Raw genomic sequence first — 44385 nt, 5'->3', positions numbered from 1 at the left:
AAGCACGTCGCCGACCACCCGGAGATCGGCAAGGCCGTCCGCGTGATCTCCGACGACGAGGACGACCACCTCGCCCGACGCCACGCTGCTCGCGGCGGCCATCCGCGCGATCCGGGCCGGTGACCTGGCCGCCACCACCCCGCGCAAGGCCGCCGGCGAGCCCCTGGCGGGCGGCGAGCTGCCCCGCACCTCCGCCGCCGAGACCCTGGCCACCATGCAGGCCGCCGTCCTGACCGGCGACTCGGTGTGGATCGGCTACGTCAACGCCGAGGGCGCCGCCAGCCAGCGGGTCATCGCCCCCATCCGGGTCGAGGGCGGCTTCGTGACGGCGTACGACCACACGGCGGACGAGGTACGCACGTTCCCGCTGCACCGGATCACCGGAGTCGCGGAACTGGCGGACGACCGGGACCGTCCCTAGGGCCTCTCGTTCGGCTCAGGCCGGGCTCGCGGGTCCTGGCACCGCGCCTCGCCGCCGATCTTGCGACCCTGGAGCCCTTCCGGCCGCATGAGGCACACTGGACGTTTGGCCGTCATGGAAAGGGTGTGCCGCGCGTGAATGGTCCGCTGATCGTCCAGTCCGACAAGACCCTGCTCCTGGAAGTCGACCACGAGCGGGCCGACGACTGCCGGCGGGCCATCGCGCCCTTCGCCGAGCTGGAGCGGGCACCCGAGCACATCCACACCTACCGGGTCACCCCGCTGGGCCTGTGGAACGCGCGCGCCGCCGGGCACGACGCCGAGCAGGTCGTGGACGCCCTGGTGCAGTACAGCCGCTACCCCGTGCCGCACGCGCTGCTCGTGGACATCGCCGAGACGATGGACCGCTACGGCCGCCTCACCCTCAGCAAGCACCCCGCGCACGGGCTCGTCCTGACCACCACCGACCGGCCGGTGCTGGAAGAGGTGCTGAAGTCCAAGCGGATCGCCCCGCTGGTCGGCGCCCGGATCGACCCGGACACCGTGGCCGTGCACCCCTCCGAGCGCGGGCAGATCAAGCAGACGCTGCTGAAGCTGGGCTGGCCAGCCGAGGACCTCGCCGGGTACGTCGACGGTGAGGCGCACCCGATCGAGCTGCTGGAGGACGGCTGGGCGCTCCGGCCGTACCAGAAGCAGGCCGTGGAGAACTTCTGGCACGGCGGCAGCGGCGTCGTCGTGCTGCCCTGCGGCGCCGGGAAGACGCTGGTGGGGGCCGGGTCCATGGCCCAGGCGAAGTCGACCACGCTGATCCTCGTCACCAACACCGTCTCCGCCCGGCAGTGGAAGCACGAGCTGGTGAAGCGGACCTCGCTGACCGAGGACGAGATCGGCGAGTACAGCGGGACGAGGAAGGAGATCCGGCCCGTCACCATCGCCACCTACCAGGTGCTGACGACCAAGCGGAAGGGCGTCTACCCGCACCTGGAGCTGTTCGACTCCCGGGACTGGGGCCTGATCGTCTACGACGAGGTGCACCTGCTGCCCGCGCCCGTCTTCAAGTTCACCGCCGATCTCCAGGCGCGGCGGCGGCTCGGGCTCACGGCCACCCTGGTGCGCGAGGACGGCCGCGAGTCGGACGTGTTCTCCCTCATCGGGCCCAAGCGGTTCGACGCGCCCTGGAAGGAGATCGAGGCGCAGGGGTACATCGCGCCCGCCGACTGCGTCGAGGTCCGGGTCAACCTGACCGACTCCGAGCGGCTGGCGTACGCGACGGCCGAGACGGAGGAGAAGTACCGGTTCTGCGCCACGACGGAGACCAAGCGGAAGGTCACCGAGGCGATCGTCCGCCGGTTCGCCGGGCAGCAGATCCTCGTCATCGGGCAGTACATCGACCAGCTGGACGAGCTGGGCGAGCACCTGAACGCCCCGGTGATCAAGGGCGAGACCTCCAACGCGCAGCGCGAGAAGCTCTTCGACGCGTTCCGCGAGGGCGAGATCAGCGTGCTGGTGGTGTCGAAGGTCGCCAACTTCTCCATCGACCTGCCCGAGGCCACGGTCGCCATCCAGGTGTCCGGCACCTTCGGCTCCCGGCAGGAGGAGGCCCAGCGGCTCGGCCGGGTGCTGCGTCCCAAGGCCGACGGCCACCAGGCCCACTTCTACTCGGTCGTCGCCCGCGACACCATCGACCAGGACTTCGCCGCCCACCGGCAGCGCTTCCTGGCCGAGCAGGGGTACGCCTACCGGATCGTGGACGCGGACGAGATCCTGGCCGACAGCTAGGGCCTGCCGTTCACGCCGTGTGCACCTCCAGGGCGGCGCGCACGGCGGATTCCAGGGCCCCCTCGATCCACGCCGGCTTGACGGAGGTGTGGTCGCCCGCGAAGTGCAGGGGGCCCTCGGGGGCCGGGATGGACGGGAGCAGTTCCGTGTGCTGGCCGGGCAGGAGGACGGACGCCTCACCGTAGGCGTAGGGGTCGCGCAGCCAGCTCTGGGTGCGGCCCGCGCCGGTGTAGAAGACCTCGATCCGCTGGCCGTAGACCTCCTGGAGGCCGCACAGGGCGTGCGGGTAGCGGGCGTCGTCGTCGAGGGAGTCCCAGCGCAGGGCGTCGTCCGCCCAGCTGTAGGAGGCCAGGACCACCCCGCCCGCGCTGCCGGGGACCGGGTGGGACGGGTGGTACATGAAGCGGTTGGCGTTGTCCGACACCGAGCCGCCGCCGATGACGTCGGCCGCTTCCGGCTGGTCGCGGCCGACGGCGCGGTTGGCGGCGTAGTGCACGCGCTGGCCGGGGGTGATGTGTCCGCGCGGGACGGAGGGGTGCGCGCCCAGCAGACGGCCGTCGCCGGGGGTGCGGCCGGTGCGGTAGGCGTCGTAGAGGCCGGGGTCGATGCGGTGCAGCTCCCGCTTCCAGTCGGACTCGTCGAACTCCCACCAGCGGCGGCTGAACTCCAGCAGCACCTTGGTCGCGCAGTCGTAGTGCAGTTCGGTGATCGCGCGCCGCTTGGTGTACGACATCAGCGGGCTGATCTGCACGTGCCGCAGGCCGGAGAACGGCACGGTGACCACGGCCGCGTCGGCGGTGAACTGCTCCCGCACGACCGGTCCCCCTCGGCCCTCCGAGACGGTGTCCACCCATACGCGGGGTCCCTCGGCGTGGACGTGGGGCGCGCTGTCGCCGCCGGCGCGGTCGGGGTCGTGGTACTCGATCCGCGTGACCCGCCGGTCGAACCGCACGGCCCCGCGGACCTTGGCGAGCAGCGCGTCCGGCAGGACGGCCGTGCCGCCCTCCAGCTCCCAGAACGTCGTGTCCGGGCTGATCAGGGACGAGCCGATGAAGCTGTGGACGAAGGACAGGGGCAGCCGTGAGGTGAGGTTCTCGACCGTGCCGACGAGGTCGACCGTCCGCTCGTCCAGGCCCGCGTGCTCGGTCAGGAAGCGGAACATCGACCAGTCGCCGAAGCGCTGGATCACCCTGGCCCAGCCCTGCACCCGTTCGGGCAGCGGCTTGTCGACGCGCTTGCCGTCCGGGCCGACCGTGCTGAACTCGTCGCGCACCGGGTCGAGGACCGAGCGCAGGATGGCCGCGGCCGGGGTGTCCCAGTGGGCGCGCGGGACGCCGAAGGAGCGGTTGATGCGCCGGGGCGCGCGGGCGTAGTCGGCGCGCCGCATGCGGATGCCGTTGACGTGGATCCAGGTGTGGGAGGCCGGACGGCCGTCCGCGTCGACGTCGACGTAGTAGAACGGCCGTTTTTTCAGGCCCAGTTGGCCGATGAGGTCCATCACGAGCGGGTGGCTGCCGGGCAGCCGCATCGCGCCGGCCTCGGCGTACTGGCGGGGGTCGGCGAAGGGCTGCGCCGCCTTCTCGTGGCCGCCGTGGCGGAAGGTCTTGATGCGTCCGCCCGCCCGGTTGCCGTTGGCCTCCAGGACGGTCACACGGTGTCCGGCCCGCAGCAGCAGCCAGGCCGTGACGAGACCGGCCGGGCCCGCCCCGATGACGAGGACGTTCCTGGGCCCGCCCGCCCGCCGCCGCGGCAGACCGTCCTTGAGCACCCGCCGGTAGCCGGGGACGAGGGGCCGGTCCGCGGAGTCCACGACGAGCAGGGCCCGTGCGGCGGCGAGGCAGCGGTCGAAGTCCGCGCCGCGCGCGCGGGAGGGGGCCGCCGGGGCGGGGGCCCGAGGGGGTGCCGGGGCGGGCACGGCCGCCGCGCTGCCCGTGCCGAGGAGGGTGGCCGCGGTGGTCGTGCCGGCGGCGGCCGTGAGCGTACGCCTGGTCAGGCCGCCGTTGCCGGCGTCCACCTGGTGATCTTCGGTCATGGCGAACTTCTACTGGTCCGCCCGGCCGGCGCGCCCCGGGTCGCGGTGAATTGCCACGGACGAGGGAAACGCGCCGTTCAAACCGGTTCCGCCCGGGTGCGCGGAGGCGCGGTGAGGTGGTCCGTCGCACCCGATTACGGCGAAGGGATGAATCGCGCCCCGTCTCACGCGCCGCGGGGTTCCGGGTCAGGACACTGCCCCCTACAGACCCGTGCGCGGAGGGGGAACAAGGTGGAACAGCGGCGTCCCGGGGTGGGTGCCCGAGCGCGGTACTGGTTCGACACGACCCTGGCGCGCGGGACCTCGGCCCTGGTCGGCTGGCTGGTGGTGGTCTGCCTGGCCCTCGTCGTCCCCGCGAGCGCGGTGCTGGTGTGGACGGCTCCGCACGCCCCCGCCACCTTTTCCGGGAAACTGGCGCGGGTCTGGCGCCTGACCGGGGAGACGCTGCGGCTGGGCGGCACCACCGGCACCCCGTTACGGGTGCTGCTGTCGGTGCTGCTGGCCCTCGTCGCCCTGGTGTACGTCTCGACCCTCGTCGGTCTCATCACGACCGGGCTGACCGAGCGCCTCATCGCCCTGCGGCGAGGGCGCTCCACGCTCCTGGAGCACGGCCACGTGGTGGTCCTCGGCTGGTCGGAGCAGGTGTTCACGGTGGTGAGCGAACTGGTCGCGGCGGGCGCCAACCAGCGGGGCTCGGCCGTGGCCGTCCTGGCCGACCGGGACAAGACGGCCATGGAGGAGGCCCTGTACAGCAAGGTGGGTCCCACCGGCCGCACCCGTCTGATCTGCCGCAGCGGGCCGTCGACCGATCCGGCCGTGCTCGCGCTGACCAGTCCGGCCACGGCCCACTCGGTGCTCGTGCTGCCGCCCGACGACGCGCGCGGCGACGCCGACGTGGTCAAGACCCTGCTGGCCCTGCGGGCGACGCAGTCCGGGGACGGCGCCACCGCGCCCGTCGTGGCCGCGGTCCGGGACAGCGGCTACCTGCTGGCGGCCCGCCTGGCCGCGGGAGAGCACGGCATCGTCGTGGAGAGCGACACGGTCACCGCGCGGCTCATCGCCCAGGCCGCACGCCGCCCGGGGCTGTCCCTCGTCCACCGCGAGCTGCTCGACTTCGCCGGGGACGAGTTCTACCCGGCCTCACACCCGTCGCTGGTCGGCCGCGACTTCGGTGACGTGCTGCTCTCCTACGGCAACGCGAGCGCGGTCGGGCTGATCCGCGACGGTGTGCCCTGGCTGAACCCGCCGGCGCGCACGGTGGTCGGGCCCGACGACCGGATCATCGTCATCGCCGCCGACGACGACACCGCCGAACTGGCCGACTGCACGGGGCTCGTCGAGGAGCGGCTCATGGCGGGCCCACGGCCGCGCGGCACACGGCCGGAGCGCGTGCTGGTGCTGGGCTGGAACCGCCGGGCGCCGCTCATCCTCCGGGAATGGGGCCGCAACGCGCCACCGGGCTCCGTCGCCGACGTGGTGGCGGACGAGGACGAGACGACCGTGCGGACGGCGTGCGACACCGGCGACGCCGGCTGGACGTGCGTGCACCGCAGGGGCGACACCACCCGGCCGGAGACACTGAGCGGCCTGGACATCGCCTCCTACGACAGTGTCGTCGTGCTCGGTCAGGAGCCGCGGCCCGGCGAGTCCCCGGAGGAGCCGGACAACCGCACGCTCGTCACCCTGCTCGTGCTGCGCCACCTCGAACAGCGGATCGGCCGGGAGCTGCCGGTGGTCACCGAACTGACCGACGACGGCAACCGGCCCCTCGCACCGCTCGGCCCCGGAGCCGACGTGATCATCAGCGGCAAGCTCATCGGGCTGCTGATGGCCCAGATCTCCCAGAACCGTCACCTGGCGGCGGTGTTCGACGAGCTGTTCTCCGCCGGCGGCACCCAGATCCACCTGCGGTCGGCCGCCGACTACGTCCTGCCCGGCCAGGAGGCGTCCTTCGCCACCGTCGTCGCCGCGGCGCGCGACCGGGGCGAGTGCGCCATCGGTTACCGCGGCCACGCCGACGCCGGCCGCGCCCCCGGCTACGGGCTGCGCGTCAACCCGCCCAAGGCCGACCGCCGGCGCTGGACCACCGGGGACGAGGTGGTCGTCATCGCCGGCGACGGCCACGCGAGCCGGAGCGTTCCGCGAAGCCGCGATCCGCGACACGAACGGCACGACGGCGCCGACCGCGGCGACCGCCTCGGAGGGGACGCCCGGACCGGGGACGGGGCGGACCCGCCGACGCGGTGACGGCGGCCGGTGGCCGGCTGCTCACCCGGGACTTGACGCCGGGGCCGGTGCACGGCGGCCGGCCACACTGTCGTACGAGATCAGCAGCCCCAGCGCCAGGAGGGGGTAGGCGGCCGCCAACGGCTGCTGCCACCACGGCAGTTCCAGGTCCCGGGCGCCCTCGTGGGGCACCAGCCACATCGTGCGGGCGGTGAAGACGAGCGCCACCAGGACGGCCGTACGGGTGCGGCCCTCCGCCAGCAGCACGGCGAGCAGCGGCACGCACCACACCCAGTGGTGGGTCCAGCTGATCGGGCACACCAGCAGGGCCGTGCACGCGGTCAGCAGGATGCCGTGGCTCTCCCGGCGGGCCCGGGCGGCCAGCCCGAGGCCCACCACGGCGACCACCGCCGCCGGGAGCGCCCAGGCGAGTCCGGGCGCCGGGTCGCCCAGCGCCCGGGCGACCAGCCCCCGCAGGGACTGGTTGTCCACGATCCACGCCTTGCCCACCCGGCCGGTCTCGAACAGCCGCCGGGTCCAGAAGTCCACGCTCGCCCCGGGAAGCAGGGCGGCACCGAGCGCGACCGTCCCCGCGAAGGCCGCCCCCGCCGTCGCCGCCTCCCGCACCCGGCCCCGCAGGAGCAGGTACGCCACGAACACGGCCGGGGTGAGCTTGATACCGGCCGCCATGCCGAGGGCCAGGCCCTTGGCGCGGGCGCCGGCCGGGCGGGTCAGGTCCCACAGGACGAGGCAGGCGAGGGCCAGGTTGATCTGCCCGAACAGCAGTGTCTGGAAGACCGGTTCCAGCCACAGGGCGAGGGCCGTGGCCGTGCAGAGCAGGGTCGGCGGAAGCGGGCGGGAGGCCATGCGGGCGGAGAGGGCGGCCAGGGTGGCGAGCAGGAGCGCGTTGCCCGCGAGGAAGAGCGCCTTCAGGGCCGGGACCGGGAGCCAGACCGCGGGGACGAACAGGATCGCCGCGAACGGCGGGTAGGTCGCCGGGAGGTGCCACCGGGTGACCGTGAAGCCGTACAGGTCGGTGCCGTGGGCCACGGCCGCGCCCTCGGCCCGGTAGACGAGGAGATCGGCCATGGGTGCGCCGCGCAGGACGCACAGGGTGACGAAGGCGGCGAGGGAGAGGGCGAGGAGGAGCAGGGCAGGGCAGGAGGGCGTCAACGTCCGTTTCCGCACGGACGCGACCCTATGCCGTCACTTGCGGCGTATGCCCGCTTCCTCGCCGTACTCGCCGAGGATGACGACGCTGAAGGCCGCCTCGAGGAACACCTTCACGGCGCGCAGGGCGTTGCCCAGCAGGTGACGGTGGAGGCCGTCGAGGGCCGTGGCGCCGGACGGTGGCCGGACGGGGGTCGGGGTGATGCTTGCTGCGCTCATGTCTCCGTGGTGGAACGCCGGACCCCCCGCCCGCATCGGCCTGCGGGTCCAGTCCCGGACGGCCCCGCGTAGACCTCCGGGTGGACCCCGCCCCCGCCCCCGGGACCCCCTGTCCCCTAGGGGGCGGGCCAGGGGAGACACGCCGGCGGCCGGGTCCGGCGGGCGCCGGGCCGGAAAAAACGCGGTGGCCCCCACCCGGCCTCCTCACCTAAAATCTCCGCTCTTGCCCGCCTCCCCCACGGAGTGCCGTCGCCCGGCCGGAAACCGGGCGGCACCGTCGTAGCCCACGCAGCAGGCCCACCGGAGGCACCGCCTTGTCCACGCCCGCCCACGACCCGCTCGACGACCCCCTCGCCCGAGAGCGCTCCCACCTCGCCGCGTCCCGTGCCGCCCTGCGCGCCATGCGGGAGGACGTGGAGGCACTCGACATCGGCGACGTCACCGCGAACTGGGTCAACGCCGCCGTGCTCTCCCGCCAGATCGACGAGCGCATCAAGGCGCTGGCCGACCTCAGCGACACTCCGCTGTTCTTCGGCCGGCTCGACTACCTGCACGCCCCGGGCGCCGAGCAGGCCGAGGGCGCCGGGGGCGAGCGGTTCTACATCGGGCGGCGGCACGTCCACGACGCCGACGGCGACCCCATGGTCATCGACTGGCGCGCACCGGTCTCGCAGCCGTTCTACCGGGCGTCCAAGAAGGACCCCATGGACATCGCGCTGCGCCGCCGCTTCGGGTACACCGGCGGCGACCTGACGGCCTACGAGGACGAGCACCTCTCCGACCCGGGAGACCCGTCGGGGGCCGCCACCACCAGCAAGCTGCTCCAGCAGGAGATCGAACGGCCCCGCGTCGGCCCGATGCGGGACATCGTCGCCACCATCCAGCCCGAGCAGGACGAGATCGTCCGCAGCGGACTCGGCGGCACGGTCTGCGTACAGGGAGGTCCGGGCACCGGGAAGACCGCCGTCGGCCTGCACCGCGTCGCGTACCTGCTCTACGCCCACCGGGAGCGGCTGGCCCGCACCGGCACGCTGGTCATCGGGCCGAACAGGTCCTTCCTGCACTACATCGAGCAGGTCCTGCCGGCGCTGGGAGAGCTGAGCGTGCGGCAGGCGACCGTGGACGACCTGGTCGCGCAGGTGGAGGTGCGCGGCACGGACGACGCCGCCGCCGCGATCGTCAAGGGCGACGCCCGGATGGCCGAGGTTCTCCGGCGCGCGCTGTACTCCCACGTGACCTTGCCCACCGAGCCGGTGGTGGTCGTGCGCGGCTCCCGGCGCTGGCGGGTGCCGGCGTACGAACTGGAGGAGATCGTCCGGCAGTTGCTGGACCGGGACATCCGCTACGGCGCGGCCCGCGAGGCGCTGCCGCAGCGCATCGCGCACGCGGTGCTGGTGCAGATGGAGCGGGCCGGGGAGGCCCCGGACGACCGGGTGCAGGACGCGGTCGCCCGCAACAGCGCGGTGAAGGCGGCCGTGAAGGCGATCTGGCCGGCCGTCGATCCGGCCAAGCTGGTGCTGCGGCTGCTCACCGACGCGGAGTTCCTCGCCGAGCACGCGGACGGGCTCCTGGACGGGGACGAGCAGAAGACGATCCTGTGGGCCAGGCCGGTGCGCAGCGTGAAGTCGGCCAGGTGGTCGCCCGCGGACGCCGTGCTGATCGACGAGGCGGCGGATCTGATCCAGCGCACGCACTCGCTCGGCCATGTCGTCCTGGACGAGGCGCAGGACCTCTCCCCCATGCAGTACCGGGCCGTCGGCCGCCGCTGCACCACCGGCAGCGCGACCGTGCTGGGCGACCTCGCGCAGGGGACGACCCCCTGGGCGACCCGGAGCTGGGCGGAGGCGCTGGCCCACCTCGGCAAGCCGGACGGGGCCGTCGAGGAGCTGACGGCCGGTTTCCGCGTGCCGACGGACGTGATCGCGTACGCCTCCCGGCTGCTGCCGCACATCGCGCCCGGCCTCACCCCGGTCGCCTCCGTCCGGGAGAACCCGGGGTTCTTCAAGGTCCGCACGGCCACGGGGGCGGCCGACGTCGTCGCGGCGTGCGCGGAGCTGCTGCGCAACGAGGGCTCGACCGGTCTGATCGCCGCCGACGCCCGCGTCCCGGCGCTGGCCGAGGCCCTGACGGCGGCGGGCATCCCGTATCTGGCCCCCGGCGAGGAGACCACCCGCGAGACCCGGCTGACCCTCGTTCCGGCCTCGCTCGCCAAGGGTCTGGAGTACGACTACGTGGTCCTGGACGAGCCGCGGGCCGTGGTGGACGGCGAGCCGGACGAGCGCACGGGCCTGCGGCGCCTGTACGTGGCGCTGACCCGGGCGGTGTCGGGCCTGATCGTGACGCACGCGGCACCGCTGCCGCCGCAGCTCGCCGCGTAGGCGCCCGGGCGGCGTCTGCTCAGGAGCCCTGGCCGGCGTCGCCGTCCAGGGCCGTGCGCCACTGGGCGACCGCGTCCGCCGAGACCGGGCCCTGCCAGCCGTCGGGGCGGGCCGCGCCGCCGATGTGGAACGCCTCGATCCCGCCCGCGCGGAGCCGGGCGACATGGTCGAGGCGCAGTCCGCCGCCGACCATGATCTGCGGCTCGTACCCGGGTTCGCCGTCGTGCGCGGCCTCGGCGAGCAGGGTGGGCAGGCCGTCGTCCACGCCCGCGGCGGAGCCGGCGGTGAGGTAGGTGTCCAGGCCCGGAAGGTCGACGAGCTGCTTGCGCAGGGCGTCCCGGTCGGCGGCCCGGTCGATCGCCCGGTGGAAGGTCCAGCGGCAGCCGTCGAGCGCGTCGACGACCCGTTCCACCGCACCCAGGTCGACACCTCCGTCCATGGCGAGGAAGCCGAGCACGAACTGGTCGGCGCCGGCCTGCCGCAGTTCGTCGGCCACGCCGATCAGCCGGTCCAGGTCACCGGCCGCGAAGCCGTCGGCGAGGCGGAGCATCACGCGCAGGTCGAGGTCGACGGCGGCGCGGATCGCGGCGACGGTGGCGGGCGCGGGGGTGAGCCCGTCGGCCGCCATCTCGGTGACCAGCTCCAGCCGGTCCGCGCCTCCGGCCTGGGCGGCGACCGCGTCCTCGACGTCGAGGGCGATCACCTCCAGGACTGCACGCTTGCTCATGGCACCCCATTCCTCCGCGCTACAGGTCTAGTCCAATTCAAGAGTACGCCTGCCCGGGGCCGCCACCGGACAGAATGGGGCCATGGCCGACCTCGACGCCCTGCGCCTCCGTTTCGCCCGCGCCCTGGAAGCAGCGCGCGGCCCCGGCGGCGGTCCCGACCCCGCCCCCTACGCCGACAACCTGCTCGCCCGCTGGCGGGAACCGCAGCGCCGCTACCACACGGTGGCCCACCTCACCGCCGTGCTCGACCACGTCGACGTGCTGGCGCGGTACGCGGCCGACCCGGACGTGGTCCGTCTGGCCGCCTGGTTCCACGACGCCGTCTACCTCCCCGAGCGGTCGGAGAACGAGGAGCGGTCCGCCCGGCTGGCCGAGCGGGCCCTGTCCGAGGCCGGTGTGCCGGAGGCGAGGACGGCCGAGGTGGCCCGGCTGGTCCGGCTCACCGTCACCCACGACCCCGCCGACGACGACCGCGACGGACAGGTGCTGTGCGACGCCGACCTCGCGATCCTCGCCGCGCCCCCGTCCGCGTACGCCGTCTACACCGCCGAGGTCCGCGAGGAGTACCACTTCGTGCCGGGCGACGCCTTCCGGGAGGGCCGTTCGGCGATCCTGCGCCAACTCCTCGCCCTGCCACGGCTGTACCGCACCCCGTACGGCCAGGAGCACTGGGAGGCCACCGCCCGCTACAACCTCACCTCCGAGCTGGAAATGCTGTCGACCTGAGCGCGCCCCCGCCGTACTGTGCGCGCATGCGGACGATGAGCGGGGATCAGGTGGAGGCAGCCGTCGCGAGCTGCACGGCGGCACTGCGCGGGGCGCTGGACCGGGACTGGGAGGCGGTGAACGCGGCCGGCCTGGAATGGAGTTGCCGCACCACGGCCTTCCACATCGCCGAGGACTTCGCCGCGTACGCGAGCCGCCTCGCCGGACGCGCCCAGGACCGCCTCCCGCTGCGCATCGCCCTGCCCGAGGGCACCGACAACGCCGGTCTGCTCCAGGTGATCGAGGCCACCGGTGCCCTGCTGGCCGCCGCCGTGCGCACCGCCCCGCCCGGCGTCCGCGCCTTCCACCCCGTCCACTTCGGCAGCGCCGACCGCGAGGGCTTCGCGGCGATGGGCGTGGCCGAGGCCCTGCTGCACACCCATGACATCGCCCGGGGCCTCGGCCTGCCCTACGAACCGCCCGCCGACCTCGCCGAATCCGTTCTGACCTGGCTCTTCCCGCACGTCCAGCCCGGCCCCGCGCCCTGGCCGACACTGCTGTGGGCGACTGGCCGCGGCGAGCTGCCCGGCCGCGCCCCGGTCACCGACTGGACCTGGTACAACAACCTCGTCCTCCCGGCCGGACGCGTCACCCTCACCGGCATCCGCCCGGCCGCCGCCCGCGATCTGGCCCTCGGCGGCGACGGCGGCTTCGACTGGCTGGACGACGGCCCCTACGAGGGCACCCGGGAGGCCTGCTCCCATCTGATGAAGGCGTACGAAGCCGGGGTGCACCGACCGGAGTTCGGGGTCTTCGCCCTCGTGCGCACCGAGGACGGCCGGGCGGTGGGCGGCATGGGCTTCCACGGCGCCCCGGACGACGAGCGCCGGGTGGAGATCGGCTACGACCTGGTCGGAAGCGCCCGCGGCCACGGCTACGCGACCGAGGCGCTGCGCGCCCTGACCGAGTGGGCGCTGGCCCGGGACGACGTCGACACGGTCATCGCCACGATCGAACCGGCCAACCTGCCCTCCCAGCGGGTGGTGACCCGGGCGGGCTTCACCCGGGCGACCGTGGAGGAGGAGCGCACCGCCCGGGACGAGCACGACATGGAGACCGGGCTCCGGCTCTACGTGCGCCGGGCCTGACGCCCCTTGCGCCTGCGCAGGCCCGCGGAGCACAGCAGGCGGACCACCTCGCGGCTGCTGACCTGCACCGCGCCGGCCGCCACCGCGTCCGCGTAGCGGTGGGAGGGGACGTCGTAGTGGTCGCTGTCGAAGGCCCGGCGGGGCATGCCCAGTTGCTCGGCGAACAGGTGGAGTTCGTCGTACGAAACGTCGCTGACCAGGTGCGACCACATGCGCCCGTGGCCGGGCCAGGTCGGCGGGTCGATGTAGAGGGTCACCGGCGCCTCATGAGGACGTCGTCCCGCGCAGGGCCGACCCCAGCGAGCCCACCGAGGCGACCTTCACGCCGGCCTTGTGGCACACCCAGTGCGGATCGGGGCCCAGTTCCGGCTCCACGTCCAGCGCGTGCGGGTCGCCGGAGCCGCAGACCGGGCACAGCGGCCAGCGGCCGTACCGCTCCAGCAGCGCGTCCTGCACGTCCTGGGCGACCAGTCCGGCCACGAAGGACGCGCCGTCCGGCCACTGCTCGACCCACCAGCGCCGCTGGGCGATGGAGTCCTCCACCAGCGAGACCACGTCGGCCTCCGCGACCTCGCCCGCGACGAGATCCGCGAGCACGCGGGCGCGGGCGGCATGCAGTGACTGCTCCAGGGGGCTGATGGGGTCCATGCCCCCATTGTGCGCACTCTTGACCGCGACACCGAACCGAAAATATCTTTCAGGTGTGACCCAGGACGTGAAGGAAATTTTCGGCAGCCCGGGTGGATCCCTCGCCGCCAAGGTGCGCACGCTCGCGCCGTCCATGACCCGGTCCATGCAGCGCGTCGCCGAGGCCGTCGCCGGTGACCCGGCCGGCTGCGCCGCCCTCACCGTCACGGGCCTCGCCGAACTCACCGGCACCAGCGAGGCGACGGTCGTCCGCACCGCCCGGCTGCTCGGCTATCCGGGTTACCGCGATCTGCGGCTCGCCCTCGCCGGACTCGCCGCCCAGCAGCAGTCCGGGCGCGCACCCGCGATCACGACGGACATCGCGGTGGACGATCCCATCGCCGACGTCGTCGCCAAGCTCGCCTACGAGGAGCAGCAGACCCTCGCCGACACCGCCGCCGGACTCGACACCGCCCAGCTGGGCGCGGCCGTCACCGCGCTGGCCGCCGCCCGGCGCACCGACGTGTACGGCATAGGGGCGTCCGGGCTCGTCGCCCAGGACCTGACCCAGAAGCTGCTGCGGATAGGGCTCATAGCCCACGCGCACAGCGACCCGCATCTCGCGGTGACCAACGCCGTACAGCTCCGTTCGGGTGACGTGGCCCTCGCGATCACGCACTCCGGGTCGACGGGGGACGTCATCGAGCCGCTCCGGGCGGCCTTCGAGCGCGGGGCGACGACGGTGGCCATCACCGGGCGGCCGAACTCGCCGGTCACGCAGTACGCCGACCTGGTGCTGACGACGTCGACGTCACGGGAGACGGAGCTGCGGCCCGCCGCGATGTCCTCCCGGACGAGTCAGCTGCTGGTGGTGGACTGCCTGTTCGTGGGGGTGGCGCAGCGGACGTACGAGACGGCGGCGCCCGCGCTGGCCGCCTCCTACGAGGCGTTGGCTCATCGGCACCGGAGCGGTTCGCGATAGAGGGTAGGAAGGAGCCGGCAGGAAGGTTCACCACCCCCCATCACCGTCACCGGAGAGAGCCGCCCCCTATGACCTCTCATGACCTGCGCGACCAGCTGGCCTCACTGACCACCGAGGCCTTCCGTCCGGAACTCGCCGAGATCGACCGGTTGCCCACCCTCGACATCGCCCGGCTGATGAACGGCGAGGACGCGGGCGTACCCGCCGCCGTGGCGACGCAGCTGCCGCGGATCGCCGCCGCCGTCGACGCGGTCGCCGCACGCATGGGCCGGGGCGGGCGGCTCGTCTACGCCGGGGCCGGGACCGCCGGCCGGCTGGGCGTGCTGGACGCCTCCGAGTGCCCGCCCACCTTCGGCACCGGGCCCGACCAGGTCGTCGGCCTGATCGCGGGCGGTCCCGCGGCCATGGTCACCTCCGTCGAGGGCGCGGAGGACTCCGAGGAGCTGGCCCGCCGGGACCTGGACGCGCTGAAGCTCACCCCGGACGACACCGTGGTCGGCGTTTCCGCCTCCGGCCGCACCCCGTACGCGGTCGGCGCCGTCGCGCACGCCCGGTCGCTCGGCGCGCTGACCATCGGCCTGGCTTGCAACGAGGGAAGCGCCCTGGCCGCCGCGGCCGAGCACGCCATCGAGGTCGTGGTGGGCCCGGAGCTGCTCACCGGCTCCACCCGGCTGAAGGCGGGCACGGCCCAGAAGCTGGTGCTGAACATGCTCTCGACGATCACGATGATCCGGCTCGGCAAGACGTACGGGAACCTGATGGTCGACGTGCGCGCCTCCAACGACAAGCTCCGGGCCCGCGCCCACCGGATCGTCGCCCTGGCCACGGGCGCGAGCGACGCCGACATCGGCAAGGCCCTCACGGAGACCGGCGGCGAGGTGAAGCACGCGATCCTGACCCTCCTCGCGGGCGTCGACGGCCCGACGGCGTCCCGCCTGCTGGAGGAGTCCGGCGGGCACCTGCGCACGGCGCTGACGCACGCGGCACGCTGACGGGCCGTGCGGTCAGGGCACCATGGAGGGGAGGAGGCACCCACCGACATGAACCACGCCCAGCTCACCGCCCTCGGACGGGCTCTCCGGCTGCTCGGGGAGCACGGGGAGGCCCTGACCGCCGACACGCCGGACGCCCGGCTGCACGAGATCAAGGACGACCTGCGGCGGGCCCTCGACCTGCTGGACGACACCGTCACCACCGCCGCGCCCGCCACCCGCTGCCCCGAGCACCCGCAGGGACCCGTGGACGAGAGCGCGCCCGACCTGTGCCTGCTGTGCGAGACCCGGCGCCGGGCCGCCCGCCGGTCGGAGTTCCAGGGCGGCAGGCCCCGGCCGGGCGAGCCGGCCCGCACCGCACCGTCCCGCTACGGCGTGCGCGGTGACCGGCCGCAGGCGCAGCAGCGGTGGCTGCCGGAGCTGTGGAACGGCCAGGAGTGGCAGCTGTGCGGGACGCCGCGACGGGACCGGCACGAGGCGGAGGCGTATCTCGCCGCCCAGCGGCGCGGGTCCCGGCCCGCCATGGCGTACCGGCTCGTGCACGAGTTCACCGACTACGAGGTGCTGCGGGTGTGGGGGACGCCGGTACGGGTCGACATCGAGCCGATGGGCAACCTCTAGCGGCCGGCGGCCCCCGCGGGAGCCGCGGTCAGCTCAGGGTCTTCAGCGCCGCCGCGTCGTACGGCTTCAGCTCGTCGAACCGGTCGGAGAGCACCTTGGCCGCCCACTCGGGGTCCTGGAGCAGGGCGCGGCCGACGGCCACCAGGTCGAACTCGTCGGCCTCCAGGCGGTCCAGCAGGTTGTCGATGCCCTTGACCGGGGAGCCCTCGCCCTGGAAGGCGTTGATGAAGTCGCCGTCGAGGCCGACCGAGCCGACCGTGATGACGGGCTTGCCGGTGATCTTCTTCGTCCAGCCGGCCAGGTTCAGGTCGGAGCCGTCGAACTCGGGCAGCCAGTAGCGGCGGGTGGAGGCGTGGAAGGCGTCGACGCCTGCCGCCGCGAGCGGGGTCAGGATGGCCTCCAGCTCCTCGGGGGTCTCGGCGAGCCGGGCGGTGTAGTCCTGCTGCTTCCACTGCGAGTAGCGGAAGAGGATGGGGAAGTCCGGCGACACCGCCGCGCGCACGGCGGCCACGATCTCGGCGGAGAACCGGGTGCGGGCCACCGGGTCGCCGCCGTAGGCGTCGGTACGGCGGTTGGTGCCCGCCCACAGGAACTGGTCGAGCAGGTAGCCGTGGGCACCGTGGATCTCCACGCCGTCGAAGCCGATGCGCTCGGCGGCGGCAGCGGCCTCGGCGAACGCGGCGACGACGTCGTCCACGTCCGTCTGCGTCATCGCCTTGCCGGTGGGCTCGGCACCGGCGGTCACCAGGCCGGAGGGGCCGACGGCGGGCGCGTCCGGGAAGGGGGCGTCGCCCTGCTTGCGGACCATGCCGATGTGCCACAGCTGCGGGACGATGGTGCCGCCGGCCGCGTGCACGTCCTCGGCGACCTTCGCCCAGCCCGCCAGCTGCTCCTCGCCGTGGAAGCGCGGGACGCGGTCGCTCTGGCCGGCCGACGGGTGGCCCACGTAGGTGCCCTCGGTGACGATGAGGCCGACGCCGGCGGCGGCCCGGCGGGCGTAGTAGGAGCGCACGTCCTCGCCCGGGACACCGCCCGGGGAGAACATGCGGGTCATGGGCGCCATCACGATCCGGTTCGGCACGGTGAGGCCGTTCAGCGTGATCGGACGGGACAGGACGCGGGCCGCGCGGGAGGCGGGAGGCGTGGTGACGGTCACGTGGGGGGCTCCTCGTGAGTCGACGGGGTGGACCGGCTGGTATGTGCGCACGCATTGTTGCAGCCACTTAAGTAAACACCGTCCACCGGCCCGCGTCCCCGTCCGGCCCGCGACCCCTCGCGTGATACCGGACACCCTCCCGGCACACGCCGAGGGCGGCGCCCCCAGCCGGTGGCTGGGGGCGCCGCCCTCGGTCCGCAGGACAGGCGACCGACCGTCAGGCCGATCAGAAGTCCATGTCACCGCCCGGCATGCCGCCGCCGGCCGGGGCCGCGGCCTTCTCCGGCTTGTCGGCGATGACGGCCTCGGTGGTGAGGAACAGCGCGGCGATGGAGGCGGCGTTCTGCAGCGCGGAACGGGTCACCTTCGCCGGGTCGATGATGCCCTCGGCGACCAGGTCGACGTACTCGCCGGTCGCGGCGTTCAGGCCGTGGCCCGGGGTCAGGTTGCGCACCTTCTCCACCACGACGCCGCCCTCGAGGCCGGCGTTGACGGCGATCTGCTTCAGCGGGGCCTCCAGGGCGATGCGCACGGCGTTGGCGCCGGTCGCCTCGTCACCCTCCAGCTCCAGCTTCTCGAAGACCTGGGAGGCCTGCAGCAGGGCCACGCCACCACCGGCGACGATGCCCTCCTCGACGGCCGCCTTCGCGTTGCGGACGGCGTCCTCGATGCGGTGCTTGCGCTCCTTGAGCTCCACCTCGGTGGCGGCACCGGCCTTGATGACCGCGACACCGCCGGCGAGCTTCGCCAGGCGCTCCTGCAGCTTCTCGCGGTCGTAGTCGGAGTCGCTGTTCTCGATCTCGGCGCGGATCTGGTTGACACGGCCGTTGACCTGCTCGGAGGAGCCGGCACCGTCGACGATGGTGGTCTCGTCCTTGGTGATGACGACCTTGCGGGCGCGGCCCAGGAGGTCCAGGGTCGCGTTCTCCAGCTTGAGGCCGACCTCCTCGGAGATGACCTCGCCGCCCGTGAGGATGGCGATGTCGCCGAGCATGGCCTTGCGGCGGTCACCGAAGCCCGGGGCCTTGACGGCGACGGACTTGAAGGTGCCGCGGATCTTGTTGACGACCAGGGTCGACAGGGCCTCGCCCTCGACGTCCTCGGCGATGATCAGCAGCGGCTTGCCCGACTGCATGACCTTCTCCAGCAGCGGGAGCAGGTCCTTGACCGAGGAGATCTTGGAGTTGGCGATGAGGATGTAGGGGTCCTCCAGCACCGCCTCCATGCGCTCCATGTCGGTCGCGAAGTAGGCGGAGATGTAGCCCTTGTCGAAGCGCATGCCCTCGGTGAGCTCCAGCTCCAGACCGAAGGTGTTGCTCTCCTCGACGGTGATGACGCCTTCCTTGCCGACCTTGTCCATGGCCTCGGCGATCAGCTCGCCGATCTGGGTGTCGGCGGCGGAGATGGACGCGGTGGAGGCGATCTGCTCCTTGGTCTCGACGTCCTTCGCCTGCTCCAGCAGGGCGGCGGAGACGGCCTCGACGGCCTTCTCGATACCGCGCTTCAGAGCCATCGGGTTGGCACCGGCGGCGACGTTGCGCAGGCCCTCCTTGACCAGGGCCTGGGCGAGCACGGTCGCGGTGGTCGTACCGTCACCGGCGACGTCGTCCGTCTTCTTGGCGACTTCCTTGACCAGCTCGGCGCCGATCTTCTCGTACGGGTCCTCGAGCTCGATCTCCTTGGCGATGGAGACACCATCGTTGGTGATCGTGGGGGCGCCCCACTTCTTCTCGAGGACGACGTTGCGGCCCTTGGGGCCCAGCGTCACCTTCACGGCGTCCGCGAGCTGGTTCATGCCGCGCTCGAGGCCGCGCCGCGCCTCCTCGTCGAACGCGATGATCTTGGCCATGTGAAGTGGTCCCTCCAGGACTGGGGGTGATTCCTTCGGACCGCGCCCGCGCCCGCGACGGACGGCTCGCCGGCCTCGTGGTTCCTTGCCCCACCCGGCCCGCGGGCCTCACCGACCCGGTCCTTCGCTGTCACTCTCACCTTCAGAGTGCTAACGCCAATGATTAGCACTCGGCATGGTCGAGTGCAAGCGCCTCGGCGAGTGGGAGGCCCGCGTCAGCCGCACGCGAACAGCGGAACCGGGCACGGCGAAGGGCCCGCACCCTCTGCGAGGTGCGGGCCCTTCGGACAAGAAACGTTCAGGCGGTGACGCGAACCATGTCGGCCTGCGGACCCTTCTGGCCCTGCGAGATCTCGAACTCGACCCGCTGGCCCTCTTCCAGGGTGCGGTAGCCGTCCATCTGAATCGCGCTGTAGTGGACGAAGACGTCCGCACCACCGTCGACCGCGATGAAGCCGTACCCCTTCTCCGCGTTGAACCACTTGACGGTGCCCTGAGCCATGCCTAACTCCCCTATTACTGGCCCTTGCACAGATCCACACTTCGCGGACCCGGGTCAGACCTCACCCCCCAACTGGTCGGGGGCGTGCGCCGGAACGCGTCGACCGCGGCTGAATGTATCTGTCCAACTGCCGTCTGCAACAGGTCAATCGGACGAGAATTCTGGACGCGAGCGGTCCGGAATCTGGTGAGAATTCGCCCGAATTCAGGGCAAGTCGGGCCCCATAAAAGCCACAAAAGCCGCAGAGAACCCGCACACTTTGGCTACTTCTTGTCGGGCGGGCGGCATGAAATCCAGGGCCCGCGACCCGAAGGCCGCGGCCGTGTTCCCCAACTCTACCGCGCTCAATCACACAGAATTGCCCCCTCCGCTTCTCTCACGGAGGGGGCAATCGGATGAACGGTCGGTAACCGAGATTACCGATGGTAATGAGCGCGCGGATCCTCGGCTCAGCCGCCGGCGACGGCCGGGATGATCGAGACGCCGGCGCCGTCGGGGGTCGCCGTGTCCAGGCCCTGCTCGAAGCGGACGTCGTCGTCGTTGACGTACACGTTGACGAACCGGCGCAGCTTGCCCTGGTCGTCCAGCACGCGCGCGGCGATGCCCGTGTGGTTCTTCTCCAGGTCGGCGATGACCTCGCCGAGCGTGGCGCCCTCGGCGGCGACCTCGGCCTGACCGCCGGTGTAGGTGCGCAGGATGGTGGGGATGCGAACGGTCACGCTCATGCGGTGGGACCTCCGGTCGGGTTCACGGGTACGGCGGAGCGGCGCCCCGGGGGCGCGGGGCTGGGATGCGGCTGGGGCTGCCACCGCGTGGGCGCGACCGGCCCCCACCGGCCCGCGGGCCGCGCCCGGTCTCGCGGCGGAGCGCCTGTCATGCGAGGCCGGCCTCTCGGAAGGAGTCCAGGGTCGGGCGGATGGTGGCGGTGAGGCCGGTCCCGGCCACCGCGTCCAGGGTCTTCAGGCCGTCGCCGGTGTTGAGGACCACCGTGGTCTTCGCCGGGTCCAGCACACCCGCCTCCAGCAGCTTGCGGGTGACGCCGACGGTCACGCCGCCGGCGGTCTCCGCGAAGATGCCCTCGGTCCGCGCGAGCAGCTTGATCGCGTCCACGACCTGCTCGTCCGTCACGTCCTCCACGGCACCCCCGGTGCGGCGCGCGATGTCCAGGACGTACGGCCCGTCGGCCGGGTTGCCGATGGCCAGGGACTTGGCGATGGTGTTCGGCTTCTGGGGCCGTACGACGTCGTGTCCGGCCTTGAAGGCGGTGGAGACCGGGGAGCAGCCCTCGGCCTGGGCGCCGAAGATCTTGTACGGCCTGTCCTCGACCAGCCCCAGCTTGATCAGCTCCTGGAGCCCCTTGTCGATCTTCGTGAGCTGGGAGCCGGAGGCGATCGGGACCACGATCTGGTCCGGCAGCCGCCAGCCGAGCTGCTCGCAGATCTCGTACGCCAGGGTCTTGGAGCCCTCCGCGTAGTACGGCCGCAGGTTGACGTTGACGAAGCCCCAGCCCTCGCCGGCCGGGTCGCCGATCAGCTCGGAGCAGAAGCGGTTCACGTCGTCGTAGTTGCCCTCGATGCCGACGAGTTCCCCGCCGTAGACCGCGGCCATGACGACCTTGCCCTGCTCCAGGTCGTGCGGGATGAACACGCAGGAGCGGAAGCCGGCCCGGGCGGCGGCGGCACCGACCGCGCCGGCCAGGTTGCCGGTGGAGGAGCAGGACAGCGTGGTGAAGCCGAAGGCGCGGGCGGCCTCCAGGGCCTGGGCCACGACCCGGTCCTTGAAGGAGTGGGTCGGGTTGCCGGAGTCGTCCTTCACGTACAGACCGCCGGTCACGCCCAGCTCGCGGGCCAGGTTGTCGGCCTTGACGAGCTGGGTCCAGCCGGGGTTGAGGTTCGGCTTGCCGGCGACGTCCGCCGGGACCGGCAGCAGGGGCGCGTAGCGCCAGATGTTCGCGGGGCCCGCCTCGATGCGGCGGCGCAGGTCCTCGGTGTCGTAGGCGGAGAAGTCGTAGGCGATCTCCAGCGGGCCGAAGCACTCTTCGCAGGCGAAGACCGGGCCGAGCGGCACCCGATGACCGCACTCGCGACAGCTCAGGGCCGCTGCGGGGCCGAGGTCGACCGTGGATTCGCTGGTGGTGGCAACTGTCTGCACAGCCATGGAGGCGAGGCCCTTTCTCCTCATCTTCCTCACGACGCACCTCGCCGTGAGACGGAATTGGCACCTTCCCTGGCCGTGAGCCTCGCGCGAACGAGTCCGGATCAGGGGGGTTGCCGGGGCTTCATCGGGCCGTGTCCCTCTGCCCCTCTGGATGAGCGGTATGCGGTTGTGAACGCACATGACCCCCGACATGCGATGGTCATCGGCGTTGTTCAAGACTGTAACCGACGGCCGGGACAGTTGAGATAGTCGTCCGAACCGCGAGACACGAGTGAGGAGCCACAGACTGTGCTGGAAGAAGTCGAGCGCTGGCTGACCACCCGGTCCTGGTCCGTGGCCGATCGCCCGCTGCACCAGATCCTCGCCGCCAAGCAGCGCACGGGCCAGACCATCAGCGTCGTCCTGCCCGCGCTCAACGAGGAGGAGACCGTCGGCGACATCGTCGCGGTGATCCGGCACGACCTCGTCGAGCAGGTGCCGCTCGTCGACGAGATCGTCGTCGTCGACTCCGGCTCCACCGACCGCACCTCGCAGGTCGCCGCGCGCGCGGGTGCCCGGGTCGTCCACCGCGACGACATCCTGCCGCGTATCCCGGCCGTCCCCGGCAAGGGCGAGGTGCTGTGGCGGTCGCTGCTGGTGACCGGCGGGGACATCGTCTGCTTCATCGACGCGGACCTCAGGGAGTTCTCCTCCGACTTCGTCTCCGGGATCGTCGGCCCGCTGCTCACCGACCCGGACGTCGACCTGGTCAAGGCGATGTACGACCGCCCGCTCGGCGGCAGTGCCGGGCAGGGCGGCCGGGTCACCGAGCTCATGGCCCGCCCGCTGCTGAACATGCACTGGCCGCAGCTGGCCGGGTTCGTGCAGCCGCTCGGCGGCGAGTACGCGGCCCGCCGCACGCTGCTGGAGCAGCTGCCGTTCCCCGTCGGCTACGGCGTGGAGCTGGGCATGCTGGTGGACGCGCTGCACCTGGTGGGCCTGGACGCGCTGGCCCAGGTCGACGTGGGCGTGCGCAGGCACCGGCACCAGGACGGGCAGGCGCTCGGCCGGATGGCCGCCGCGATCTACCGCACCGCCCAGCTGCGGCTGGCCCGCGGCCATCTGATCCGGCCCGCGCTGACCCAGTTCGAGCGGGGCGAGGAGGGGTTCGAGCCGCGCACCTACTCGGTGGACACCGAGGAGCGGCCGCCCATGGTGGAGATCGCGGAGTACGCCGAGCGGAAGGTGGCGTGAACGGGCCGTATACGGTCGGCCCGCCGGGCGGGCCGTACGTTTGAGCGGTTCGGGGCCGGGCTAGGTTGAGGCGTATGGCTTCCACGCTCGATGCTGCGCAAAAGGCTCAGGTGCTGGTCGCGTCGAACCGCGGCCCGGTCTCCTATCAGGTGGGCGAGGACGGCTCGCTGCACGCCCGGCGGGGCGGCGGCGGGCTGGTCTCGGGACTGTCCGCCATCGGGTCGGACGCGGGCTCGGTGTGGGTGTGCGCCGCACTCGGCGACGGCGACCGTGCGGCCGTCCGGCGCGCGGACGGCGGGCTGCTGCCGGCCGAGGACACCGGCGGGCAGCGGGTGCGGATGCTCGACATCGACGCGACCGTGCACACCGAGGCGTACAACGGCATCGCCAACTCGGTGCTCTGGTTCGTCCACCACATGCTGTACCAGACCCCGCTGGAGCCGGTCTTCGACGCCGGCTTCCGGCGGCAGTGGGCCTCCTACGAGGCCTACAACCGGGCGTTCGCCGAGGCGCTGGCCGAGGAGGCGGCCGAGGGCGCGGCCGTACTGATCCAGGACTACCACCTGGCCCTCGCCCCCCGCATGCTCCGCCAGCTCCGGCCCGACCTGCGCATCGGCCACTTCTCGCACACCCCGTGGGCGCCGCCGGACTACTTCCGGCTCCTGCCCGACGACATCGCGGCCGAACTGCTCAGCGGCATCCTGGGCGCAGACCGGGCGGCGTTCCTCACCCGGCGGTGGGCGGACGCGTTCATCGACTGCTGTCACGAGGTCCTCGGGCCCGGCATCCCCTCCGGCACCCGGATCGGGGTGCACGGGCTGGGCGCGGACGCGGACTTCCTGCGCAAGCGGGCGCACGAGCCGGACGTGGACGAGCGGATGGCGGCGCTGCGGGCGGAGATCGGAGAGGGCCGCAAGACGATCGTCCGGGTGGACCGGACCGAGCTGTCCAAGAACATCGTGCGCGGGCTGCTGGCGTACGAGCAGCTGCTGGAGGACCACCCCGAATGGCGGGAGAAGGTCGTCCACGTGGCCTTCGCCTACCCCTCCCGGCAGGACCTCGCCGTGTACCGCGAGTACACCGCGCAGGTGCGGCAGGTCGCGGACGAGATCAACGAACGGTACGGCACGCCCGGCTGGACCCCGGTCGTGCTGCACGTGAAGGACGACTTCGCCCGCTCCCTGGCCGCGTACCGGCTGGCCGACGTGGCGCTGGTGAACCCCATCCGGGACGGCATGAACCTGGTCGCCAAGGAAGTCCCGGTCGTCTCCGACCAGGGCTGCGCGCTGGTGCTGTCGCGGGAGGCGGGGGCGTCCGAGGAGCTGGGCGAGGACGCCTTCGTGGTGAACCCGTACGACATCGCGGGGACGGCCCGCGCCCTGCACGAGGCGCTGAACCTGCCGGCGGACGCGCGGGCGGAGCGCTCGAAGCGGCTGGCCGCCGCCGCGACCGCGCTCCCGCCCGCCCGGTGGTTCCTCGACCAGCTGGCGGAACTGGCCCCCCGGCCGAACTGAACGGCCACCGCCCGCCACAGGCCACGCGTGGTGCCGGCTCGGCTCCCGCCAGGGCGTCGGGTCAGCCGGCGGCGCCAGACCCGCCGCCCAGCTGAACGGCCAGCGCCCGCAGCAGGCCGACGACGCCCTCGGGACCGTCGACCACCAGGTCGGCCCGGTCCGCCAGTTCCGTGACCTCCGTGCTGCCGCTGCACACCAGCAGGCCGGGGACGCCGTTGGTACGGAGCTTCTCGATCGCGGCGAAGGCGGGGAGGTCGCCCAGGTCGTCACCGGCGTAGACGACACAGCCGGCCCGGACGGTGCGGGCCTGGTCGAGGAGGGCCACGCCCTTGTCCATGCCCGGCGGGCGCAGTTCCAGGACCATGCGGCCGGGCTCGACGATCAGACCGTGCCGGGTGGCGAGGTCGGCGAGGGGGGCGCGCAGGGCCTCGAACGCCGCCTGCGGGTCGGGGGCGCGGCGGGTGTGCACCGCGAGGGCCCGGCCCTTCTCCTCGATCCACGTGCCCTCTTCGGCGCCGGCGCGCTCCAGCACGCCCGGCAGCTCGGCGCGGACGGCGGCGACGCCGGGGTGCGGGGGCGGCGCGGTGACCTCGCCGGTGGCCGCGTCCCAGCGCTCTGCGCCGTAGTGGCCGAGGACGGTGAGGTGGTCCAGGCCGGGGACGCCGGCGAAGCCGCCGTACCGGACCGCGACCTCGGGCGGGCGGCCGGTGATCACGGCGACGGAGGCGACCTCGGGGGCGAGGGCGGCGAGGGCGGGCACGGCCCCGGGGTGGGCGCGGGCCTGCTCGGGGTCGGCGACGATCGGGGCCAGCGTGCCGTCGAAGTCCAGGCCGATCAGGGCGGTGCGGGGCTGCGCGAGCAGGGCGGCGAGGCCGTCCTGGCCGGCTTGCGTGCGCGGGGTCGGCAGAGCGTCCATACCGCGACACTATCCAGCTCCGGGTGGCTCACGCCTGGGTTCCGGTGCCTCACGCCCCGGGCTCGCCGGGAGGCGGCCCGGCACTCAGCGTTCCGCGCGTCTCGTCTCCCGGATCCGGCGCAGGCGGTTGACCGTGACCGGGTCGTGGGCCAGGGCCCGCTCGTCGTCCAGGAGGGCGTTGAGGAGCTGGTAGTACCGGACGGGGGACAGATCCAGCTCCTCGCGTATCGCGCGCTCCTTGGCGCCGGGGCCGGGGAAGGCCCGGCGCTCCAGTGCGAGGATCGCCTGCTCGCGGGTGCCCAGTTCCATGCCTGCCACGGTAGCGGCGGGCACCGACAACGGGCTCAGTTCGCGCTGCTGCTGTCGGCCGCCATGGCCGTCGACTGCAGGCGGGTCAGGACGCCGGCGGGGCTGCCGCCGGGGGCGACCGCCTGGCCGATGTTCTGCTTCACGGCCGCGCTGACCGCCGCCCAGGAGGTCTTGCCGACGGGGTACAGCTCCGAGGTCGGCAGCTGCTCCAGGAAGGGGCGCAGGGCCTTGTCGGCGGAGGCGTCCGAGGCCGCCATGGTGTTGGACGCGGAACTGGTGACCGGCAGCAGCCCGTACTTCCGGGAGAAGTCGAGGACGTTCTTCTCGCTGTAGACGAAGTCGAGGAAGTCGCCGATCTGCTGGGCGTGCCCGTTCTGCCTGAAGCCCATCATCCAGTCGGTGACGCCCATGGAGGCCCTGGCCCTGCCGGTGCGGCCGGGCATCGGCACCATGCCGAACTTCACGCCCTTCGCGGCGGCCTGCTGGATCAGCGTGGGATGCCCGTTGAGCATGCCGACCTGGCCGTCGGCGAAGGCGGCGAACGCGTCGGCGCGGTTCAGCTTGCCGGGGGCGACCGGGCCGGTCAGGCCCTTGCCGACCAGCTCGTCCTTGAGCCAGGTGAAGGTCTCGACGTTCTGGGCGGAGTCGATGGTGTAGGTGCCGACGTCGTCGGTGTAGCCGCTGCCGCCGTTGCCGCCGCTGAGCAGCCACTGCATGGTCTCGGCCTGGGCCTCCTCGGGGCCCAGCGGCAGGGCGTAGGGGTACTTCACGCCCTCCCCCTTGAGCGCCTTGGCGTCGGCGGCCAGCTCGTCCCAGGTGGCGGGCGGCGTGAGGCCGGCCTTGGCGAACAGGGTCTTGTTGTAGAAGAGCACGCGCGTGGAGCCGGCGAACGGGATGCCGTACTGCGTGTGCTTCCACTCGCCGGCGTCGGAGAGCTGGGAGAGGAAGTCCGCCTGGGTGCGTATGGAGAGCAGGTCGGAGACCGGGTAGAGCTTGCCGGCGGCGGCGTAGTCGGCGTAGGCGCCGATCTGGGCCATGTCCGGGGCGTGGCCGGCGTCGACCATCTCCTTGACCTTGCGGTCGACGTCGTTCCAGGAGTAGACGCTGACCTCGACGTGCACGCCGGAGTGCTGCTTCTCGTACTCCTTGACCAGGGTGTCCCAGTACTTCTTGGAGCTGTTGGCGGCGGAGTCGCCGTAGTCGGCGGCGACGAGTCTGAGGGTCACGTCGGAGGAGCCCGTACTCCCGCAGCCGCCGAGGACCGCCGTCATGCCCAGTGCGGACACCACCGCGATCGTTCCTGCCGTACGCCGACGCACGCTCACAACCCCAACCCTGCTGTCTGACGGTTCAATATGTGGACACGTAAGGTCTACACCACGTGAGTGGACTAGACCTCTCGCGGGTGGGGGGGTCACACTAGGCCCGTGGTGAGACATGTCATCGCCCTCGACGTGGGCGGTACCGGGATGAAGGCCGCCCTCGTCGGCGACGACGGTGCGCTGCTGCACCGCGCCCGACGGGCCACCGGCCGCGAGCGCGGCCCCGAGGCGGTGCTCACGGGCATCCTCGACTTCGCCGCCGAGCTGCGCGCGTACGGCGTCGAGCACTACGGCGAGCCCGCCGGCGCGGCCGGCATCGCGGTCCCCGGCATCGTCGACGAGACGACCGGCACCGCCGTCTACGCCGCCAACCTGGGCTGGCGGGACGTCCCCCTGCGGGACCTGCTCACCGAACGGCTCGGCGTGCCCGTCGCGCTCGGCCACGACGTCCGCACCGGCGGCCTCGCGGAGGGCCGGATCGGCGCGGGCCGGGGCGCGGACCGGTTCCTGTTCGTGCCGCTGGGCACCGGGATCGCCGGTGCCATCGGCATCGACGGCCGGGTGGAGGCCGGCGCGCACGGCTTCGCCGGCGAGATCGGCCACATCGTCGTACGCCCCCACGGCACGGTCTGCCCCTGCGGGCAGCGCGGCTGCCTGGAGCGGTACGCCTCCGCGTCCGCCGTCAGCGAGGCCTGGGCGGCGGCCTGCGGCGACCCCGGAGCGGACGCCGCGGACTGCGCCGAGGCCGTCGCGTCCGGTGACCCGAACGCCGTCCGGATCTGGCAGGAGGCGGTGGACGCGCTCGCCGACGGGCTGGTCACCGCCGTCACCCTGCTGGACCCCCGCACGCTGATCATCGGTGGCGGCCTGGCCGAGGCGGGGGAAGTGTTGTTCCAGCCCCTGCGGGACGCCGTCCGGCACCGGATCACCTTCCAGAAACAGCCCACCATCGTCCCCGCCGCCCTCGGCGACACGGCCGGCTGCCTGGGCGCGGGCCTGCTCGCGCGGGACCTGCTGACAGCCACTTCTACGACTCCGGAGGTAAGCACCTGATGGCAACCGAGCGGGACAATCAGGCTCCGGGTGGGAACAGCGCCCCGCCTCAGGCGCGGGACGGAGCCGATCCGCGGCTCCACCGCGGGACGCGCGTACCCACCACCGGCCCGCAGGTGCTCAACGGCGCGAACGTGGTCCTGCCCACCGGAACGGTGAAGAACGGCCGCGTGGTCGTGGACGGCAAGCGCATCGCCGGGACCGCACCGGCCGACGCCCAGGTCATCGACGTCACCGGCCACTGGCTCGTCCCCGGCTTCGTGGACCTCCACAACCACGGCGGAGGCGGAGCCTCCTTCTCCGGCACCGCCGAGCAGATCCTCACCGCCGTGCGCACCCACCGCGCCCACGGCACCACCACCCTCGTCGCCTCCACCGTCACCGACGAGATGGACCTGCTGGTCCGGCAGGCCGGCCTGCTGAGCGAGCTGGCCGAGCAGGGCGACATCGCCGGCATCCACTTCGAGGGGCCGTTCATCTCTCCGTGCCGCAAGGGCGCGCACTCCGAGAAGCTGCTGCGCGACCCGGACCCGGCCGAGGTCCGCAAACTGATCGACGCGGCACGCGGCAAGGCCAAGATGGTCACGCTCGCGACCGAGCTGCCGGGCGGCATCGAGTCGGTACGGCTGCTCGCCGAGCACGGCGTGATCGCGGCCATCGGGCACACGGACGCCGGTTACGAGCAGACGGTCGAGGCGATCGACGCGGGCGCCACCGTCGCCACCCACCTGTTCAACGCCATGCCCGCCCTGAACCACCGCGCGCCCGGCCCGATCGCCGCCCTCCTGGAGGACGAGCGGGTGACGGTCGAGCTGATCAACGACGGCGTCCACCTGCACCCGGCCGCGCTGGAGCTGGCGTTCCGTCACGCGGGCGCCGACCGGGTGGCGTTCATCACCGACGCGATGGACGCGGCCGGCATCGGCGACGGACGCTACATGCTCGGCCCCCTGGAGGTGGAGGTCAGCGAGGGCGTGGCCCGGCTCGTGGAGGGCGGTTCGATCGCCGGCTCCACGCTCACCCTGGACCGCGCGTTCCAGCGGGCGGTGACCGTCGACAAGCTGTCGGTGGAGGACGCCGTGACCGCCCTGTCGGCCAACCCGGCCCGCCTGCTCGGCCTCTTCGACCGCGTCGGCTCCCTGGAGCCCGGCAAGGACGCCGACCTCGTCCTGCTGGACGCGGACTTCCGGCTGAAGGGCGTGATGCGGCAGGGCGCATGGGTGGTAGCGCCCCAACTGCCCTGATCCGTACCGCCGTCCAGGGACGGAGGCCGACCCGGGCACTGGGCCGGCCCCCGTCTCTTTGGCATGATCGGGACCCCGGAAACCGAGACAGCCGCACGGACTTCGAGGGAGGTCGGCCCGGGTGATCCTCACGGTCACGCTGAACACCGCTCTCGACATCACCTATCGCGTACGGTCGCTGCGGCCGCACGCCTCCCACCGCGTCTCGGAGGTGGCCGAGCGTCCCGGCGGCAAGGGCGTGAACGTGGCCCGGGTCCTGGCCGCGCTGGGCCACGAGGTGACGGTCACGGGGTTCGCGGGCGGCGGGACCGGCCGGGAGATACGCGACCGGCTGGCCGGCACGCCCGGCCTCACGGACGCGCTGGTGCCCGTCGCCGGGGCGACCCGGCGCACGATAGCCGTGGTCGACGAACTGTCAGGTGACACCACCCAGCTCAACGAGCCCGGCCCGCAGATCGAGCCGGCCGAGTGGGGCGCCTTCCTCGACCGCTACGAGGAACTGCTGGGCGGCGCCTCGGCGGTGGCCCTGTGCGGCAGCCTGCCGCCGGGGGTGCCGGTGGGGGCGTACGCGAACCTGGTCCGCACGGCCCGCTCCGCCGGTGTGCCGGTGCTCCTGGACACGAGCGGCGAGCCCCTGCGCCGCGGGGTGGCGGCCCGCCCCGACATCGTCAAGCCCAACGCCGACGAACTGGCCGAACTCACCGGCTCCCACGACCCGCTGCGCGCCACCCAGGACGCCCGACGCCGCGGCGCCCACGCGGTGGTCGCCTCCCTCGGCCCGGACGGCCTGCTCGCCGTCACCCCCGAGGGCCGCTGGCGCGCGGCACCGCCGGCCCACATCCCGGGCAACCCGACCGGCGCGGGCGACTCCGCGGTGGCGGGCCTGCTGTCCGGCCTGGTGGAGAACCTCCCCTGGCCGGACCGCCTCACCCGCGCGGTCGCGCTGTCGGCGGCGACGGTACGGGCGGCTGCGGCCGGCGAGTTCGACCGGGCGGCGTACGAGGAGCTGCGCGGACAGGTGGCGGTGACCGGGGCGGTCAGCGCGGCCTAGCCCCGGCCGACCTTGCCCTTCTTCAGCCAGAGCTGGTCCAGGAGGACGTCGCACTTGTCGCCGGGCTGGCAGGACAGCGAGATCGTGTTGGAACCCTTGTTCAGCGTCGGGTAGGCGTAGCTCTCGGTCCAGGCCTTCGCGGGGTCGGACAGGTGCGTCCAGTTGGCGAAGTTGAACCCGCTGCCGTACTTCTGGCCATTGACGGTGAGGGTCATCGACTGGTTCTCACCGGGGTTGTTGTACCGCGCGAGGAGGGTGTACGCGCCCTCCTCCGGAATGTTCACGGTCCAGGTCACCGAGGCGCCCACCGTGGTCAGGCCACCCACATACGTGCCGCCGGCCGCCCGCGCGCCCGGCACGTCGGCCGCCTTGGTCGCACCGCCCGCCAGCTGGAGGGCGCTCGCGTCCGTCTTCGGCAGCTCGCCCGGGGTCGCCGAGCTGCTGCCCGACGGGCTCGGGGAGCTGGTCTGGGACTGGGTCGGAGTGGAGCCGGCCTCGTTGCCGGACTTGTCGTCGTCCGTGTTGCCGTTGATCATCGCGATGCCGATGCCGATGACGACCGCGGCGACCACCGCGATGGCGCCGATCAGCAGGCCCTTGGTGTTGGGGCCGCGGCGGCCGGGCGCGGGGGGTGCGGGGCGGTGGGAGGCGGGGGGGCCGCCGGGCAGCGTCTCCGGGGCCTGATAGTGGGCGTTCGGCTGACCGTAGGCGCCCTGCTGGGGGACGCCCTGGCCGTACGGGGCCTGCGGGGCGCCGTAGCTGCGCTCGCCGACCGTACGCACCCTGCTGACCGAGTTCGGGTAGCCGTAACCGCCGGACGGCGGCTGGGCTCCCCGGGCCTGGCCGTCTGCGTACAGGTAGCCGAACGGGTCGTCGTCCTCGGGCGTGCTCGCGCCGTTGTCGCCGGGCGTCATCCCTTGGTACTCCTCAACAGGTGCGGGCGGATGCGGTACGGGTGTGGAATGGCGAGCCTACCCGCTCTCGCTGGTCCAAACGGGTGACCAGGACCGCATCAACTCGCTGACCTGCGCATCATCCAGCGCGCCGGTGCTGTTTGGGACGAGATCGTTTCTCTACGTACATCCGCTCGTCAGCGGACTTCAACACCTCGTCCGCCGTCATCCCGCAGTGAGCCCAGCCGATGCCGAAACTCGCGCCCACCCGGACCGCCCGCCCCTCGGCGCGGATCGGCTGGATGATCTCGTTGCGCAGCCGTACGGCGAGGTCCTGGGCGTCGGCCCGGCCGAGGCCGTCGGCGAGGATGACGAACTCGTCGCCGCCGAGCCGGGCGACCGTGTCGCCGTCCCGGACGCCGTTGCTCAGCCGCCGGGCGACCTCGATGAGGACCGCGTCGCCGGCGTTGTGCCCGAACCGGTCGTTGATCGACTTGAAGCCGTCGAGGTCGCAGAAGAGCACCGCGAGGCCCTTGGTGCCGTCGTCGCGGCCGTCCTCGGGGGCGACGGTGTGCACGTGGTGGTCGTAGGCGTCGAAGCCCTCCGCGCCCGGCGTGAAGTCGAAGCCGTGGCCGGCGGGGGCGTCGAAGGCGGGGTGGCCGTAGGCCGCGTCCAGGGACTCCAGGGCGCCGGCGTGGGCGGGGCGCTGGCAGAGCCGGGCGGACAGGCGCGAGCGCAGTTCGGCGGAGTTGGGCAGGCCGGTCAGCGAGTCGTGGGAGGCGCGGTGGGCGAGCTGGAGTTCGCGCCGCTTGCGCTCCTCTATGTCCTCGACGTGGGTGAGGAGGAAGCGGGGGCCGTCGGCGGCGTCGGCGACGACGCTGTTGCGCAGGGACACCCAGACGTAGGTGCCGTCGCGGCGGCCCAGCCGCAGTTCCGCCCGGCCGCCCTCCGCGGAGGTCCGCAGCAGGGTGCCGACGTCCTCGGGGTGGACGAGGTCGGCGAAGGAGTAGCGGCGCATCGCGGAGGCGGGCCGGCCGAGCAGCCGGCACAGGGCGTCGTTGGTGCGCAGGATGCGGCCGTGCTGGTCGCCGCCCATCTCGGCGATGGCCATGCCGGAGGGGGCGTACTCGAAGGCCTGCCGGAAGGATTCCTCGCTGGCGCGCAGGGCCTGCTGCTCGCGTTCCAGGCGGACCAGGGCGCGCTGCATGTTGGCGCGCAGGCGCGCGTTGCTGATCGCGATGGCGGCCTGGAAGGCGTACATCTGGAGGGCCTCGCGGCCCCAGGCGCCGGGGCGGCGGCCGTTGCGCGGCCGGTCGACGGATATGACGCCGAGGAGTTCGCCGCAGGAGCCGCCCTGCACGCCGGGGGTGTACATGGGCGCGAACAGCCGGTCGGAGGGGTGCCACTCGTCCTCGAAGCGCGGGGCGGGCCCGTCGGTGTACCACTGGGGGACGTCGTCGTCGTCGAGGACCCAGCCCTCGGTGTGCGGTATGAAGACGAGGTCGCCCCAGCGTTCGCCCATGCTCAGCCGCCGGTCCCAGGACTCGCGGGAGCCGGCGCGGCCGGTGATGAGGGCCTCGGCGGCGGGGTTGCCGGAGAAGGCGGCGACCACGAGATCGCCGTCCTGGCGGACCAGGTTGACGGCCGCCATCTCGTAACCGAGGGCGGTGACGGCCCCGTCGGCGACGGTCTGCAGTGTGTCCGCCAGGCTGCGTGCCGTGTTCATGTCGGCCATGACCTGGTGCAGCTGTCGCAGGGACGCAAGACGGACATACGGCTCCGACTCGGTCTCCATGCTCACCCTCCCCCCGAGACCTCGCAGCGAATCAAGGGTTGTGTCTGAACCTCTTCGTGGCTTCCCCGCCACTGAATCACAGCGCGAAGCCCACTCGGTACACAGGGTCAACAATTCCTGCCCCTTGTGACTCAAGTCACAGGAGAACGTGAACAATTGAGTGGAGTTTCTGCGTTTGCCCTGTGCGTTTACTGAACGCACAGCGTGCGCCTGTGCTCACATGATGCACGCATCTGGCCGCTCGCGTACGCCTCGGCCGTCCCCTCGCCTGCGCCCCGGCCGTCGCCGGCATGCGCCGCTGGTCCTAGGACCCGGTTCGGGCGGAGGGCCGATGCGGGCCGCGAGGGCCGGCGACTAGCGTTTCCGGCGTGCTGAAGACTCCCTCCCCCACCACCCCCCTGCCTTCCGGGCATGCTGAGGGGGTGAGCAACGACGAGTTCCGGGCCGCGATGTCCCGGCTGGCCGCGGGCGTGGTCCTGGTGACCGCGCAGGAACCGCCGCTGGACCCGGACGACCCCGAGGCACCGGGCGTGGAGGACGTCGGCATGACCGCCACCGCCTTCATGTCGGTCTCCCTCGACCCGCCGCTGGTCCTGGTCAGCCTGCGCACCGGCGCCCGCATGGACGACCTGCTCGACGAGCAGCCGCTGTGGGCGGTGTCGGTGCTCACCGAGAGCCAGCGGCACATCGCGGGCCGCTTCGCCATGAAGGGCCGCATCAGCGACCGGCTGCTCTTCGAGGACATCCCCTACGTCCGGGGCGAGGCCACCGGCGCCCCGCTGGTCGGCGGCGCGCTGGCCACCCTCGAGTGCCGGACCGAGCAGCGCGTGACCGCCGGGGACCACACCCTGGTCATCGGCCGCGTCCTCACCGCCCGGGTGCCCAGCGCCGAGGGCGGCCCGCTGCTGTACTTCCGGGGGCGGTACCGGCAGTTGGGCTGAGCGCGGAATTCCGTCGCGGGCGGGGGAACCGGCGGCCTACGGTGCGCGGATGACACCACGTCTGGAAGAGATCACCCCGGGGAACTTCGACACCGCCGTCGCCGTCCGTGTCCGCCCCGACCAGGAACACGCCGTCGCACCGGTCGTGCGGTCCCTCGCCGAGGCGTACGTCCACCCCGCCGGCGTCGCCTGGCCCCGCCTGATCGTCGACGACGGCCGCGCGGTCGGCTTCCTGATGGCCTTCTTCGGCATCGACTGGCACGGCGACGGCAGCGTGCACCGCTCCGGGCTGTGGCGGCTGAACATCGCCGCCGGCGAGCAGGGCAGGGGCTACGGCCGCTTCGCCGTCGACGCGGTGGCCGGCGAGATCCGCCGCCGGGGCGGCACGGAGCTGTACGCCAGCTGGCACCCCGGCCCGCACGGTCCCGAGGAGTTCTACCTCCGCCTGGGCTTCGGGAAGAACGGGGAGACGAGCGGGGACCAGACGGTGGGGGTGCTGCACCTGTCCTGAGGCAGGCCCGTTCAGACCTCCTCGACGGCGAGGTCCGCCAGCCGGGCGGGGTCGGTGACGACGTCGATCACCGAGATGCGGTCGGCGACGAAGGTGAAGGCCAGGACCCGCTCCGGGCGTCCGCCGGCGAACACGGCCAGGCCGGTCGCGCCGTCGACCAGCACCGGCCGCGCGACGCGCGCCAGGTGGGCGAAGCCCGCCGCGGCGGCGGCGACCCGGGCCGCACCGCTGTTCACACCGGCCTCGCCGCGGGCCTCGACCTCGGGGTCGAGCACCTCCAGCAGCCCGTCGAAGTCGCCGTCCCGCGCGGCGGCCAGGAAGGCGTCCACCACCTCCCGCTGCCGGGCCAGATCCGCCTCCGGCGCCGCCACGCCCCGCACCCGGCGCCGGGCCCGGCTGGCGAGCTGCCGCGTCGCGGCCGGGCTGCGTCCGAGGATGCCGCCGATCTCCTCGAAGGGCACCCCGAACAGGTCGTGCAGCACGAAGGCGAGCCGCTCGGCCGGGGAGAGGGTGTCCAGGACGACGAGGAGGGCCAGTCCGACCGAGTCGGCGAGCAGGGCGTTGCGCGCGGGGTCCGGCTCGGCGGACGGCGCCGGCTGCCAGGTCTCCAGCGGCTGCTCGCCCCGGGAGCGGCGGGAGCGGAGCATGTCCAGGCAGACCCGGCCGACGACGGTCGTCAGCCAGCCGCCGAGGTTCTCCACCTCGCGGGTGTCGGACCGGCTGAGCCGGAACCAGGCCTCCTGGACGGCGTCCTCGGCCTCGGCGGCGGAGCCGAGCATCCGGTAGGCGACGGCCCGCAGGTGTCCGCGGTGGGCCTCGAAGCGCTCGGCGAGAAAGTCGTTGTCGGTCATGGGTGGCTGCGGCCTCTCCGTGGTCGTCCTCGGTGGTCCCGAGGACTCCTGCACCACCCTGACGACAGCGAGCGGGCGGATGTGACAGGCCGGGGCCCCGGCCCGCCCCGCTCCCTGATCCGGCCTGATCCGAACGAGAGGCCCTAACCCCAGTCCCGGCCCGAACGGCCCCGCTTGGTCTCCGCGCGCTGCTTCTTCTCCCGCAGCCGGCGTTCGTTGATGCCGCGCGGGATGCGGGTCGGCTTGCGGGGCTTGGGCGGCGGCGCGGTGGCCTCCGCGAGGAGCGCGGCGAGGCGTACGGCGGCGGCCTCGCGGTTGCGCCACTGGGAGCGGTGCTCGGAGGCCCGTACGGACACCACCCCGTCGACGAGGCGGCCGGCCAGCCGCCGCAGCGCCCGCTCCTTCCACACCGGGGGGAGCGCCTGCGTGCCCGCGAGGTCGAAGCGCAGCTCGACCTGCGAGTCGCTGGTGTTGACGTGCTGTCCACCGGGCCCGGACGACCTGGAGAAACGCCACATCAGCTCGGCCTCGGGGAGCGAGACGGAGCCACGGATGAGGTACGGCCCGGACATGTCCTCCATGTTCCCGGCCCGGCCCGCCTCACGTCACCTGGATTTCCGGTCCGGACAGAACGGTTCGGTAAAAAAGGTAAAGGGATCCGGAACCACGGGGACCCCCCTCGACGTTGTCCCCGGTGACGGTAGCTTCGTCGGCACAGAGTGCACGGATATGCACGGGTATCTAAGGAAGGGACTCCCAACATGGCTGTAAGCCTGTCCAAGGGTGGCAACGTCTCGCTCACCAAGGAGGCTCCGGGCCTGACCGCCGTCACCGTGGGCCTCGGCTGGGACGTCCGCACCACGACCGGCACGGACTTCGACCTGGACGCCTCCGCCATCGCGGTGAACGGCCAGGGCAAGGTCTACTCGGACGCCCACTTCGTCTTCTTCAACAACAAGCAGACCCCGGACAACTCGATCGTCCACACGGGCGACAACCGCACGGGCGAGGGCGCCGGCGACGACGAGGCGATCAACGTCAACCTGGCCGCGCTCCCGGCCGACATCGACAAGGTCGTCTTCCCCGTCTCCATCTACGACGCCGAGAACCGCGGCCAGAACTTCGGTCAGGTCCGCAACGCCTACATCCGCATCGTCAACCAGGCGGGCGGCGCCGAGATCGCGCGCTACGACCTGTCCGAGGACGCGGCCACCGAGACGGCCATGATCTTCGGCGAGCTGTACCGCAACGGCGCGGAGTGGAAGTTCCGCGCGGTGGGCCAGGGTTACGCCTCGGGCCTGGTGGGCATCGCCCAGGACTTCGGCGTGAACGTCTGACGAACGCAGTCGCGGGAGAGGCCCCCGGCCCGGACCCGGGGGCCCTCTTCAGGGCACCCGCGGGAAGCGGGCCTGGAGCGTCCAGACCGCCGGGTTCTCCGCCAGGTCCTCGTGGAGGTCGACGAGGTCCGCGAGCAGGTCGTGCAGGAAGTCGCGGGCCTCACGGCGGAGTTCGGCGTGGGAGAAGGTCAGCGGGGACTCCTCGGCCGGCATCCAGTCGGCGGCGATGTCGACCCAGCCGAAGCGGCGCTCGAAGAGCATGCGGTCGGTGGACTCGGTGAAGTCCAGCTCCGCCCGCTGCGGCCGGGCGGCGCGGGAGCCCAGCGGGTCCCGGTCCAGCCGTTCCACGATGTCGCACAGCGCCCACGCGAAGTCCAGCACCGGCACCCATCCCCAGGCCGTGGACAGCTCCCGGTCGGACTCGGTGTCGGCGAGATAGACGTCCCCGCAGAACAGGTCGTACCGCAGCGCGTGGACGTCCGCGCGGCGGTAGTCGGTCTGCGGGGGATCCGGGAACCGGGTGGAGAGGGCGTAGCCGATGTCGAGCACGGGGAAGATGGTGTCACGTCGGCCCGACCGGCTCCGCCCGCGGTGGGCCCGCACACCCGGGACCGCCGGTATGTCCAGATCCGTGCGCCTTGTCCCGGCCCTCTCCACGCTCCTCGCCCTCGCCCTCGCGGGCACCGCGTGCGACGGCGGGGTGCGGGGCACCCCGGGCGGCCCTGGCGTACGCGACCCGTACTTCCCGAAGGCCGGCAACGGCGGCTACGACGTCGGGCACTACGCCCTCACCCTGGACTACACCCCGGCCACCCGCCGGCTCACCGGCACGGCCGTGATCACCGCGCGGGCCACCCGGGACCTGTCCGCCTTCGACCTCGACCTCGCCGGGCTGCGCGTCGACGCGGTCACCGTCGAGGGCGAGGCCGCCCGCTGGAGCCGCGCCGGACAGGAACTCACCGTCCGCCCGCGCGACGACCTCACCCGTGGCGAGACGTTCCGCACGACCGTCCGCTACTCGGGCACCCCGCGCACCCTCACCGACCCCGACGGCTCCGAGGAGGGCTGGCTGCCCACCGCCGACGGCGCCCTGGCCCTCGGGGAACCCGTCGGCTCCATGGCCTGGTTCCCCGGCAACCACCACCCCTCCGACAAGGCGACGTACGACATCACGGTCACCGTCCCGAAGGGCCTCCAGGCCGTCTCCAACGGGGAGTTGACGGGTCACATCACGAAGGGCGGCCGTACCGCCTACCACTGGCACACCGGCCGGCCCATGGCGAGCTATGTCGCCACCGTCGCCGTCGGCCGCTACGACATCACCCGCGGCAGCGGCCCGCACGGCCTGCCCCTCGTCACCGCCGTCGACCCCACGCAGGCCGAGGCGAGCGCCAAGGTGCTCGCGAAGATCCCGGAGATCCTGGACTGGGAGGAGCACACCTTCGGGCCGTACCCCTTCTCCTCGGCCGGCGCGATCGTCGACCGCCCGCACGACGCCGGCTACGCCCTGGAGACCCAGAACCGGCCCGTCTTCCCCGCCGACCAGCTGAACACCTCGATCCTCGTGCACGAACTCGCCCACCAGTGGTACGGCGACTCGGTCACCCCCCGGTCCTGGCGGGACATGTGGCTCAACGAGGGCTTCGCGACGTACGCGGAGTGGCTGTACCGGGAGGACCACGGCGGGCCCACCGCCCAGGAGACGTTCACCCGGCTGTACGAGAGCGACGGCGACGACCTCTGGGCCTTCCCGCCCGCGCGGCAGTCGGATGCCGCGCACATCTCCGGCAGCCCGGTCTACGAGCGCGGCGCGATGGTCCTGCACAAGATCCGCCGGAAGGTCGGCGACGACACCTTCCACGCCATCCTCCGGGGCTGGGCCGCCGCCCACCGCCACGGCACCGCGAGCACCGCCGACTTCACCGCCTACGTCGAGAAGCAGGCCCCGGACCAGGACTTCGGCGGGATCTGGAAGGACTGGCTGTACGGCGACGGCAAGCCGGACCACCCGTGAGGACGGGCGGCCCGGCCGCCGCGGCGCCGTACCCCTGCCGCTACCTGACGTTCACGGCCGCCCAGGCCGCCGCCACCGCGTTGTACTCCGCGCTGCCCGAGCCGTACAGGTCGGCCGCGGCCTGCAAGGTGCCGGTACGGGCCCCCGCGTAGTCCGTGGACGAGGTGAAGTACGTGGTCAGGGCCTTGTACCAGATCTGGACCGCCTTGTCCCGGCCGATGCCGGTGACCGTGGAGCCGTCGTACGTCGGGGAGTTGTAGGACACCCCGTTGACCGTCTTCGCGCCGCTGCCCTCGGACAGCAGGTAGAAGAAGTGGTTGGCGACACCGGACGAGTAGTGCACGTCCAGGCGGCCGACGGTGCGCGACCAGTAGTCGGCGGAGGCGCCGTCCTTGCTGGGCTTGTCCATGTAGCGCAGCGGGGTGCCGTCGCCGTTGATGTCGATCTTCTCGCCGATGAGGTAGTCACCGGTGTCGGCGGAGTTGTTCGCGAAGAACTCCACCGAGGTGCCGAAGATGTCGGAGGTGGCCTCGTTCAGGCCGCCCGACTCGCGGCTGTACTTCAGGCCGGCGGTGGCCGCGGTCAGGCCGTGGCTCATCTCGTGCCCGGCGACGTCGAGAGAGGTCAGCGGGTCGGCGTTGTTCGCGCCGTCGCCGTACGTCATGCAGAAGCAGCTGTCGTTCCAGAACGCGTTGACGTAGGCGTTGCCGTAGTGGACGCGGGAGTAGGCCGCCCTGCCGTCGCCCGCGATGCCGTTGCGGTTGAACGCGGACTTGTAGAAGTCCCAGGTGACGGCGGCGCCGTAGGCGGCGTCGACGGCGGCCGTCTGGCGGTTGTTCACCGTGCCGTCGCCCCACAGGTCGTCGGCGTCGTGGAAGAGGGTGCCGGTGCCGGTGGTGCCGCCGTTCAGGTCGTACGTCTTGTGGCCGCCGCGCCCGCCGTCGGTCAGGTCGTAGCCCCCGGAGGCGGCGGCGGTGGTGCCGAGCGGGACGGCGCCGCTGTACTGGCTGGTGCCCGTGCCGGTGTCGACGGCCTCGAAGGAGTACAGCCGCTTGCCGGTGCGCGCGTCCGTGATGACGTGCAGCTCGCTCGGTGTGCCGTCGGGCCGGGCGCCCTTGACGACGGACTCGTAGGCGAGGACCGGCTTGCCGGCCGCGGCCCACACGACCTTGCGGGCGGTGGCGGCGCCGGCCTTCGCGGTGCCGGCGGCCTTGAGGGCGGTGCGCTGCGCGGCGGCCGGGGACACGGCCGCCGTCGTGCTCGGCACGGATATCCGGGCCTTGGTCGCCTTGGTGACGCCCTTCAGCGACCCGTTCTTCGCGGCGTGGACGACCAGATCGCCGCCGAGCACCGGCAGACCGGCGTACGTGCGCTCGTAGCGGGTGTGGACGGTGCCGTCCGCGTCCTCGACCACGTCCCGGACGACCAGCTTCTCCCGTGTGCCGAGCCCGAGTTCGCGGGCCGCCGTACCGGCGTTCCGCTGGGCCGACCTCAGCGCGGCGGCACGGGCCGGGGCGCTGAGCGCGACGGCCTTGGCGCCGGAGGGGTGGGGTGCGGGGGCGGCCGTCGCGGCGCCGTTCTGGAGGGCGAGGACGATCATCGCCGCGGAGCCGACCAGGGCGGCGGCGCGCACGGCGGTGGTGCGGGGAGTACGGGAGGCGCCGGTGTCGTGGGGCTGCTGTCTCACTCGATCTCCTTCTGTCCGGTCTCGTGGGGTGGAGACACAGAGGGGCCACAGGGGATGCACAGAGTTGCGGCGGGCGAGGAGAGAGTGACACCGGAACCCGTCTGTTTGACAGAGCGCCGTCAAGACTTTACGTGTTCGTATCCGAATGCCGTGCTGCGGAATCCGTTATACGGACGCGCGTTCCACCCCAACCCCTGCCTCACACAGCGCACTTGAGGCGTGGGACGTCACACCCGGCGCGCCTCCCCCTCGTCCAGCAGCCGCACGAGGCCGGGCCTCGACGTTGTCGTACCGGAACAGGAGCACCGCGCCGGCGGGGTCCACGACGGCGACCCCGGCCGCTCACGGGGGTGTCCGCAGCACCTTGCGCAGCACGGCACAGGGCCGGCCCAGAGCGCGGTCGGGACGGTGGTCGACGACCTCGTAGCCGAGGGCGGTCCAGAAGGCCAGCCCCTTGGGGTTGTTCTCCAGCACCGCGAGCCGTACGGCCTGCCGCCCGGCGGCGCGGAAGCGCTCCTCCACCAGCGTGGCGACCCGCCGGCCGTACCCCTTGCCGTGCTCACCGGCGTGGACCATGAGCAGCCCGATCCAGGGGTCGGGGTCGGCGGGGTCGGGATGGCGGGCCAGCGTGATCACCACCGCCACCAGCCGCCCCTCGACGCGGGCCAGCAGCACCTCGCTGCCCGCCCCGGCCAGTGCGGCCGCCACCTGCTCGGGCCGTATGTCGTCCGGGTCGGGGAAGTCCCCGCTGAGCGCCTGGAACTCACGGTTCGAGGCGTACAGCGCGGTCAGCTCGGTGAGCAGAGGGGCCGGGATGGCGCCGTGCGACGGCAGGGGTTCGAGGATCACGCGCCGCACCGTACAGTGCCCTCCCGGCTCTTTCACCGGTCTGTGGACGACGTCACCCGAGAGCCCGGGTGGGAGCGGCACGGCCTCCACTGCGGGGAAGGGCGCGCCGCCCGCAGGCGTCACATGACCCGGATCCCCATCGCCGCCGCCAGCACCGGGGCCAGGTCCAGCAGCTGCCCCGTGCTGATCACCGCGCCGGAGAGCCGGTCCAGGCCCCGGGTGATCTCCAGCGGAGCGGCCCCGCGCAGGTCGACGTCCGTCAGGGTCGCCCCGCCGAAGTCGGCCCCCTTCACGGCGCAGTCGGCGAACTCCACCCGCTCCAGACGCGCGCCCGCGAAGTCCGGTTCGACCAGGACGCAGGACTCGAAGACGACGTCCCTGAGACGGGCCTCCCGCAGGTTCAGGTAGTCGATCTTGCCGCCCCGGATCACGACTCGCTCCAGCACGGCGCCGTGCAGCTGCGTGCCGCCCAGGCGGGCGTCGACCAGCTCGACGTCCCTGAGCGTGGCCTCGGCCAGCCCCGTCCCGACCCCGCGCAGCCCGGTCAGCACCGAGTCCAGCACCCGGGCCCGGCCCAACGCGGTCTCGTCCACGGCGCAGCCGGTGAGCGCGCAGTCCATGAACCGGGCGCCCACGCCGTCCTGCCCGGACAGGTCGCGGTCCCGGAAGTCCCGCCCGTCGTAGTCGCCGTCCGGCTCCAACTCCCCCTCGGTCCACGACTCCAGAGGCGGCAGCCGCACCTCCGGCCGCCGCGCCCCCCGCACCTCCGCCCGGCCCGCGGGCCGGCTTCCCGTCGCTCGCCTCACCATGCGCCCATGCTGCACCCCGCCACTGACACCCCGCTCCGAGCCGGGAAGACGGCCGGGATGTCACATGCGGCGGGGCGCCGGCCGTCGTACTCCCGGCCAGTGCACCGACCACAGGGAGACCCATGCACAAGCCCGCGCACCACATCACCGTCATCGGCGGCGGCTTCGCCGGACTCACCGCCGCGATCACCGCCGCCGAGGCCGGCGCCCGGGTCACCGTGTACGAGGCCCACGGCACCCTGGGCGGCCGGGCCCGGACGGCGCAGGGGCCGTACCGGACCAACGAGGGCCCGCACGCGCTCTACGCCGGCGGCCCGCACTGGACCTGGCTCCGGCAGCGGGACCTGATCGGCCCGCTCGCCGCGCTGCCGCCCCTGGAGGCCGCCCGGCTGCGGCTGCGCCACCACGGCGCGCTGCGCCGCACACCACCCTTCGCCCTGCTCAAGCTGCTGCGGCGCCGGGTCGGCCCGGCCCCCGTCGACGCCGACTTCCTCGGCTGGGCCACCGGCATCGCCGGCGAGGAGGGCGCCCGCGCGGCGGCGCACTACGCGGCGGTGGCCCTGTTCCACCACGACCCTGGCGCCCTGTCCGCCGCCTTCGTGCAGGAGCGGCTGCGCCGGGCCGCCAAGCTGCCGCCGGAGGCGCACTACCCGCGCGGCGGCTGGGGCGGGGTCATCGACCGGATGGCCGCGCGGGCCTGGGACATGGGCGTGCGGATCGAGACCGGGGCCCGGGTGGACGAGCTGCCCGAGGACACCCCGGTGGTCGTCGCCACCGGTCTGCCCGCCGCCCGGCGGCTGCTCCGCGACGACTCGCTGGAGTGGCCGAGCGGCCGTACCGTCCTCCTCGACCTCGCCGTGCGCACCCGGCGCGGGGACGCCTTCGCCGTCTCCGACCTGGACGCGCCGGGCTGGATCGAGCGCTTCACCGCCCAGGACCCGTCCCTCGCGCCGGCCGGCGAGCAGCTGATCCAGGGACAGTTCCCGATCGGTCCCGGCCAGGCCCGGGCCGACGGCGTGGCCCGCGCCGAGCAGCTGCTGGACCTGGGGTTCCGGGGATGGCGGGAGCGGGTGACCTGGCGGCGGGAGGCCGTGGCGGACGGCCGCACGGGGGCCGTGGACCTGCCGGGCCGCAGCTGGCGGGACCGGCCCGCCGTGGACCGCGGCGACGGGGTCTACCTCGCGGGCGACCAGGTGGCGGCGCCGGGCGTGCTCGCGGAGGTCTCCTTCAACAGCGCGGTGACGGCGGTGTCCCTCATCCTCGGCCGGCCCGCCCTTGACCTCAAGCGCGCTTGAGGTCGGAGGGTGGGAGCACACCGCGCTCGTCTCCCTGGGGGTCCCATGCACGCCGTCCGCCTGTACGCCTTCGGTCCGGCCGAGAACCTGGCCTACGAGGAAGTCCCGGACCCCGTCCCGGGCCCCGGCCAGGTGCGGATAGCGGTCGCCGCGGCCGGCGTGCACCTGCTCGACGCGGCCCTGCGGGAGGGCCACCAGGGCCCGCTGCCCGAGCCGCCCCGCCTGCCGACCGTGCCCGGCCGGGAGGTCGCGGGTGTCGTGGACGCGCTCGGCGACGGCGTGGACGGCCTGTGGCTCGGCCGCCGGGTGGTGGCCCATCTGGGGTTCGCGCCCGGCGGGTACGCCGAACTCGCCGTCACCGAGGTCGAGCGGGTGCACGACGTCCCGGAGAACCTGGACTTCGCCGCGGCCGTCGCCATGATCGGCACGGGCCGTACCGCGCTGGGCATCGCGCAGTTCGCCGAGCCGGGACCGGACGACGTGGTGGTCGTGCCCGCCGCGGCCGGCGGCATCGGCACGCTGCTCGTGCAGCACGCCACGAACGCCGGGGCGACCGTGATCGGACTCGCGGGCGGCCCCGGGAAGACCGCCCGGGTCCGCGCGAACGGCGCCGACCTCGCCGTCGACTACACCGACCCCGACTGGCCCGCCAAGGTCCGCGCCCACCTGGGCGGCCGGCCCGCCTCCCTCGTCTACGACGGCGTGGGCGGCCAGGTCGCCCGGGAGGCCGTCGCCCTGCTCGGCCCCGGCGGCCGGCACCTGGTGTTCGGCTGGTCCGCCGAGGGCGTCGGCCAGGGCCGGGGGTACCACGTCGAGGGTGTCTCGGAGTCGGTGCTCGGCCCGGCGATGCTGGAGCGGGCCGGCGGTCTGCGCGCGCTGGAACTGCGCGCGCTCGCCGAGGCCGCCCGGGGCCGGCTGCGCCCGGCCGTCACCCGCTTCCCGCTGGCACGGGCCGCCGCCGCGCACCGGGCGCTGGAGGGGCGGGCCACGATCGGCAAGGTCGTGCTCGAACCCTGACGGCGCCCGGGGCGGCACGGGGGTGGCACGGCCCGGAGACTGCGGAGTGCGGC

Annotated in this window: 40 protein-coding genes, 2 pseudogenes and 1 riboswitch; of the genes and pseudogenes, 20 read left to right on the top strand and 22 right to left on the bottom strand. The window is 73.1% G+C overall.

Going from position 1 to position 44385, the window contains the following annotated elements; translation table 11 throughout:
- Positions 1–73: 73 nt before the first annotated feature.
- Together ABZV94_RS20980 and ABZV94_RS20975 are read left to right on the top strand one after the other, a co-directional pair.
- Positions 74–421, top strand: a pseudogene (locus tag ABZV94_RS20980) (WYL domain-containing protein); the annotation flags it as partial.
- Positions 422–555: 134 nt separating this feature from the next.
- The gene (locus tag ABZV94_RS20975) at positions 556–2199 is read left to right on the top strand and encodes a DNA repair helicase XPB (protein WP_356342239.1); all 1644 of its coding nucleotides are present in this window, start codon (positions 556–558) and stop codon (positions 2197–2199) included.
- Positions 2200–2209: 10 nt separating this feature from the next.
- Here the strand turns inward: ABZV94_RS20975 and ABZV94_RS20970 are convergent, their stop codons facing one another.
- Complete coding sequence (locus ABZV94_RS20970) at positions 2210–4231, bottom strand: FAD-dependent oxidoreductase (protein ID WP_356342237.1); 2022 nt, start codon at positions 4229–4231, stop codon at positions 2210–2212.
- Between the two features lie 231 nt (positions 4232–4462).
- On the opposite strand from ABZV94_RS20970, the gene ABZV94_RS20965 reads away from it, so the two are divergent.
- The gene (locus ABZV94_RS20965) at positions 4463–6478 is read left to right on the top strand and encodes an NAD-binding lipoprotein (RefSeq protein ID WP_356342236.1); all 2016 of its coding nucleotides are present in this window, start codon (positions 4463–4465) and stop codon (positions 6476–6478) included.
- A 21-nt stretch (positions 6479–6499) separates the two neighbouring features.
- Here ABZV94_RS20965 and ABZV94_RS20960 read toward each other — a convergent pair whose 3' ends face one another.
- Together ABZV94_RS20960 and ABZV94_RS20955 are read right to left on the bottom strand one after the other, a co-directional pair.
- Positions 6500–7630, bottom strand: a complete 1131-nt coding sequence (locus ABZV94_RS20960) for a glycosyltransferase 87 family protein (RefSeq protein WP_356342247.1) — start codon at positions 7628–7630, stop codon at positions 6500–6502.
- A 33-nt stretch (positions 7631–7663) separates the two neighbouring features.
- On the bottom strand, positions 7664–7846 hold the full coding sequence (locus ABZV94_RS20955; RefSeq protein ID WP_356342234.1) for a hypothetical protein: 183 nt from the start codon (positions 7844–7846) through the stop codon (positions 7664–7666).
- A 314-nt stretch (positions 7847–8160) separates the two neighbouring features.
- On the opposite strand from ABZV94_RS20955, the gene ABZV94_RS20950 reads away from it, so the two are divergent.
- Positions 8161–10224: a UvrD-helicase domain-containing protein gene (locus ABZV94_RS20950; protein WP_356342232.1), complete on the top strand. Its 2064-nt coding sequence runs from the start codon at positions 8161–8163 to the stop codon at positions 10222–10224.
- A 19-nt stretch (positions 10225–10243) separates the two neighbouring features.
- On the opposite strand, the gene ABZV94_RS20945 is transcribed toward ABZV94_RS20950, so the two are convergent.
- A complete protein-coding gene (locus ABZV94_RS20945; protein WP_356342230.1) occupies positions 10244–10951 on the bottom strand; it encodes a copper homeostasis protein CutC in 708 nt (235 codons plus the stop codon).
- A gap of 82 nt (positions 10952–11033) precedes the next feature.
- Between ABZV94_RS20945 and ABZV94_RS20940 the strand changes: the two genes are divergently transcribed.
- Positions 11034–11678 carry a hypothetical protein gene (locus ABZV94_RS20940; RefSeq protein ID WP_356342228.1) on the top strand — a complete coding sequence of 215 codons (645 nt, stop codon included), beginning with the start codon at positions 11034–11036 and terminating at the stop codon, positions 11676–11678.
- Positions 11679–11713: 35 nt separating this feature from the next.
- Positions 11714–12805, top strand: coding sequence for a GNAT family N-acetyltransferase (locus ABZV94_RS20935; RefSeq protein WP_356342246.1), 1092 nt, complete (start codon positions 11714–11716; stop codon positions 12803–12805).
- On the opposite strand, the gene ABZV94_RS20930 is transcribed toward ABZV94_RS20935, so the two are convergent.
- Together ABZV94_RS20930 and ABZV94_RS20925 are read right to left on the bottom strand one after the other, a co-directional pair.
- Complete coding sequence (locus ABZV94_RS20930) at positions 12787–13062, bottom strand: DUF4031 domain-containing protein (RefSeq protein WP_356342227.1); 276 nt, start codon at positions 13060–13062, stop codon at positions 12787–12789. The two genes, ABZV94_RS20935 and ABZV94_RS20930, sit on opposite strands and share 19 nt — an antisense overlap.
- A gap of 7 nt (positions 13063–13069) precedes the next feature.
- Positions 13070–13453, bottom strand: coding sequence for a hypothetical protein (locus tag ABZV94_RS20925; protein ID WP_356342225.1), 384 nt, complete (start codon positions 13451–13453; stop codon positions 13070–13072).
- Positions 13454–13508: 55 nt separating this feature from the next.
- Between ABZV94_RS20925 and ABZV94_RS20920 the strand changes: the two genes are divergently transcribed.
- The 3 genes from ABZV94_RS20920 (at position 13509) to ABZV94_RS20910 (ending at position 16027) form a co-directional block, all read left to right on the top strand.
- Positions 13509–14414, top strand: coding sequence for a MurR/RpiR family transcriptional regulator (locus ABZV94_RS20920; protein ID WP_356342223.1), 906 nt, complete (start codon positions 13509–13511; stop codon positions 14412–14414).
- Between the two features lie 68 nt (positions 14415–14482).
- Complete coding sequence (gene murQ, locus ABZV94_RS20915; RefSeq protein ID WP_356342221.1) at positions 14483–15406, top strand: N-acetylmuramic acid 6-phosphate etherase; 924 nt, start codon at positions 14483–14485, stop codon at positions 15404–15406.
- Between the two features lie 48 nt (positions 15407–15454).
- On the top strand, positions 15455–16027 hold the full coding sequence (locus ABZV94_RS20910) for a hypothetical protein (RefSeq protein ID WP_356342219.1): 573 nt from the start codon (positions 15455–15457) through the stop codon (positions 16025–16027).
- Between the two features lie 28 nt (positions 16028–16055).
- On the opposite strand, the gene ABZV94_RS20905 is transcribed toward ABZV94_RS20910, so the two are convergent.
- The 5 genes from ABZV94_RS20905 to thrC form a co-directional block, all read right to left on the bottom strand.
- Positions 16056–17183: an NADH:flavin oxidoreductase gene (locus tag ABZV94_RS20905; RefSeq protein WP_356342217.1), complete on the bottom strand. Its 1128-nt coding sequence runs from the start codon at positions 17181–17183 to the stop codon at positions 16056–16058.
- Between the two features lie 226 nt (positions 17184–17409).
- Positions 17410–19032, bottom strand: a complete 1623-nt coding sequence (gene groL / locus ABZV94_RS20900) for a chaperonin GroEL (RefSeq protein ID WP_014673417.1) — start codon at positions 19030–19032, stop codon at positions 17410–17412.
- Between the two features lie 298 nt (positions 19033–19330).
- On the bottom strand, positions 19331–19534 hold the full coding sequence (locus tag ABZV94_RS20895; RefSeq protein ID WP_004986573.1) for a cold-shock protein: 204 nt from the start codon (positions 19532–19534) through the stop codon (positions 19331–19333).
- Positions 19535–19983: 449 nt separating this feature from the next.
- Positions 19984–20259 carry a ubiquitin-like small modifier protein 1 gene (locus ABZV94_RS20890; RefSeq protein ID WP_208032903.1) on the bottom strand — a complete coding sequence of 92 codons (276 nt, stop codon included), beginning with the start codon at positions 20257–20259 and terminating at the stop codon, positions 19984–19986.
- Positions 20260–20407: 148 nt separating this feature from the next.
- Positions 20408–21691, bottom strand: a complete 1284-nt coding sequence (thrC, locus tag ABZV94_RS20885) for a threonine synthase (protein WP_356342215.1) — start codon at positions 21689–21691, stop codon at positions 20408–20410.
- A 17-nt stretch (positions 21692–21708) separates the two neighbouring features.
- Positions 21709–21849, bottom strand: a riboswitch (SAM riboswitch).
- Positions 21850–21979: 130 nt separating this feature from the next.
- On the opposite strand from thrC, the gene ABZV94_RS20880 reads away from it, so the two are divergent.
- A complete protein-coding gene (locus tag ABZV94_RS20880; protein ID WP_356342213.1) occupies positions 21980–22924 on the top strand; it encodes a glucosyl-3-phosphoglycerate synthase in 945 nt (314 codons plus the stop codon).
- Positions 22925–22998: 74 nt separating this feature from the next.
- Complete coding sequence (locus tag ABZV94_RS20875; RefSeq protein ID WP_356342211.1) at positions 22999–24438, top strand: trehalose-6-phosphate synthase; 1440 nt, start codon at positions 22999–23001, stop codon at positions 24436–24438.
- Positions 24439–24499: 61 nt separating this feature from the next.
- On the opposite strand, the gene otsB is transcribed toward ABZV94_RS20875, so the two are convergent.
- The 3 genes from otsB to ABZV94_RS20860 all read right to left on the bottom strand — a co-directional run bounded on the left by otsB (position 24500) and on the right by ABZV94_RS20860 (position 26952).
- On the bottom strand, positions 24500–25354 hold the full coding sequence (gene otsB / locus ABZV94_RS20870) for a trehalose-phosphatase (protein WP_356342209.1): 855 nt from the start codon (positions 25352–25354) through the stop codon (positions 24500–24502).
- Between the two features lie 84 nt (positions 25355–25438).
- Positions 25439–25663, bottom strand: a complete 225-nt coding sequence (locus ABZV94_RS20865; RefSeq protein WP_356342207.1) for a DUF3263 domain-containing protein — start codon at positions 25661–25663, stop codon at positions 25439–25441.
- A 35-nt stretch (positions 25664–25698) separates the two neighbouring features.
- Positions 25699–26952, bottom strand: coding sequence for an extracellular solute-binding protein (locus tag ABZV94_RS20860; RefSeq protein WP_356342205.1), 1254 nt, complete (start codon positions 26950–26952; stop codon positions 25699–25701).
- A 141-nt stretch (positions 26953–27093) separates the two neighbouring features.
- Here ABZV94_RS20860 and ABZV94_RS20855 point away from each other — a divergent pair, with 141 nt between their 5' ends.
- The 3 genes from ABZV94_RS20855 (at position 27094) to ABZV94_RS20845 (ending at position 30333) form a co-directional block, all read left to right on the top strand.
- Entirely contained in the window at positions 27094–28038 is a 945-nt protein-coding gene (locus ABZV94_RS20855; RefSeq protein ID WP_356342244.1) for an ROK family protein, read from the top strand.
- A 116-nt stretch (positions 28039–28154) separates the two neighbouring features.
- Entirely contained in the window at positions 28155–29282 is a 1128-nt protein-coding gene (gene nagA, locus ABZV94_RS20850; RefSeq protein WP_356342242.1) for an N-acetylglucosamine-6-phosphate deacetylase, read from the top strand.
- A 121-nt stretch (positions 29283–29403) separates the two neighbouring features.
- Positions 29404–30333, top strand: coding sequence for a 1-phosphofructokinase family hexose kinase (locus ABZV94_RS20845; protein ID WP_356342203.1), 930 nt, complete (start codon positions 29404–29406; stop codon positions 30331–30333).
- Here the strand turns inward: ABZV94_RS20845 and ABZV94_RS20840 are convergent.
- Entirely contained in the window at positions 30330–31247 is a 918-nt protein-coding gene (locus ABZV94_RS20840) for a CBM35 domain-containing protein (protein WP_356342201.1), read from the bottom strand. The genes ABZV94_RS20845 and ABZV94_RS20840 overlap by 4 nt on opposite strands.
- A 118-nt stretch (positions 31248–31365) precedes the next feature.
- Complete coding sequence (gene cdgB, locus ABZV94_RS20835) at positions 31366–33021, bottom strand: diguanylate cyclase CdgB (protein ID WP_356342199.1); 1656 nt, start codon at positions 33019–33021, stop codon at positions 31366–31368.
- 368 nt (positions 33022–33389) lie between these two features.
- On the opposite strand from cdgB, the gene ABZV94_RS20830 reads away from it, so the two are divergent.
- The gene (locus ABZV94_RS20830; protein WP_356342197.1) at positions 33390–33962 is read left to right on the top strand and encodes a flavin reductase family protein; all 573 of its coding nucleotides are present in this window, start codon (positions 33390–33392) and stop codon (positions 33960–33962) included.
- A 49-nt stretch (positions 33963–34011) separates the two neighbouring features.
- A complete protein-coding gene (locus ABZV94_RS20825) occupies positions 34012–34473 on the top strand; it encodes a GNAT family N-acetyltransferase (RefSeq protein ID WP_356342195.1) in 462 nt (153 codons plus the stop codon).
- An 11-nt stretch (positions 34474–34484) separates the two neighbouring features.
- Here the strand turns inward: ABZV94_RS20825 and ABZV94_RS20820 are convergent, their stop codons facing one another.
- Positions 34485–35324 carry a sigma-70 family RNA polymerase sigma factor gene (locus ABZV94_RS20820; RefSeq protein ID WP_356342193.1) on the bottom strand — a complete coding sequence of 280 codons (840 nt, stop codon included), beginning with the start codon at positions 35322–35324 and terminating at the stop codon, positions 34485–34487.
- Positions 35325–35467: 143 nt separating this feature from the next.
- The gene (gene arfB / locus ABZV94_RS20815) at positions 35468–35905 is read right to left on the bottom strand and encodes an alternative ribosome rescue aminoacyl-tRNA hydrolase ArfB (protein WP_356342192.1); all 438 of its coding nucleotides are present in this window, start codon (positions 35903–35905) and stop codon (positions 35468–35470) included.
- Positions 35906–36085: 180 nt separating this feature from the next.
- On the opposite strand from arfB, the gene ABZV94_RS20810 reads away from it, so the two are divergent.
- The gene (locus tag ABZV94_RS20810) at positions 36086–36661 is read left to right on the top strand and encodes a TerD family protein (RefSeq protein WP_356342190.1); all 576 of its coding nucleotides are present in this window, start codon (positions 36086–36088) and stop codon (positions 36659–36661) included.
- A 48-nt stretch (positions 36662–36709) separates the two neighbouring features.
- On the opposite strand, the gene ABZV94_RS20805 is transcribed toward ABZV94_RS20810, so the two are convergent.
- Entirely contained in the window at positions 36710–37210 is a 501-nt protein-coding gene (locus ABZV94_RS20805; RefSeq protein WP_356342188.1) for a hypothetical protein, read from the bottom strand.
- 70 nt (positions 37211–37280) lie between these two features.
- Here ABZV94_RS20805 and ABZV94_RS20800 point away from each other — a divergent pair, with 70 nt between their 5' ends.
- Positions 37281–38675 (top strand): M1 family metallopeptidase, encoded by a 1395-nt coding sequence (locus tag ABZV94_RS20800; protein WP_356342186.1) that lies wholly within the window; start codon positions 37281–37283, stop codon positions 38673–38675.
- A gap of 40 nt (positions 38676–38715) precedes the next feature.
- On the opposite strand, the gene ABZV94_RS20795 is transcribed toward ABZV94_RS20800, so the two are convergent.
- The 3 genes and pseudogenes from ABZV94_RS20795 to ABZV94_RS20785 all read right to left on the bottom strand — a co-directional run bounded on the left by ABZV94_RS20795 (position 38716) and on the right by ABZV94_RS20785 (position 42020).
- Positions 38716–40275, bottom strand: a complete 1560-nt coding sequence (locus ABZV94_RS20795; RefSeq protein WP_356342241.1) for a M4 family metallopeptidase — start codon at positions 40273–40275, stop codon at positions 38716–38718.
- Positions 40276–40638: 363 nt separating this feature from the next.
- Positions 40639–41211, bottom strand: a pseudogene (locus ABZV94_RS20790) (GNAT family N-acetyltransferase); the annotation flags it as partial.
- A 119-nt stretch (positions 41212–41330) separates the two neighbouring features.
- On the bottom strand, positions 41331–42020 hold the full coding sequence (locus ABZV94_RS20785; RefSeq protein ID WP_356342184.1) for a pentapeptide repeat-containing protein: 690 nt from the start codon (positions 42018–42020) through the stop codon (positions 41331–41333).
- 122 nt (positions 42021–42142) lie between these two features.
- Between ABZV94_RS20785 and ABZV94_RS20780 the strand changes: the two genes are divergently transcribed.
- Together ABZV94_RS20780 and ABZV94_RS20775 are read left to right on the top strand one after the other, a co-directional pair.
- On the top strand, positions 42143–43315 hold the full coding sequence (locus tag ABZV94_RS20780; RefSeq protein ID WP_356342182.1) for an FAD-dependent oxidoreductase: 1173 nt from the start codon (positions 42143–42145) through the stop codon (positions 43313–43315).
- Positions 43316–43360: 45 nt separating this feature from the next.
- A complete protein-coding gene (locus ABZV94_RS20775) occupies positions 43361–44332 on the top strand; it encodes a zinc-binding dehydrogenase (protein ID WP_356342180.1) in 972 nt (323 codons plus the stop codon).
- The last annotated feature ends 53 nt before the right edge of the window (positions 44333–44385 follow it).

It is taken from the genome of Streptomyces sp. NPDC004658 (genome assembly GCF_040609555.1).
Lineage (GTDB): Bacteria > Actinomycetota > Actinomycetes > Streptomycetales > Streptomycetaceae > Streptomyces.
The sequence above is the reverse complement of the archived record's forward strand: the minus strand, read 5'-3'. Positions and strand labels throughout refer to the sequence as shown.

Coding starts and splice junctions, on each gene's coding strand:
- ABZV94_RS20970 (WP_356342237.1), bottom strand. CDS start 4,231: ATGACCGAAGATCACCAGGTGGACGCCGGCAACGGCGGCCTGACCAGG.
- ABZV94_RS20955 (WP_356342234.1), bottom strand. CDS start 7,846: ATGAGCGCAGCAAGCATCACCCCGACCCCCGTCCGGCCACCGTCCGGC.
- ABZV94_RS20945 (WP_356342230.1), bottom strand. CDS start 10,951: ATGAGCAAGCGTGCAGTCCTGGAGGTGATCGCCCTCGACGTCGAGGAC.
- ABZV94_RS20940 (WP_356342228.1), top strand. CDS start 11,034: ATGGCCGACCTCGACGCCCTGCGCCTCCGTTTCGCCCGCGCCCTGGAA.
- ABZV94_RS20935 (WP_356342246.1), top strand. CDS start 11,714: ATGAGCGGGGATCAGGTGGAGGCAGCCGTCGCGAGCTGCACGGCGGCA.
- ABZV94_RS20925 (WP_356342225.1), bottom strand. CDS start 13,453: ATGGACCCCATCAGCCCCCTGGAGCAGTCACTGCATGCCGCCCGCGCC.
- murQ (WP_356342221.1), top strand. CDS start 14,483: ATGACCTCTCATGACCTGCGCGACCAGCTGGCCTCACTGACCACCGAG.
- ABZV94_RS20910 (WP_356342219.1), top strand. CDS start 15,455: ATGAACCACGCCCAGCTCACCGCCCTCGGACGGGCTCTCCGGCTGCTC.
- groL (WP_014673417.1), bottom strand. CDS start 19,032: ATGGCCAAGATCATCGCGTTCGACGAGGAGGCGCGGCGCGGCCTCGAG.
- ABZV94_RS20895 (WP_004986573.1), bottom strand. CDS start 19,534: ATGGCTCAGGGCACCGTCAAGTGGTTCAACGCGGAGAAGGGGTACGGC.
- ABZV94_RS20890 (WP_208032903.1), bottom strand. CDS start 20,259: ATGAGCGTGACCGTTCGCATCCCCACCATCCTGCGCACCTACACCGGC.
- thrC (WP_356342215.1), bottom strand. CDS start 21,691: ATGGCTGTGCAGACAGTTGCCACCACCAGCGAATCCACGGTCGACCTC.
- ABZV94_RS20875 (WP_356342211.1), top strand. CDS start 22,999: ATGGCTTCCACGCTCGATGCTGCGCAAAAGGCTCAGGTGCTGGTCGCG.
- otsB (WP_356342209.1), bottom strand. CDS start 25,354: ATGGACGCTCTGCCGACCCCGCGCACGCAAGCCGGCCAGGACGGCCTC.
- ABZV94_RS20865 (WP_356342207.1), bottom strand. CDS start 25,663: ATGGAACTGGGCACCCGCGAGCAGGCGATCCTCGCACTGGAGCGCCGG.
- ABZV94_RS20840 (WP_356342201.1), bottom strand. CDS start 31,247: ATGACGCCCGGCGACAACGGCGCGAGCACGCCCGAGGACGACGACCCG.
- cdgB (WP_356342199.1), bottom strand. CDS start 33,021: ATGGAGACCGAGTCGGAGCCGTATGTCCGTCTTGCGTCCCTGCGACAG.
- ABZV94_RS20825 (WP_356342195.1), top strand. CDS start 34,012: ATGACACCACGTCTGGAAGAGATCACCCCGGGGAACTTCGACACCGCC.
- ABZV94_RS20820 (WP_356342193.1), bottom strand. CDS start 35,324: ATGACCGACAACGACTTTCTCGCCGAGCGCTTCGAGGCCCACCGCGGA.
- arfB (WP_356342192.1), bottom strand. CDS start 35,905: ATGGAGGACATGTCCGGGCCGTACCTCATCCGTGGCTCCGTCTCGCTC.
- ABZV94_RS20810 (WP_356342190.1), top strand. CDS start 36,086: ATGGCTGTAAGCCTGTCCAAGGGTGGCAACGTCTCGCTCACCAAGGAG.
- ABZV94_RS20800 (WP_356342186.1), top strand. CDS start 37,281: ATGTCCAGATCCGTGCGCCTTGTCCCGGCCCTCTCCACGCTCCTCGCC.
- ABZV94_RS20795 (WP_356342241.1), bottom strand. CDS start 40,275: ATGATCGTCCTCGCCCTCCAGAACGGCGCCGCGACGGCCGCCCCCGCA.
- ABZV94_RS20785 (WP_356342184.1), bottom strand. CDS start 42,020: ATGGTGAGGCGAGCGACGGGAAGCCGGCCCGCGGGCCGGGCGGAGGTG.
- ABZV94_RS20780 (WP_356342182.1), top strand. CDS start 42,143: ATGCACAAGCCCGCGCACCACATCACCGTCATCGGCGGCGGCTTCGCC.
- ABZV94_RS20775 (WP_356342180.1), top strand. CDS start 43,361: ATGCACGCCGTCCGCCTGTACGCCTTCGGTCCGGCCGAGAACCTGGCC.